The sequence below is a fragment of the Rhodococcus sp. IEGM 1379 genome, from assembly GCF_030056815.1.
Lineage (GTDB): Bacteria > Actinomycetota > Actinomycetes > Mycobacteriales > Mycobacteriaceae > Rhodococcus_F.
Genome location: NZ_JASHKR010000005.1, coordinates 1 through 57,671 on the forward strand (window position 1 = coordinate 1; position 57,671 = coordinate 57,671).

Annotated in this window: 54 protein-coding genes and 1 tRNA gene (1 of these 55 running past the window's edge); 42 read left to right on the forward strand and 13 right to left on the reverse strand. The window is 61.8% G+C overall.

The features are described 5' to 3' along the window. A tRNA-Glu gene (locus QM600_RS04505) sits at positions 1–72 on the forward strand. Positions 73–219: 147 nt separating this feature from the next. On the opposite strand, the gene QM600_RS04510 is transcribed toward QM600_RS04505, so the two are convergent. From QM600_RS04510 to QM600_RS04520, 3 genes are all read right to left on the reverse strand, one after another. Beyond that, positions 220–417 (reverse strand): DUF5302 domain-containing protein, encoded by a 198-nt coding sequence (locus QM600_RS04510; RefSeq protein WP_094272247.1) that lies wholly within the window; start codon positions 415–417, stop codon positions 220–222. Positions 418–467: 50 nt separating this feature from the next. Then, the gene (locus QM600_RS04515; RefSeq protein ID WP_283260288.1) at positions 468–977 is read right to left on the reverse strand and encodes a pyridoxamine 5'-phosphate oxidase family protein; all 510 of its coding nucleotides are present in this window, start codon (positions 975–977) and stop codon (positions 468–470) included. Between the two features lie 86 nt (positions 978–1,063). Then, positions 1,064–1,765 carry an IclR family transcriptional regulator gene (locus QM600_RS04520; RefSeq protein ID WP_094272249.1) on the reverse strand — a complete coding sequence of 234 codons (702 nt, stop codon included), beginning with the start codon at positions 1,763–1,765 and terminating at the stop codon, positions 1,064–1,066. A 171-nt stretch (positions 1,766–1,936) separates the two neighbouring features. Between QM600_RS04520 and leuC the strand changes: the two genes are divergently transcribed. The 3 genes from leuC (at position 1,937) to QM600_RS04535 (ending at position 4,702) form a co-directional block, all read left to right on the forward strand. Next, a complete protein-coding gene (gene leuC, locus QM600_RS04525) occupies positions 1,937–3,358 on the forward strand; it encodes a 3-isopropylmalate dehydratase large subunit (protein ID WP_283260289.1) in 1,422 nt (473 codons plus the stop codon). 29 nt (positions 3,359–3,387) lie between these two features. Continuing rightward, positions 3,388–3,996, forward strand: a complete 609-nt coding sequence (leuD, locus tag QM600_RS04530) for a 3-isopropylmalate dehydratase small subunit (RefSeq protein WP_283260290.1) — start codon at positions 3,388–3,390, stop codon at positions 3,994–3,996. Between the two features lie 157 nt (positions 3,997–4,153). After that, positions 4,154–4,702: an HU family DNA-binding protein gene (locus tag QM600_RS04535; protein ID WP_283260291.1), complete on the forward strand. Its 549-nt coding sequence runs from the start codon at positions 4,154–4,156 to the stop codon at positions 4,700–4,702. Between the two features lie 131 nt (positions 4,703–4,833). Here the strand turns inward: QM600_RS04535 and QM600_RS04540 are convergent, their stop codons facing one another. The 3 genes from QM600_RS04540 to cofC form a co-directional block, all read right to left on the reverse strand. After that, complete coding sequence (locus QM600_RS04540) at positions 4,834–5,760, reverse strand: NUDIX hydrolase (RefSeq protein WP_283260292.1); 927 nt, start codon at positions 5,758–5,760, stop codon at positions 4,834–4,836. Between the two features lie 14 nt (positions 5,761–5,774). Next, the gene (locus QM600_RS04545) at positions 5,775–7,922 is read right to left on the reverse strand and encodes an RNA degradosome polyphosphate kinase (protein ID WP_283260436.1); all 2,148 of its coding nucleotides are present in this window, start codon (positions 7,920–7,922) and stop codon (positions 5,775–5,777) included. A gap of 181 nt (positions 7,923–8,103) precedes the next feature. After that, entirely contained in the window at positions 8,104–8,793 is a 690-nt protein-coding gene (cofC, locus tag QM600_RS04550) for a 2-phospho-L-lactate guanylyltransferase (protein WP_283260437.1), read from the reverse strand. A 241-nt stretch (positions 8,794–9,034) separates the two neighbouring features. Here cofC and QM600_RS04555 point away from each other — a divergent pair, with 241 nt between their 5' ends. The 3 genes from QM600_RS04555 (at position 9,035) to QM600_RS04565 (ending at position 12,392) form a co-directional block, all read left to right on the forward strand. Continuing rightward, positions 9,035–10,033 (forward strand): NAD(P)H-dependent glycerol-3-phosphate dehydrogenase, encoded by a 999-nt coding sequence (locus QM600_RS04555; RefSeq protein WP_283260293.1) that lies wholly within the window; start codon positions 9,035–9,037, stop codon positions 10,031–10,033. Positions 10,034–10,046: 13 nt separating this feature from the next. Continuing rightward, positions 10,047–11,198, forward strand: a complete 1,152-nt coding sequence (locus tag QM600_RS04560) for a cystathionine gamma-lyase (protein ID WP_283260295.1) — start codon at positions 10,047–10,049, stop codon at positions 11,196–11,198. A gap of 87 nt (positions 11,199–11,285) precedes the next feature. Then, complete coding sequence (locus QM600_RS04565) at positions 11,286–12,392, forward strand: D-alanine--D-alanine ligase family protein (RefSeq protein WP_283260296.1); 1,107 nt, start codon at positions 11,286–11,288, stop codon at positions 12,390–12,392. A gap of 6 nt (positions 12,393–12,398) precedes the next feature. Here the strand turns inward: QM600_RS04565 and QM600_RS04570 are convergent, their stop codons facing one another. Beyond that, the gene (locus QM600_RS04570; protein ID WP_283260297.1) at positions 12,399–12,977 is read right to left on the reverse strand and encodes a DUF3515 domain-containing protein; all 579 of its coding nucleotides are present in this window, start codon (positions 12,975–12,977) and stop codon (positions 12,399–12,401) included. A gap of 154 nt (positions 12,978–13,131) precedes the next feature. Here QM600_RS04570 and QM600_RS04575 point away from each other — a divergent pair, with 154 nt between their 5' ends. From QM600_RS04575 to QM600_RS04585, 3 genes are read left to right on the forward strand one after another with little or no spacing between them, the layout of a single operon-like run. Next, a complete protein-coding gene (locus QM600_RS04575) occupies positions 13,132–14,136 on the forward strand; it encodes a thiamine-phosphate kinase (protein ID WP_502942879.1) in 1,005 nt (334 codons plus the stop codon). A 9-nt stretch (positions 14,137–14,145) separates the two neighbouring features. Further along, complete coding sequence (locus QM600_RS04580) at positions 14,146–14,667, forward strand: gamma carbonic anhydrase family protein (RefSeq protein ID WP_283260298.1); 522 nt, start codon at positions 14,146–14,148, stop codon at positions 14,665–14,667. After that, a complete protein-coding gene (locus QM600_RS04585) occupies positions 14,667–15,368 on the forward strand; it encodes a uracil-DNA glycosylase (RefSeq protein WP_283260299.1) in 702 nt (233 codons plus the stop codon). Before QM600_RS04580 ends, QM600_RS04585 begins: the two co-directional genes overlap by 1 nt. A 24-nt stretch (positions 15,369–15,392) precedes the next feature. Here the strand turns inward: QM600_RS04585 and QM600_RS04590 are convergent, their stop codons facing one another. Then, positions 15,393–16,187, reverse strand: coding sequence for an enoyl-CoA hydratase-related protein (locus tag QM600_RS04590; protein ID WP_283260300.1), 795 nt, complete (start codon positions 16,185–16,187; stop codon positions 15,393–15,395). A 132-nt stretch (positions 16,188–16,319) separates the two neighbouring features. Further along, positions 16,320–16,511: a 50S ribosomal protein L28 gene (gene rpmB, locus QM600_RS04595; protein WP_003942669.1), complete on the reverse strand. Its 192-nt coding sequence runs from the start codon at positions 16,509–16,511 to the stop codon at positions 16,320–16,322. 354 nt (positions 16,512–16,865) lie between these two features. Here rpmB and QM600_RS04600 point away from each other — a divergent pair, with 354 nt between their 5' ends. The 24 genes from QM600_RS04600 (at position 16,866) to trmD (ending at position 45,164) form a co-directional block, all read left to right on the forward strand. Continuing rightward, positions 16,866–18,566: a DAK2 domain-containing protein gene (locus QM600_RS04600; protein WP_283260301.1), complete on the forward strand. Its 1,701-nt coding sequence runs from the start codon at positions 16,866–16,868 to the stop codon at positions 18,564–18,566. Between the two features lie 65 nt (positions 18,567–18,631). After that, positions 18,632–20,893: an ATP-dependent DNA helicase RecG gene (gene recG, locus QM600_RS04605; RefSeq protein WP_283260302.1), complete on the forward strand. Its 2,262-nt coding sequence runs from the start codon at positions 18,632–18,634 to the stop codon at positions 20,891–20,893. Positions 20,894–21,013: 120 nt separating this feature from the next. After that, positions 21,014–24,418: a pyruvate carboxylase gene (locus tag QM600_RS04610; protein ID WP_283260303.1), complete on the forward strand. Its 3,405-nt coding sequence runs from the start codon at positions 21,014–21,016 to the stop codon at positions 24,416–24,418. Next, positions 24,415–24,981, forward strand: a complete 567-nt coding sequence (rsmD, locus tag QM600_RS04615; protein ID WP_283260304.1) for a 16S rRNA (guanine(966)-N(2))-methyltransferase RsmD — start codon at positions 24,415–24,417, stop codon at positions 24,979–24,981. Before QM600_RS04610 ends, rsmD begins: the two co-directional genes overlap by 4 nt. Next, positions 24,978–25,472 carry a pantetheine-phosphate adenylyltransferase gene (gene coaD, locus QM600_RS04620; RefSeq protein ID WP_283260305.1) on the forward strand — a complete coding sequence of 165 codons (495 nt, stop codon included), beginning with the start codon at positions 24,978–24,980 and terminating at the stop codon, positions 25,470–25,472. The genes rsmD and coaD overlap by 4 nt, the downstream gene beginning before the upstream one ends. 131 nt (positions 25,473–25,603) lie before the next feature. Continuing rightward, on the forward strand, positions 25,604–26,365 hold the full coding sequence (locus tag QM600_RS04625; RefSeq protein WP_283260439.1) for a DivIVA domain-containing protein: 762 nt from the start codon (positions 25,604–25,606) through the stop codon (positions 26,363–26,365). Between the two features lie 184 nt (positions 26,366–26,549). After that, the gene (locus QM600_RS04630; protein WP_283260440.1) at positions 26,550–27,110 is read left to right on the forward strand and encodes a YceD family protein; all 561 of its coding nucleotides are present in this window, start codon (positions 26,550–26,552) and stop codon (positions 27,108–27,110) included. 2 nt (positions 27,111–27,112) lie between these two features. Continuing rightward, entirely contained in the window at positions 27,113–27,295 is a 183-nt protein-coding gene (gene rpmF, locus QM600_RS04635; protein WP_243620669.1) for a 50S ribosomal protein L32, read from the forward strand. A gap of 19 nt (positions 27,296–27,314) precedes the next feature. Next, positions 27,315–28,088 carry a ribonuclease III gene (rnc, locus tag QM600_RS04640; protein WP_283260306.1) on the forward strand — a complete coding sequence of 258 codons (774 nt, stop codon included), beginning with the start codon at positions 27,315–27,317 and terminating at the stop codon, positions 28,086–28,088. Between the two features lie 8 nt (positions 28,089–28,096). Next, positions 28,097–28,972 carry a bifunctional DNA-formamidopyrimidine glycosylase/DNA-(apurinic or apyrimidinic site) lyase gene (mutM, locus tag QM600_RS04645; RefSeq protein ID WP_283260307.1) on the forward strand — a complete coding sequence of 292 codons (876 nt, stop codon included), beginning with the start codon at positions 28,097–28,099 and terminating at the stop codon, positions 28,970–28,972. Between the two features lie 58 nt (positions 28,973–29,030). Next, positions 29,031–29,471 (forward strand): OsmC family protein, encoded by a 441-nt coding sequence (locus QM600_RS04650; protein WP_283260308.1) that lies wholly within the window; start codon positions 29,031–29,033, stop codon positions 29,469–29,471. After that, positions 29,471–30,388, forward strand: coding sequence for an SMP-30/gluconolactonase/LRE family protein (locus QM600_RS04655; protein ID WP_283260309.1), 918 nt, complete (start codon positions 29,471–29,473; stop codon positions 30,386–30,388). Before QM600_RS04650 ends, QM600_RS04655 begins: the two co-directional genes overlap by 1 nt. Further along, positions 30,385–30,663, forward strand: a complete 279-nt coding sequence (locus QM600_RS04660; RefSeq protein ID WP_283260310.1) for an acylphosphatase — start codon at positions 30,385–30,387, stop codon at positions 30,661–30,663. The genes QM600_RS04655 and QM600_RS04660 overlap by 4 nt, the downstream gene beginning before the upstream one ends. 25 nt (positions 30,664–30,688) lie before the next feature. Continuing rightward, a complete protein-coding gene (gene smc, locus QM600_RS04665) occupies positions 30,689–34,273 on the forward strand; it encodes a chromosome segregation protein SMC (RefSeq protein WP_283260311.1) in 3,585 nt (1,194 codons plus the stop codon). A 42-nt stretch (positions 34,274–34,315) separates the two neighbouring features. Then, positions 34,316–35,824 carry a signal recognition particle-docking protein FtsY gene (gene ftsY, locus QM600_RS04670; protein WP_283260312.1) on the forward strand — a complete coding sequence of 503 codons (1,509 nt, stop codon included), beginning with the start codon at positions 34,316–34,318 and terminating at the stop codon, positions 35,822–35,824. A 202-nt stretch (positions 35,825–36,026) separates the two neighbouring features. Continuing rightward, positions 36,027–37,331, forward strand: coding sequence for an ammonium transporter (locus QM600_RS04675; RefSeq protein WP_283260313.1), 1,305 nt, complete (start codon positions 36,027–36,029; stop codon positions 37,329–37,331). Positions 37,332–37,387: 56 nt separating this feature from the next. After that, positions 37,388–37,726 (forward strand): P-II family nitrogen regulator, encoded by a 339-nt coding sequence (locus QM600_RS04680; protein WP_094272275.1) that lies wholly within the window; start codon positions 37,388–37,390, stop codon positions 37,724–37,726. After that, positions 37,716–40,223, forward strand: a complete 2,508-nt coding sequence (locus tag QM600_RS04685; RefSeq protein WP_283260314.1) for a [protein-PII] uridylyltransferase — start codon at positions 37,716–37,718, stop codon at positions 40,221–40,223. The genes QM600_RS04680 and QM600_RS04685 overlap by 11 nt, the downstream gene beginning before the upstream one ends. Before the next feature lie 114 nt (positions 40,224–40,337). Further along, positions 40,338–41,915 (forward strand): signal recognition particle protein, encoded by a 1,578-nt coding sequence (gene ffh / locus QM600_RS04690; protein WP_283260315.1) that lies wholly within the window; start codon positions 40,338–40,340, stop codon positions 41,913–41,915. 3 nt (positions 41,916–41,918) lie between these two features. Continuing rightward, positions 41,919–42,998 (forward strand): amidohydrolase family protein, encoded by a 1,080-nt coding sequence (locus QM600_RS04695; RefSeq protein ID WP_283260316.1) that lies wholly within the window; start codon positions 41,919–41,921, stop codon positions 42,996–42,998. Between the two features lie 189 nt (positions 42,999–43,187). Beyond that, positions 43,188–43,643 carry a 30S ribosomal protein S16 gene (gene rpsP, locus QM600_RS04700; RefSeq protein WP_283260317.1) on the forward strand — a complete coding sequence of 152 codons (456 nt, stop codon included), beginning with the start codon at positions 43,188–43,190 and terminating at the stop codon, positions 43,641–43,643. Next, positions 43,640–43,882: an RNA-binding protein gene (locus QM600_RS04705; RefSeq protein WP_033236551.1), complete on the forward strand. Its 243-nt coding sequence runs from the start codon at positions 43,640–43,642 to the stop codon at positions 43,880–43,882. Before rpsP ends, QM600_RS04705 begins: the two co-directional genes overlap by 4 nt. Before the next feature lie 12 nt (positions 43,883–43,894). Next, positions 43,895–44,452, forward strand: coding sequence for a ribosome maturation factor RimM (gene rimM, locus QM600_RS04710; protein ID WP_283260318.1), 558 nt, complete (start codon positions 43,895–43,897; stop codon positions 44,450–44,452). 7 nt (positions 44,453–44,459) lie between these two features. Beyond that, complete coding sequence (gene trmD, locus QM600_RS04715; RefSeq protein WP_283260319.1) at positions 44,460–45,164, forward strand: tRNA (guanosine(37)-N1)-methyltransferase TrmD; 705 nt, start codon at positions 44,460–44,462, stop codon at positions 45,162–45,164. Between the two features lie 220 nt (positions 45,165–45,384). On the opposite strand, the gene QM600_RS04720 is transcribed toward trmD, so the two are convergent. Both QM600_RS04720 and QM600_RS04725 read right to left on the reverse strand, forming a co-directional pair. Continuing rightward, positions 45,385–45,831 carry a GtrA family protein gene (locus tag QM600_RS04720; protein WP_283260320.1) on the reverse strand — a complete coding sequence of 149 codons (447 nt, stop codon included), beginning with the start codon at positions 45,829–45,831 and terminating at the stop codon, positions 45,385–45,387. After that, positions 45,828–48,026, reverse strand: a complete 2,199-nt coding sequence (locus QM600_RS04725; protein WP_283260441.1) for a hypothetical protein — start codon at positions 48,024–48,026, stop codon at positions 45,828–45,830. Before QM600_RS04725 ends, QM600_RS04720 begins: the two co-directional genes overlap by 4 nt. Positions 48,027–48,197: 171 nt before the next feature. Here QM600_RS04725 and QM600_RS04730 point away from each other — a divergent pair, with 171 nt between their 5' ends. Further along, on the forward strand, positions 48,198–49,214 hold the full coding sequence (locus QM600_RS04730) for a glycosyltransferase (RefSeq protein ID WP_283260321.1): 1,017 nt from the start codon (positions 48,198–48,200) through the stop codon (positions 49,212–49,214). Then, on the forward strand, positions 49,204–50,343 hold the full coding sequence (rffA, locus tag QM600_RS04735; RefSeq protein ID WP_283260322.1) for a dTDP-4-amino-4,6-dideoxygalactose transaminase: 1,140 nt from the start codon (positions 49,204–49,206) through the stop codon (positions 50,341–50,343). Before QM600_RS04730 ends, rffA begins: the two co-directional genes overlap by 11 nt. Before the next feature lie 3 nt (positions 50,344–50,346). Here the strand turns inward: rffA and QM600_RS04740 are convergent, their stop codons facing one another. Next, the gene (locus QM600_RS04740) at positions 50,347–51,345 is read right to left on the reverse strand and encodes a serine hydrolase (RefSeq protein WP_283260323.1); all 999 of its coding nucleotides are present in this window, start codon (positions 51,343–51,345) and stop codon (positions 50,347–50,349) included. 75 nt (positions 51,346–51,420) lie between these two features. Between QM600_RS04740 and QM600_RS04745 the strand changes: the two genes are divergently transcribed. The 6 genes from QM600_RS04745 (at position 51,421) to QM600_RS04770 (ending at position 57,069) form a co-directional block, all read left to right on the forward strand. Beyond that, positions 51,421–53,739 (forward strand): Tex family protein, encoded by a 2,319-nt coding sequence (locus tag QM600_RS04745; protein ID WP_283260324.1) that lies wholly within the window; start codon positions 51,421–51,423, stop codon positions 53,737–53,739. 79 nt (positions 53,740–53,818) lie between these two features. Then, positions 53,819–54,706 carry a hypothetical protein gene (locus QM600_RS04750; protein ID WP_283260325.1) on the forward strand — a complete coding sequence of 296 codons (888 nt, stop codon included), beginning with the start codon at positions 53,819–53,821 and terminating at the stop codon, positions 54,704–54,706. 88 nt (positions 54,707–54,794) lie between these two features. Next, the gene (gene rplS, locus QM600_RS04755) at positions 54,795–55,136 is read left to right on the forward strand and encodes a 50S ribosomal protein L19 (protein WP_033236539.1); all 342 of its coding nucleotides are present in this window, start codon (positions 54,795–54,797) and stop codon (positions 55,134–55,136) included. A 54-nt stretch (positions 55,137–55,190) separates the two neighbouring features. After that, a complete protein-coding gene (lepB, locus tag QM600_RS04760) occupies positions 55,191–56,024 on the forward strand; it encodes a signal peptidase I (protein ID WP_283260326.1) in 834 nt (277 codons plus the stop codon). A gap of 12 nt (positions 56,025–56,036) precedes the next feature. Beyond that, complete coding sequence (locus tag QM600_RS04765; RefSeq protein ID WP_283260327.1) at positions 56,037–56,726, forward strand: ribonuclease HII; 690 nt, start codon at positions 56,037–56,039, stop codon at positions 56,724–56,726. A 37-nt stretch (positions 56,727–56,763) separates the two neighbouring features. Beyond that, entirely contained in the window at positions 56,764–57,069 is a 306-nt protein-coding gene (locus QM600_RS04770; RefSeq protein ID WP_003942715.1) for a DUF2469 domain-containing protein, read from the forward strand. Between the two features lie 75 nt (positions 57,070–57,144). Here the strand turns inward: QM600_RS04770 and QM600_RS04775 are convergent, their stop codons facing one another. Further along, positions 57,145–57,671 carry the final stretch of an RtcB family protein gene (locus tag QM600_RS04775; RefSeq protein WP_283260328.1) on the reverse strand. The gene runs 655 nt beyond the window's last position, so 527 of the gene's 1,182 nt are visible here — the last part of the coding sequence; the start codon falls outside the window, past its right edge — the gene reads right to left on this strand; it ends in the stop codon at positions 57,145–57,147.

Below are 57,671 nucleotides of genomic sequence, written 5' to 3' on the forward strand. Positions count from 1 at the left end.
GCCCCGTCGTCTAGCGGCCTAGGACGCCGCCCTCTCAAGGCGGTAGCGCGGGTTCGAATCCCGTCGGGGCTACAAAAGAAAGACCTTCCAATCATTGATTGGAAGGTCTTTTCTTATTGATACTGAGATCGAGTGAAAACAATCACCCCAGCCGAATTCGACTGGGGTGATTGTCATCTCATACGTGCTTGTTCACCTCAGACGTATGGGGTGTGCGGCTTATCCGCTCTTGCGGCGGAATTCGCGCTTGTGGTCAGCGGAGCCGTGAGTGTTGTGGACTTTGGACTGACCGTCACGATGATCGGCCGACGTCGCATTGCCGTGGTTCTTGCGATCGAGTGCTTCGCGGAACTTGCGCTTGTTGGCCTCCGCTGGTGTTTCGGACTCCGGCGGGGTGCTGCTGTCCTGCTCGCTCATCTGTGTACTCCTTCGTTGCGGCCTGTTGGTGAAGCTTGGGGCCTTGATGGTCAAGCTACGCCCTCATGGGCGGGAGCTGTAGACCCGGACAGCGGCATGGCCGGCATGGCGAGCTTGCGGTGATCCCACGACCGAGTGCGCGCGGGCACGAATCGCACTGCCACACGCTTGTGGAGCATGGCGTCGACAGCGGGGCGGAGATCCTCGGAATAGGGTCCGGTGTATCGCTCCCAGACACTGACACCCACGGCAAAAAGCGCCTCGGGGTCGTCGACGATTTCTCCGACCCCTTCCATCGAGACTCCGCGCAGGGTGTCGTAGGTGAGGCCGTCCTCGATCAGTATCGACATCCGCGAGTCGCGTCGAAGGTTTACAGCTTTCTGGGACTTCGCTTTTGTCTCGAACCAGATTTCGCCGTCCACGATCGCGAACCACATCGCGATGAGGTGAGGCATGCCGTCTGCGCTCAGCGTGGCCATCGTTGCGGTGCGGTTCTTTTCGACGAACTCCGAAATTTCGGAGCCGGTCATCGTGATCTGACTGCGCTGTTTCCCTGTCATGACGGCGGAGCTCTCCTCGATCGTGGTTGGGAGGTGCGGTTCTTGAAGTCCTTACTGTGGCACGGATTACATGATTACGTGTCCGATTACAGGCGCTTGTGCAGCGCTTCTGCCGCTGCGAGAAGATCGGCTGCCCATCGTGCTCCCGGGCGTCGACCCATCCGGTCGATCGGTCCGGAAACCGAAATCGCCGCCACCACCGTGCCGGCCGAGTCCCGTACGGGCGCTGCCACGCTGGCGACTCCGGGTTCGCGTTCGGCTGCGCTCTGCGCCCAACCGCGCCGGCGGACTTCGAGAAGAACTCGCTCGCCGAAGGTTGCGTCGGCGAGAACAGTGCGCTGTGTCTGCGGATCTGCCCACGCGAGAAGGACCTTGGCGCCCGAGCCGGCATTCATCGGCAGTCGTGCGCCGACCAGGACGGTGTCACGCAGACCGGTCGGTGGTTCCATCGACGCGACGCAGACGCGCTGCGTACCTTCGCGTCGATACAGTTGGACACTCTCGCCGGTGATCTCGCGTAACCGGGGGAGGATGAGACCTGCAGCGGCAATTAGAGGATCATTGGCAGTGGCAGCCAATTCGGCGAGTCCGGGACCGGGGCACCACAGGCCGTCGGAATCACGGGCGAGGAGTCGATGGACTTCGAGGCCGACGGCGAGGCGGTGAGCCGTTGCCCTCGGTAGCCCTGTGCGCGCACAGAGTTCGGTGAGGCTGCACGGTTCTTCGGCTACTGCATGAAGCACGCCCATTGCTTTGTCCAGCACGCCGATGCCGCTATGCTGTCTCATAGGTCGATACCAGTTTCTCGCATAGTGGGATAGTAGCGCATGATCTCCTACAGGTCACCAGCTTCCACTTCCGGGGATTAATGCGCAGCATGAAAAGTGTTGGGCTGTCGGACTTATCTTCACGCGCGGCGGGCCAGCCCGTAGTTCGTCGACGCGAGGCTACGTACAGAGGTGGAAGACATGGCACAGAAAGCACGCACTCTCGCCGAGAAGGTGTGGGACGACCACGTTGTCGTGAAGGGCGAAGGTCAGAATCCAGACCTGATCTACATCGACCTTCACCTCGTCCATGAAGTGACGAGCCCGCAGGCATTCGACGGACTGAGATTGGCGGGACGGAAGTTGCGTCGCCCCGATCTGACGATCGCGACCGAGGATCACAACGTCCCGACCATCGACATCGACAAGCCGATTGCCGATCCCGTCTCCAAGACTCAGGTCGATACGCTGCGCCGAAATTGTGAGGAATTCGGAGTTCGCTTGCACCGCATGGGCGATCTGGATCAGGGGATCGTGCATGTCGTCGGACCGCAGCTCGGTCTGACTCAGCCGGGAACGACTGTCGTCTGTGGTGACTCGCATACCTCGACCCACGGCGCTTTCGGTGCTCTGGCAATGGGAATCGGCACCAGCGAGGTCGAGCATGTGATGGCGACACAGACACTGTCGCTGCGCCCCTTCAAGACAATGGCGATCACCGTCGACGGTGAACTGCAGCCCGGTGTCACGAGCAAGGACCTGATCCTCGCCGTCATCGCCAAGATCGGCACCGGTGGCGGGCAGGGATATGTTCTGGAATACCGCGGCGAAGCGATCCGCACATTGTCGATGGAATCGCGTATGACCATCTGCAACATGTCGATCGAGGCTGGTGCCCGCGCCGGCATGATCGCACCGGATGAGATTACCTACGAGTTCATCAAGGGTCGCCCGCACGCGCCGACAGGCGCGGACTGGGATGCCGCAGTGGCGGCTTGGGAACAGTTGAAGACCGACGACGGAGCGGTATTCGACAACGAGGTTCGCATCGACGCGAGTTCACTGACACCGTTCGTCACGTGGGGAACCAACCCGGGACAGGGCGCACCGCTGGGTGATCGTGTGCCGAATCCGGAAGAGATCGTCGACGAGAACGAACGTCAGGCAGCCGAGAAGGCGCTTACCTACATGGGTCTCGACGCAGGAATGCCGTTGCGCGATATTTCCGTCGACACCGTTTTTGTCGGCTCGTGCACCAACGGGCGAATCGAAGACCTGCGTGAGGTTGCGGGCGTTCTCGAGGGTCGCAGTGTGGCAGAAGGTGTTCGGATGCTGATCGTTCCCGGCTCCATGCGGGTCCGGGCGCAGGCCGAAAGTGAAGGCCTCGGAGACATCTTCGTAGCGGCGGGCGCGGAATGGCGTCAGGCGGGTTGCTCGATGTGCTTGGGCATGAACCCGGATCAGTTGGCGCCGGGGGAGCGTTCGGCATCGACCTCGAACCGGAATTTCGAAGGCCGACAAGGCAAAGGTGGCCGGACTCATCTGGTTTCACCACTCGTCGCAGCCGCCACCGCAGTCCGTGGAACTTTGTCGGCACCGTCCGATCTGGCCTGACGTACCTACACACTCGAGGAGAATTTTCGATGGAATCCTTTACCACGCACAAGGGTATCGGCGTACCGATGCGACGCTCGAATGTCGATACCGACCAGATCATCCCCGCCGTTTACCTGAAACGGGTGACGCGCACCGGATTCGAGGACGGACTGTTCGCCGGATGGCGTAGCGATCCGAACTTCATCCTCAATGTCGCGCCTTACGACAAGGGCAGTGTCCTTGTGGCCGGACCCGATTTCGGAACGGGATCCTCGCGGGAGCATGCCGTTTGGGCGCTATCCGACTTCGGTTTTCGGGTCGTGATCGCTTCGCGCTTCGCAGATATTTTCCGCGGCAACGCCGGAAAAGCGGGTCTGCTGGCAGCACAGGTCGAGCAGAGTGACGTCGAATTGCTGTGGAAGTTGCTCGACGAGCAGCCCGGACTCGAATTGACTGTCGATCTCGAAAATCGGACAGTGACAGCCGGAACGACGGTGGTGCCCTTTACGATTGACGACTACACACGGTGGCGTCTGCTCGAAGGACTCGACGACATCGGACTGACATTGCGGCAGGTAGAAGCGATTTCCGAGTTCGAAAAGTCAAGGCCTTCATGGAAACCGACTACCCTCCCGGCCCAAATTTCGCAGGGCTGAACGGAAATCGCCGATAGCGGCGAGAGAGAGAAATAGGTCACCATTTCGGGGTTACGTTGATTGAGAATTGGCGTGGCACATAGACTCTTGCCGTTATCAGGTTTACCGTAGTTCTCAGTCGGTCCTACGGTGGACCATTATTTGCGGAGGAATTTCAATGAACAAGGCAGAGCTCATCGATGTTCTGACTGAGAAGCTGGGTTCGGACAGGCGCACAGCAACCGATGCAGTGGAGCATGTCGTGGACACCATCGTCCGCGCCGTCCACCGTGGCGAGAGCGTGACGATCACCGGTTTCGGCGTCTTCGAACAGCGTCGTCGTGCGGCACGTGTCGCACGCAACCCGCGTACCGGCGAGACCGTCAAGGTCAAGCCGACGTCGGTTCCGGCTTTCCGTCCGGGTGCGCAGTTCAAGGCCGTTATCGCTGGCGGCCAGAAGCTTCCGGCCAGTGGCCCGGCAGTCAAGCGTGGCGTAGCCGCACCGGCTACCAAGGCAGCAGCCAAGAAGGCAGCAGCCAAGAAGGCAGCAGCCAAGAAGACGGTAGCCAAGAAGGCTCCGGCCAAGGTTGCAGCCAAGAAGACGGTTGCCGCTAAGGCTCCCGCCAAGAAGGCTCCGGCCAAGGTTGCAGCCAAGAAGGCTCCGGCCAAGGTTGCAGCCAAGAAGGCTCCCGCCAAGAAGGCTCCGGCCAAGCGCGCTTCCAAGTAGTCGCTTTCGGGTGAAATACCCGATGCAGTAAAAGAAGAGGCGCAGTCGCGATCGAAATCGCGACTGCGCCTCTTCTTTTGTATTCGACGTTTATGAATTCGTCTGCCGGTCAATACTTTGCGTAACTACCTTTATGCGTTGGAGACCTTGGGGAGGGGGCTGTCCAGATGATCGGCTGCAACCAATTGGTCGCCGACGAAGGACAGCACCCAGGTGCTCGCTTTGCGGTTGCGTGCGGACGGCAGTGTTACACCGGCTGATTGGCTCCACCAAGCCATCAGATCCGGAATGACGCCTCCTTGGCTGCAGATGACCGGTGTGCCGCCTGCAGACGCAATCTCGAGGATTCGCGCCCGAGCGGCCGCTGTATCCGCCTCGTAACCCTCTTCGCTCAGAAGGGGTTCCGCCGTAACCTCGACTCCCAGCGCTTCGGCGAGTGGCAACACGGTATCGATGCATCGAGTTCGGTCGGCGGCATAGACGGAGTCGGCGCCGAAGATCCGTAGCTGACTTGCCAACGCCGCGGCCTGTTCCTTGCCTGTGGCATCGAGAGGCCGGAGAGTGTCATCGCCGTTGTACCGCTTGCGACTTCCCGCCTTCGCATGACGTACCAGCAGGACCGTCCGGGTATCGGTCGGTACCGCGACGAAGCGGCGCAGGATCATCCGATCCATCGGATACGAGAGATGGTCCGGGACTTCGTCGATGGGAAGCCAATGCAGTACGTCGACCTCGCTGTTCGCGCCGAACTCTCCGCCGACTGATTCAGCCGCCCAGTATTCGACTCGTTTCAGCTTGCGGTGCCCCGGAATCGGATAAGTGACACCGCCGAGATGACGACCGAGCCGAACACTCATCGACGTTTCTTCCTGAACTTCGCGGACTGCGGCTGTCAGGAAGGTCTCACCCGGATCGAGTTTTCCCTTGGGGAAAGACCAATCATCGTATTTGGGGCGATGAATGACTGCGATCTCGATCGACTGCGGATTATCGGGTGCCTTTCGCCATAACACTGCGCCGGCGGCAAAGATATTCGCTTTCACAGGTTTGTCAGTCATGGTGATCGCGACCGTCAGGATCCGCTGGAGGTACGACTTCGCATCAACGAATGTTGATGCTCGCGTACATCCTCGCCGTGTTCGGGAGACGCAACCCAACTTCCGTCGGGATGCAGTACCCAGCAGCGGGTGCGGGGGTCGAGCGAGGAATCGAAGACTTCGCTCAACTGCCTGGCCAACTTCGGATCCTTGACCTGAACCATGACCTCGACGCGCCGATCGAGGTTGCGATGCATCATGTCTGCGCTGCCGATCCAGAACTCGTCGGCGGCGCGGAAATGGAACATACGTGAATGCTCGAGGAATCGTCCGAGGATGGAACGGACTTCGATGTTGTCGCTGAGTCCAGGCACTCCCGGCTTGAGAGCGCAGATGCCGCGGACCACGATCTGAACCGGCACGCCGGCTTTGGAGGCGCGGTACAGTGCGTCGATAACCTGTTCGTCGACAAGCGCATTCGCCTTCATACGAATGGCTGCGTCACGCCCCGCGAGTTTGTGCGCGATTTCCGCTTCGATGCGTTCGATGATTCCGCGTCGCACTCCATAGGGAGCAACCAGAAGGTTCCGGTAATCGGTCTTACGCGAGTAGCCGGTCAGGGAGTTGAAGAGGTCGGTGAGGTCGGCACCGACCTCCGGTGCGGCTGTGAACAATCCGACGTCCTCGTACAACCGCGCGGTCTTCGGATTGTAGTTTCCGGTACCGATGTGGCAGTAACGACGGATGGTGGAGCCTTCACGCCGGACCACGAGGCAAGTCTTGCAATGCGTCTTGAGTCCGACAAGTCCGTAGACGACATGCACTCCGGCTTGTTCGAGTTTGCGAGCCCACTTGATGTTGGCCTGCTCGTCGAAACGAGCCTTGATCTCGACGAGAGCGACAACTTGCTTGCCGGCTTCGGCGGCGTCGATGAGTGCGTTGACGATCGGTGAATCACCGGATGTCCGGTAGAGGGTCTGTTTGATCGCGAGAACCTGCGGGTCGGCGGCAGCCTGCTCGATGAATCGCTGAACGCTGGTGGAAAACGAATCGTAAGGGTGGTGGACGAGAACGTCGCCGTCACGCAGTGTGGAGAACACGCTCTTCGGTGTTTCGCGTTCACCGAACGCGGGGTGCGTCGCCGGAACGAACGGTGCGTCTTTGAGCGCGGGTCGGTCGACGGCGTAAACCTGCCAGAGGCAAGACAAATCGAGCAGACCCGAAACTTCGATGACATCGGCCGGGTCGACATCGAGTTCGCGAAGCAACAATTCGAGCATGTGCTCGGTCATGTCGTCAGCCACTTCGAGTCGGACGGGAGATCCGAAACGACGGCGCGCGAGTTCACGCTCCAATGCTTGGAGGAGGTCCTCGTCGCGGTCCTCCTCGACTTCGAAGTCGGCGTTGCGCGTGATCCGGAAGGCGTGGTGCTCCACGATTTCCATTCCGGGGAACAAGACGTCGAGGTGCGCCGAGATCAGTTCTTCCATCGGAATGAACGAGTCGATCGTCGACGACGATGTCGTGCTCTTCACGCGAACGAAGCGGCCGACGTTGTCCGGCACCTTCACGCGGGCGAAATGCTCGCCGCCAGTGACGGAATCCTTCACGGTCACTGCGAGGTTGAGACTTAGGCCGCTGATGTAGGGGAACGGGTGCGCGTGATCAACGGCCAACGGCGTGAGCACGGGGAACACCTGTTCGGTGAAATGAACCGACAGTCGCTCGTGATCGTCCTCGCTGAGATCGGACCACCGGACGATCGAGATTCCTTCTGCCGCTAGAGCCGGGCGGACGGATTCGAGAAAAACGTGCGCATGCTTGTCTGCGAGTTCCTGCGTCCGACGCGCGATCAATGCCAGTTGTTCGCGCGGTGAAAGTCCGTCAGCGGAACGGACGGACAGTCCGGTCTCGTCGCGGCGCTTGAGGCCGGCGACCCGAACCATGAAGAACTCGTCGAGGTTCGACGCGAAGATCGCCAGGAATTTTGCACGTTCCAGGAGGGGGAGCGACTCGTCGGCAGCCAAAGCAAGAACGCGGGCGTTGAAGTCGAGCCAACTCAGTTCACGATTGAGATAACGATCTTCGGGTAACCCGCCGAGGAGCTCGGCCGGAATTGCCTTGGTGGCGGCCGGCGGCGCGCTCGGAATGTGGGTGACTGAACCCGGAATCGGGGGTCGCACATGAACTGACGCAGCAGAAGGTTGATGCCGGTCCCCGGTTTCCGATGCGCCGGTGACAGTTCCGTCCGGGCTGCTGGTGCCTGTGTTGTTTGCGGACTTGCGGTGCTCGAGTGCTTCGCCGTTGCTCACACGTCGATCATCCCCTACAAGCGCGCGCTTCGACAATTGTCGACAAAGAAAGTTACCGCGTGTTCGACGCAGTTCGGTTGAGCCGTTTCAGGGAAGCTCGTGTGGCCGGCCCGACGCCCAATGCGCGCACCGTTTCCAAGTCGGTCCCCGTATCGACATCCGTGCGAAGCCCCGGCCAGTCTCCGACGAGCCGGCGCGCACCGGAATCTGTATGCCCACGAGCGGATTCGGGTCCGAATCGTGGATCGAGAGGCAGATCGGGATCGCAAGAGAACAATGCCGCCGTACCGGTCCCGTGGTGATCGACGACTATCGACCGGCCACCGGTTCGGGCGTCGGTGAGGGCTTCGAAAAGTTCGCCGGGCTGCAGCGACGGGAGATCAGCTTGCAATACAACGAGATCCACCCGGCCGGACTCGGCGCGGATGTGGGTTGCCGCCGCGCTGAGTGCGGAATTGAGAGAGCTTTCCTTGCCCGACGCCTGACTTGTTCCGGGCGCTTCACTGCGCTGCGACGACGTCGGGTCGGCGTACACGTGAACGCCCGCTGCGTAGGCAAGTGCGGCAACCGTCGGATCCGGCGTCACAACAGTTACCCCGTCGATGGCGGCGACGTCGGAGACCGCGGCAAGAGTGTCGTGGAGCATCGCCAGCACCAGATCGGCACGTGCGTCGGCATCGAGTTCGGTGGCCAACCGGGACTTCGCAGATCGGAGGTCCTTGACCGCGACGATGGCATGCATGGGGCGACGCCCTGACGGGACGGGTAGAGGCCGACTCTCCGATCTCGGCGTGCTCGGCTCTACTGTGCTCATACTGCGATCTTGCCAGTCGTCTCCCGGCGTGTCTGTCTCTACCTGCCGAGTCTGGGCGTCGACCGCCCTGACCGGGGGACTGGCGATAGTCTGTGCACACGATTTCTTTGCTGGTCGCAACACAACCGGCGTCTTGGCGAACGTCACGAGGGGTAGACGAGGTGACTGTGTGAGTAAAGCAGCAGTATTGGGCGCAGGTTCATGGGGAACGGCCCTGGCCAAGGTCATGGCGGAGGCAGGCACCGACGTGACGATGTGGGCTCGGCGGGCGGAGGTCGCCGAGCGGATCAACGACGCGCACGAGAACAGTGACTATCTTCCCGGCATCCTCCTACCCGAGTCCATCCGTGCGACGGACCGGCACGAGGACGCGATGGAGGGAGCCGACTTCATAGTTCTGGCAGTTCCGTCGCAGTCTCTCCGGGGAAATTTGGAGGGGTGGAAGGATTCGATCGGCCCGGACGCAACTCTGCTCAGTCTGGCAAAGGGAATCGAAACCGGCACCCTGATGCGGATGAGCCAGGTGATCGTGTCGGTCACCGGCGTCGAACCCGGTCGTGTCGCCGTGTTGTCGGGACCGAATCTGGCGTTCGAGATCGCCAGTCGGCAGCCCGCTGCAACGGTCATTGCGTGCTCGGATTCTTCGCGGGCATTGGCTCTTCAAAATGCCTGCGCGACAGGATATTTCAGGCCATATACCAATTCCGACGTGATCGGCTGTGAGATCGGCGGGGCCTGCAAGAACGTGATCGCGTTGGCTTGCGGCATGGCTGCCGGTAGCGGATTCGGCGACAACACGATTGCCAGCATCATCACCCGGGGTCTGGCCGAGACAATCCGCTTGGGAGTTGCACTCGGCGCCAAGGCGTCGACTCTCGCCGGTCTCGCGGGAATCGGCGATCTGGTTGCAACCTGTACATCGGACCTCTCACGAAACCGCACTTTCGGTGAACGGCTGGGGCGCGGCGGTTCGATGGAATCGGCGCAGAAAGCAACCAACGGACAGGTAGCCGAAGGCGTGAAATCTTGTACGTCGGTGCGCGCGCTCGCTGCAGGCTACGACGTTGAGATGCCGCTGACCGACGCAGTCCACCGGGTCTGCCACGAAGGCATGGCCGTCAGTGATGCCATCGGTCAGTTGCTCGGGCGTCGGACCAAACCTGAATGACGGCACCGTTCATATGACGGCAGCAGACGGTTACGGTGATTCCACCCGGTGCGTGAGCGGGGTCGCCGGACCACTCGTGCCCGGTCAACCGATGCAGGTCGGTCCGGTATTTGCTGCGCCGTATCAGCTTTCGGCAGACGAGGGCTCCGAAGAAGATACGTATGCGCGGGCCTCCCATCCGGGGTGGCGGGCTCTCGAAGCTGTGCTCGCCAACCTCGAAGGTGCCGACCGCGCCGTCGTGACGGGATCGGGGATGTCCGCCGTCACGATCACATTGCGAAGCCTGCTGGCGTCCGGGGATACCGTGGTCGTGCCGTCGGACGGCTACTACCAGGTGCGCCTGTACGCCGAAGAGGCTTTGGCCCCCCGGGGAATCGGTGTCCGCGAGGTGGCGACGCCTGCGATGGGTGATCCGGGTTTCGCGAATCTTCTGGCGTCGCTGCTGGGGAGAGTGGTGGTTCTCGCGGAGACGCCGTCCAACCCCGTGCTCGATGTAGTGGATCTGCGTGCGCTGGCGCAGATGTGTCATGCATCGGGCGCAGTTCTGGTGGTGGACAACACCACTGCCACACCACTTGGTCAGCGTCCACTGGAGTTGGGCGCGGATGTTGTCGTGGCCAGCGGAACGAAGTCACTGAGCGGGCACAGTGACCTGTTGATGGGATACGTCGCAACGTCCGATGCCGATATAGCCGCGAAGATCGAACGTGAACGAACACTGTCCGGAACGGTGCTCGGTCCGTTCGAGACGTGGCTCGCTCATCGCAGCCTCGGGACGGCCGGTCTTCGGTTCGGCCGACAATGTGAGAACGCGCAAGCGCTGGCCGAGATGTTGACGCAGCATCCGGCCGTGCGGTCGGTGCGCTATCCCGGGTTGTCGAACGACCCGTCGTTCGACATCGCGTCCACCCAGATGCGTAGGTTCGGCGGCCTCGTCAGTATCGAGCTGGAATCTGCGTCGGCATTCCATTCGTTTGTCGCGGCGAGCAAACTTGTGTCCTCGGCTACCAGCTTCGGTGGCATTCATACGACAGCTGATCGGCGGGCGAGGTGGGGTGATCGTGTCAGTGAGGGGTTTGTCCGGATCTCGTGCGGCATCGAGGACACCGCCGATTTGCTCGCCGATGTCGAGCGCGCGCTTACCGGACGTCCGTTCGGTCCATAGATTCAGGGTCGGGGCGAGCGAAGCGACGGGGGAATCGACACGGCCCTGCGCGCATGCCGAACGCTATTCGACGGTACGGTTTGACGCGTGAATAACAGCCGTACCCGCGTAGCCGTGATCTTCGGTGGCCGGAGCAATGAACATTCAGTGTCCTGCGTCTCGGCAGGGAGCGTCCTGCGCCATCTTGATCCGGAGCGGTACGAGGTCGTGCCCATCGGAATCACTACCGACGGCGCCTGGGTCCTGGCCTCGACCGACCCCGATTCGCTGGCCATCAATGGACGTGAGTTGCCGACCGTCGACAAAAACGGAACCGGCGTCACACTGACCGCTGATCCCACCCGGTCCGGTGCTGTGCTGGCACTCGACGGAGCCGATGCCGGTGCCGTACTGGCAACCGTCGACGTCATCTTCCCGGTACTGCACGGCGCCTACGGCGAAGACGGCACCATTCAGGGGCTGCTGGAAATGGCCGGCATTCCCTACGTCGGCCCCGGCGTTCTGGCGAGCGCGGCCGGAATGGACAAGGAATTCACGAAGAAGCTCCTCGCAGCCGAAGGCCTTCCCGTCGGCGTGCAGGTTGTTCTGCGCCCGGGAACGGCAACACTGACCGCAGCGCAGAAAGAGCAGGTGGGCCTACCGGTCTTCGTCAAGCCGGCACGTGGCGGATCATCGATCGGCATTACCCGAGTGACCGGTTGGGATGGACTCGACAACGCGATCGCTCACGCACGCCTGCACGATCCCAAGGTGATCATCGAAGGCGCGATCGTAGGGCGCGAAGTCGAGTGTGGTGTTCTCGAATTCCCGAATGGCGACGTCAAGGCGAGCGTAGTTGCCGAGATCCGAATGCCGGCCGACGACGCAGACTCCGACGCGTTCTACGACTTCGACACCAAATACCTCGACGACGTCTGCGAGTTCGACGTACCCGCCGTCCTCGACCCGGCGGTCAGCGATCAGATTCGTGACATGGCTGTTCGGGCGTTCGCCGCCCTCGACTGCCAGGGACTCTCGCGGGTGGATTTCTTTGTCACCGAAGACGGCCCGGTGATCAACGAGATCAACACCATGCCCGGATTCACCTCCATCTCGATGTACCCGAAGATGTGGAAGGCGACCGGAATCGATTACGGCACTTTGCTTTCGACGCTGGTCGATACCGCGCTTGCACGCGGCACCGGCCTGCGTTAGTGCCTTTTAAGGCACCGCGATCGGCGCCGGGTCCAGAGGTTGTTGCGGAAGCGTCGCGGAGATGGTGTCCGAGAACTCCTGGATCGGCGTCGGGCCGTTCCCGTCGGGAACGGTGATTCCGATGTACTCACCGCGGTCCACCGCAAACCAGGTGCTGGCCGCCAAACCGATGTCGGTTCCCGAGACCTGGAACCACTGGACACCGTTCACAACCTGCAGTGCTGCGGCCTGATCGAACTCGGCCGGTCGGTCGAGTCCGCAGCGCAGGACGATCGGTTCGCTCTCACTGCGCTGCCAGGCCGCGGCACCGGCAGGGGCTGGTTCTAGGAGTTCGGCGCGTTCGAAGTCGCCGATGGTCTCGGGGAGCGCTCCGAGAAGTGATACGCATGCAGCGGAATCCGCAGTCGGGGCCGGAACCGGGCCCAGAGCCACGGGTTCGAGTTCCGGATTCTTGCCGGCAACAACGGCAGCGATCACCAAACCGATGATCAATGCCACGGGAAGCGCGGTGGCGGTGGCGATCAACGCCGGGCTACGACGCTCGACGGCTTCGGCGTTCTCTTCTGGGGACGTGTTTTCAGACATGCTCAGTTCTTCGCTCGGTTCCAAGTTCGGTCACTTGAGGGGTACGCACGTGCTCATCGGTAGGATTGCCGATGCACCCGTGAGCTACCCGATAAGTTCAGGGCCACAGCTTTTAAGGTACCGCAGGCCGTTTTCATCGGCCCTGCGCCGGCAATTGGGAGAGCCCATCTCGTCATCAGGATCGACCCCGAGCGAAGACACACGAACAGTGGCCGACGTGGGGGAGTTCGGTGTCATCTCGCGCTCACTCGAGGGCCGAATTCAGCCGCTCACGACGGAGTTGGGTCCGGGTGACGATGCTGCAATCGTCACTGCTGCCGACGGTCGCGTCGTCATCTCTTCGGACATGCTGGTCGAGGGCAGGCATTTTCGGCTCGATTGGTCCTCGCCACGAGACGTCGGGCGTAAAGCGGTGGCGCAGAATGCTGCCGACGTTGTCTCGATGGGGGCTCGGGCAACGGCGTTCACGGTATCCATCGGCTGTCCGCCGTCGACGCCGATCGAAATCGTGGACGGGATCTCTGCCGGAATCTGGGACGCTGCAACAGATCTGGGCGCGGGGGTCGTCGGTGGTGATCTGGTCCAGTCGCAGGAAATTGTGGTGTCGGTGACAGTTCTCGGTGATCTCGGAGGAGGGCAGGTCGTAACTCGCGCGGGAGCGCAGGTAGGCGATCGTGTCGCCGTTTCCGGGCTGTTCGGTTGTTCTGCAGCGGGATTGGCACTTCTCCTGGCCAAGCGTCGAACCTTCCCGGATCTGTTGGCGAGGCACCGGGTTCCGCAACCGCCTTACCAATCTGCTTGGACTGCAGCCGGCACAGCCCATGCCATGACCGACATCTCGGACGGACTGATTGCTGATCTTCGTCACCTGGCGACTGCGTCCGGCGTACAGATCCGGATCGGTTCGAGTTCCGTCCCAACGTCTCCGGATGTGGCAGACGCGGCAGCTTCATTGAATGTCGATCCGCTGGAATGGATTCTGTCCGGTGGTGAAGATCACGGATTTGCAGCCACGTTTGCTCCTGACAACGAACTGCCGACTGGTTGGACCGTGATCGGGGATGTGGTGGCCGGTTCCGGTGTTGTGGTGGACGGCGCCATTCGGCCCTCGGGCGGCGGATGGAACAGCTTTTCTGCCACCGGCACCCCCGCGGTATAGGTTCTCTTCATGGCTGTTTATGCACTAGGAGACAAAGTTCCGGACATTCACCCGGAGGCATACGTGCACCCGGATGCAGTGGTCATCGGGAACGTGAAACTTGCGGCGGGTACATCGATCTGGCCGCAGGCTGTTTTGCGCGGCGACTACGGAACAATTTCCGTCGGTGCCGGATCGAATATTCAGGACGGCACTGTGATTCACTGCACTGCCACCGACCCTACGATCATCGGGGCGGGATGTGTTGTGGGCCATAATGCGCACATCGAAGGCTCCACCATCGGCGATGGTTGTCTGATCGCGTCGGGATCGATCGTCCTCAACCGATCGGTGATCGGAGCGGGCTCGATAGTCGGCGCAGGCGCCGTGATCGCGCGCGGCTTCGAGGTTCCGCCGCGCAGGATGGCTTTGGGCGTACCGGCCAAGATTCGGGAAGGCTACGAGGTTCCTCTGGGGCATCTCGAATCTAATGTGGCGATGTACTCCGCCAATGCCGCGCACTATCGAGACGCATTGCGCAGGATCGACTGATGGTGCCGCTCACGGACCTCATGGAACCGGGCTGGGTCACTGCGCTCGAACCCGTTTCGGAGCAGATCTCGGCGATGGCCGATTTCTTGGATAGCGAGATCGCCGCCGGGCGAGAGTATCTGCCACGACGTGAGAATGTCCTGCGCGCGTTCACAAATCCGTTCGACGACGTCAAAGTGCTGATTGTCGGCCAAGATCCGTATCCGACACCCGGTCATGCTGTGGGCCTGAGCTTCGCGGTGGCCCCGGACGTTCAACCCATCCCGCGGAGCCTGACCAACATCTACAAGGAATATCATCAGGATCTTTCATTGCCGATTCCTGACAACGGAGATTTGACGCCGTGGTCGAATCAGGGTGTGTTGCTTCTCAATCGAGTGCTCACAGTAGCTCCGGGGTTGGCAGCATCACATCGGAAGAAGGGGTGGGAACCGGTGACGGAGCAGGCGATTCGCGCACTTGTGGCCAGGACCACGCCGATGGTGGCAATTCTGTGGGGCCGCGACGCAGCAACTCTGGCACCGCTACTGGGCGATACGCCCATCATCGAATCTGCGCACCCGTCACCGCTTTCGGCCTCGCGAGGGTTTTTCGGATCGCGGCCGTTCAGTCGGGCAAATCAACTGCTGACCGAGCGGGGTGCCCAGCCGGTCGACTGGAATCTGGGATCGACCGCAGGCGTGACCGAACCGCTGTGGTGAGAGGGTTCGGTCACGCAGATCGGATCAGGCCTGCTTTGCGGCCACAAAATCGGGGCGACGCTTCTCGACAAACGCGTCAACGCCCTCGCGGCCGATAGGACCGTTGGCGGCACGCGCGATCGATGCGGCTTCGGCATCGAGTTGCTCGGCGAGCGTGTTGGTGCGTGACGAGCGCAACAGTTCCTTGATACCGGCGTACGACGAACTCGGTCCGTGCGCGAGGGTACGGGCGAGGCGGAGGGCTTCTTCCTGAACTTCGTCGTCGCCGACAAGGCGCGTCAGGATGCCCAGGCGTACGGCTTCGTCGCCGCCGAGGACGGAATCGTTGAGCAGGATCTCGCGGGCGCGTGCTGCCCCGACGATGCGGGGGAGCGTCCAGGACATTCCGCCGTCCGGGGTGAATCCGATCGACGGGTACGCGGGGCGAAGTTTGGTGCTGGTGCCACCGATGGCGACATCTGCGAGGCAGACCAGACTCATGCCGGCGCCCGCTGCCCAGCCGTGAACTCCGGCAACAACCGGAGCCGGTGCGGCGTCCAGTGCACGTACGAAGTTGTGGAATGTCCGGGCAACCTGGCCGACGTATTCGCCGCGATCCGGCGCAGACGCGAAGGCTCGAACGTTGCCGCCTGCGCAGAAGTTGGAGCCTTCGCCGACCAGGAGAATGCTGCCGACGTCGTTACCGAGAGTTTCCAGAGCTTGTGCGCCCTGTTCCATGCCCTCGCCGTCGAGTGAGGTGCCGTTGGCGGCGGTGGAAATGGTGATGCGGAGAACGCCCTCGTCGAGCGTCACTTTGCTGAGGTCATCGATGGAAGTCACCTCAAGCACATTACGGGTGCTGTGCGCGCCTACTCACAGGGGTATCGCCGGGTGAAGCAACCTGCAAAAACAGCTCTGCCCCCGACACCGGAAGTGTCGGGGGCAGAGCTTGCAATTATTGTGCTCGGGCAATCAGCCCCGAGCGACCTTGCCTGCCTTCAGGCAGGAGGTGCACACGTTGACCTTACGGGTGTTACCCGGGGCAACCTCGGTACGAACAGACTGAATGTTCGGGTTCCAGCGACGATTGGTTCGCCGGTGCGAGTGCGAGACCGACTTACCGAAGCCGGGCCCCTTGGCGCATACGTCGCAGACGGCAGCCATAGTCGCGAACTCCTTGTTAGAAATGAATATTGAAGTGGTTACCCTACATTGCAGGGCGGCCGGAATAACAATTCGAATATACGCTGTCGATGACTGCGATACCGAATCGGTCTTACGTCGCTCATTGTGTAGCTCATTGTGTAGTCGAACGTTGCAACAGTGAACACTGTTGTAGACAATGTGCCAAAATCGCACGGTTTGCAGCAGTGTTTGGTGTAGCCCGTTCGAGGCAACCGTGTAACAGTAACTGTTGACCGGTGGATTGACCAAACCGGCTGCCGTGACGCCGTCTGCGGTGCCCGCCGGACTACCCTCGACGGCATTCGTCTGGTCCGTACCGAGGGGAGCTGTTCAGTGGGGGAAGTGCAGCGGCTGAGCACCGGTGGGACTGCGGACGGGAGTGCTGACGGACTCTTGTTGCGCCGGTGGGCGCGGCGCTCGGTCGATTGCCTGGAGACGCGGCGTGGAGAGATCAACAGTCTCAACGTCTTTCCCATCCCGGATTCCGATACCGGTACAAACCTTCTGTTTACCATGCGCGCTGCGCTGGACTCGGCCGAAGCATTGGACGCCGACGTCACCAGTGCCGGTCGGGTAGCCAATGCGCTTGCTCGGGGAGCGGTGTCGGGGGCCCGCGGTAACTCCGGCGTCATCTTGTCGCAGGTGCTGCGTGGGATTGCCGAGTCAGTGCGGGGTGACTACATCGACGGCCACGACCTCGCGGTGTCGTTGAAGACGGCAACCACACTGGCAACACGTGCGGTCACGGACCTCGTCGAAGGCACCATCGTGACGGTTCTCCGGGCTTCGGGCGAAGCGGCCGAGGCGTGCGTCGGTGCCGACCTTGGTTCGGTGGCGCTCGTTGCGGCGGATGCGGCGGCGCAGGCGTTGATCAAGACACCTGAGCAACTGGAGGTCCTGGCGTCGGCGGGTGTCGTCGATGCCGGTGGGCTCGGCCTGGTGGTGATTCTGGACGCCTTGGTCGAATCCGTGACCGGACGAACTCTCGATCGGACGGACCTCGGCGACCTCGGGTGCAGCCCCGGGCTTATCGCCGATATCAGCAGGCTGGACCACGATTGGGCCAGGAAATCAGGCCCGGTCGAGTGTGGTGACGATTCGGCTCAGGACTTCGAAGTGATGTATCTCGTCGACGATTCGGACGACGAGAGGATGGCAGCTCTGCGCACCCGGTTGGCAGTGATGGGCGACTCCATCGTGATCGTGAGTGACGGTTTCGGAGGTTGGTCAGTTCACGTGCACTGCTGTGATGCGGGTGCCGCGGTCGAGGCAGGCCTCGAAGCCGGACGAGTTCACGGGATTCGAATCAGCAGTTTCCTCGTCGACGAACGTGATCAGTTGGTGGCGCGTCGTGAGACGAAGTTCAGTGGCTACGACGCTCGTGGGGTGCTTGCCGTGGTCGCGGGCGACGGTGCGGCAGCGTTGTTCGAGAGCGAAGGTGCCTCGGTGCTGCGGTGTGACGACGCCCCGGTGACCCGCGCTCAGTTGCTGGGCCGCATCCGGACGATGGACCGCAGTGAAGTACTCGTACTACCGAACGGTGCGTTGAGTGCGCAGGAGTTGGTCGCGGTGAGTGCTGCCGCTCGTGACCCCCTTCACCAGGTGCTTCTACTGTCGACGTCCTCGATGGTCCAGGGATTGGCTGCGCTCGCAGTCCACGACGGCACTCGCAATGTCGCTGACGACGGATTCACCATGTCGGAATCAGCGGCGGCTACCCGCTGGGGCTCGCTGCGGATCGCAGTGGAGCGGTCGTTGACCTATGTCGGCACGTGCGACCCGGGAGACGCCATCGGTTTGATGGGCCACGAGGTGGTGGTCATCGGACCCGACGTGGTGGCGTCGGCGTCACGATTGATCGATTTGGCCTTGGGGTCCGGCGGAGAATTAGTGACGCTTCTCATGGGTGCCGACGCGACGGACGGTTTGGCCGGGCGGTTGCAGGAGCATGTCGAGGCCACGTATCCCGGCGTTGACGTGCTTGTTTATCAGGGTGATCAGCCCGGAGACCTGTTTCAACTCGGCGTTGAGTGAGTTTCTCTGTCGGTGGCAACTGGTAGATGAAGAGCTGTGTTTATCGACAACCTGCGGAGGAATTGATGGCGACGCTTGCCGACGGGCTCGATCAGTTGCTGGGAAAGAAGACTGCGGACGCCCTGGCCGAGGCCTTCGAGATTCGCACGGTCGAGGACCTGCTGCGTCACTACCCGCACCGCTACGCGTCGGCGGGCAAGGGCCTTGCCGACAAGGAGCCGCCGGAAGGCGAGCACCTCACGATCATCGCGCGTGTGGCGTCCGCGACGGTGGTGAACATGAAGAACCGGACCGGGCAGATGCTCAAGGTCTCGCTCACGACGGATACGCAGACGGTGGACGTCACTTTTTTCAACCCGTACAAGGTGAAGCATGCCATCAAGCCTGGCGTGCGAGCGATGTTCTCGGGCACGGTCAAGTACTTCCGGAACAGTTGGAGTTTGACGCACCCCAGTTATCTGATTCTTCCGGAACCTCTTGTCGGGGAAGAAGATTCGGTGGTTCCACTGAAGTCGGTCAAGGGTGCCGGTGACCTTGCGGGCTTGGCCCGGGCAAGCTCCGGTCCGGGTGCAGAACTCGACTATTCGATCTTCGAACGCGATTTCATCCCACTGTATCCGGCAACCCGCGAGGTCGAAAGTTGGACGATCATGCGGTGTGTCCGGCAAATCCTCGATCAACTTGATCCGGTTCCGGAACCCCTGCCCTCCGACACTCTTTCCGAACACAAGTTCGTCGGGTTGGACGAGGCGCTGCACACGGTGCATCTACCCGATACCAAGGAAGACATCGAACGTGCGCGGGAGCGACTGCGATTCGATGAAGCACTGTCTTTGCAGTTGGTTCTCGCAATGCGTCGACACGATAATTCCGAGCGAGTGGCACCGGCGTGTACACCCGTCGCGGGCGGTATCGCCGAGCAATTCGAGGAGATGCTTCCCTTCACTCTGACGGAGGGGCAGCAAGCGGTCGCGGCGGAAATCTCGGCAGACCTTGCCCGAACGCAACCGATGAGCAGACTCCTGCAAGGCGAGGTGGGCTCCGGAAAGACAATCGTCGCCCTGCGCGCAATGCTCCAGGCCGTCGACGCGGGGTATCAATGTGCGCTGCTCGCGCCGACGGAGGTGCTGGCCAATCAGCACGCGCGGTCCCTGCGCGCAATGATGGGTCCGCTCGCTACCGGCGGCGAACTGGGCAGCGTCGAGCACTCCACCCGCATCGCCCTGCTCACCGGCTCACTTCCGGTCGCAGCCAAACGCGCCGCGCTACTCGACGCCGTGACGGGTGACGCGGGAATCGTGATCGGGACGCATGCGCTCATTCAGGACACCGTCGAGTTCTTCAACCTCGGCATGGTTGTTGTCGACGAGCAGCACAGGTTCGGCGTCGAGCAGCGTGATCAACTGCGCTCCCGGGCCCGTGAGGGTCTGAGTCCGCACCTTCTTGTCATGACGGCGACGCCGATCCCACGAACTATCGCGATGACGGTGCTCGGCGACCTCGAGGTGTCGACGCTGCGCGAACTTCCGCGGGGACGGACACCGATCAAGAGCAGTGTGGTGCCGGCAAAACAGAAACCGCAGTGGGTGGATCGTGCCTGGGAGCGGATTCGTGAGGACGTCGCGGACGGACGTCAGGCGTACGTCGTGTGCTCGCGGATCGGTGACGGAGAACAAGCTGCCGGGGAGGATCAGTTCACCGAGGAGAAGCAACCCGAAACCAAGTCTGCTGTGGACGTCTTCGAAGAGTTGTCGAGTGGACCGATGGCAGACTTGCGGGTCGGACTCCTCCATGGACGCTTACCGTCGGACGAGAAGGACGTCGTGATGAGCGCGTTCAACGTCGGCGACATCGACGTGCTGGTCTGCACTACCGTCGTCGAGGTCGGTGTGGACGTCCCCAACGCGACGGTCATGGTGATCGTCGACGCGGAGCGTTTCGGTGTCAGCCAGTTGCATCAGTTGCGTGGTCGAGTCGGGCGCGGAAAGCACCAGGGTTTGTGCATTCTGGTGACGGGAAGCAGCCCCGGCGGGCCGGCATACGCACGGCTTTCGGCCGTTGCCGCCACCAACGACGGATTCGAGTTAGCGCAACTCGACCTCGCGACGCGACGCGAAGGAGACATCCTCGGTGCGGCGCAGTCCGGCACAACGTCGAACCTGCGATTGCTGTCACTGATAGCGCACGGAGGCATCCTCGAATCGGCCCGGGAGTTCGCTTCCGGAATCATCGAGCGTGATCCCACACTCGATGCGCATCCCGCACTCGCGTCGATGGTGACGGCGGCCTTGGACTCCGATCGGATCGAGTACCTCGAAAAGTCGTGAGAGGTATGACGACAAGCTGAAAACGAATAGCAGCAGGACCACGGGGTTTGTTTCTCGATTCAGTCCGAAATATGAGATGCCGCCCGCCGGCACCAAGTGAAATCGGGGTAGTTTTCTCCAATGTTCTCCAAAGTGCTCGTCGCGAACCGTGGCGAAATTGCGATCCGTGCCTTCCGTGCCGCCTACGAACTAGGCGCCGGAACTGTCGCGGTGTTTCCGTACGAGGATCGGAACTCGATCCACCGTCTCAAGGCAGATGAGAGCTATCAGATCGGGGAGAAGGGGCACCCGGTTCGGGCGTACCTGTCGGTCGAGGAAATCGTGGCCGCGGCACAAAATGCCGGTGCCGACGCTATCTACCCCGGCTACGGATTCCTGTCCGAGAACCCCGACCTGTCGGCAGCCTGTGCGGAGGCGGGCATCAAGTTCGTCGGCCCCTCCGCGGAGATTCTGGAACTGACCGGAAACAAGGCCCGCGCCATCGCTGCGGCGAAGGCGGCCGGCCTGCCGGTGCTCGCATCGTCCGAGCCCTCCTCCGATGTAGCCGAACTGCTGGCTGCAGCCGAGAACATGACGTTCCCGATCTTCGTGAAGGCTGTTGCCGGCGGCGGTGGCCGCGGTATGCGCCGCGTCGCCGAACGTTCCCAGCTCAAGGAATCCATCGAAGCCGCTGCACGCGAAGCCGAGTCGGCGTTCGGCGATTCGACGATGTTCCTCGAACAGGCGGTCATCGATCCGCGGCACATCGAAGTGCAGATTCTGGCGGACGAGCACGGCAACGTCATTCACCTCTTCGAGCGGGACTGTTCCTTGCAGCGTCGCCACCAGAAGGTGATCGAAATTGCTCCGGCGCCCAACCTTTCCGAGGAACTGCGCGCCAAGATCTGCGCTGACGCCGTGGCGTTCGCGAAACAGATCGGTTACACGTGCGCGGGCACCGTGGAGTTCCTGCTCGACAAGCGTGGCAATCACGTCTTCATCGAGATGAATCCGCGAATTCAGGTGGAGCACACGGTCACCGAAGAGGTTACCGATGTTGATCTCGTTCAGTCGCAGCTCAAGATCGCATCCGGTTCCACTCTCGAAGAGTTGGGCCTGACGCAGGACAAGATCAAGCTTCGGGGCGCTGCGCTTCAGTGCCGCATCACCACCGAGGATCCGGCCAACGGTTTCCGCCCGGACACCGGACGTATCACCGCATACCGCACTCCGGGCGGCGCGGGCATCCGCCTGGACGGCGGTGCGACCTTGGGCGCCGAGGTCGGCGCCTACTTCGACTCGATGCTGGTCAAGCTCACTTGCCGTGGCCGTGACCTCGAGGCTGCCGTGGCACGTGCGCGGCGTGCGGTTACCGAGTTCCGTATCCGCGGCGTCTCCACCAACATCCCGTTCCTGCAGGCAGTTCTCGACGACGAGGACTTCCGTGCCGGCCGCGTCACCACCTCGTTCATCGAGGAACGCCCCCAGTTGCTGACACTGCGCAGTTCGGCCGACCGCGGTACCAAGATCCTCACGTACTTGGCCGATGTCACGGTCAACAAGCCTCACGGTGAGCGCCCGTCGTCGGTGTACCCGCAGGACAAACTGCCGGTCATCGATCTCTCGACGCCGCCGCCGGCCGGTAGCCGTCAGCGTCTGCTCGAACTCGGCCCCGAGGGTTTCGCGAAGGCGTTGCGCGCGCAAAAGGCCGTCGCCGTCACGGACACAACTTTCCGTGATGCGCACCAGTCGTTGCTGGCCACGCGCGTCCGCACCAGCGGACTCCTCGGAGTTGCCGGTCACGTTGCGCGGTTGACACCGGAACTGCTGTCCATCGAAGCGTGGGGCGGCGCGACTTACGATGTGGGACTTCGCTTCCTGCACGAGGATCCGTGGTATCGCCTCGCCGCACTGCGCGAGGCAGTCCCCAACATCTGCCTCCAGATGCTCCTGCGTGGCCGAAACACGGTGGGCTACACGCCGTATCCCGAGAAGGTCACTCGAGCATTCGTGCAGGAGGCTACCGATACCGGAATCGACATCTTCCGAATCTTCGACGCGCTGAACAACGTCGACCAGATGCGACCGGCCATCGACGCGGTCCGCGAGACCGGAACTGCGGTTGCCGAGGTGGCGCTGAGCTACACCGGTGACCTGTCTGATCCGAACGAGACGCTGTACACGCTCGACTACTACCTCCGTCTCGCGGAGGAAATCGTCGACGCCGGTGCTCATGTTCTGGCCATCAAGGACATGGCAGGACTCCTGCGTGCGCCGGCGGCCACCAAGCTCGTGACTGCCCTGCGCAGCAACTTCGATCTTCCGGTGCACGTGCATACCCACGACACCCCCGGCGGGCAGTTGGCGACCTACTTCGCGGCCTGGCAAGCGGGTGCCGACGCCGTCGACGGTGCTTCGGCCGCGATGGCTGGTACCACCAGCCAGCCGGCGCTCTCGGCCATCGTCGCTGCTGCGGCGCATTCGGAGTTCGATACCGGCCTGAACCTCGAGAACGTCTGTGACCTCGAGCCGTACTGGGAGGCGCTGCGAAAGGTGTACGCGCCGTTCGAGTCCGGGCTTCCGGCCCCGACCGGACGCGTCTACACGCACGAGATCCCCGGCGGTCAGCTGTCCAACCTTCGCACTCAGGCTGTCGCTCTCGGACTGGGTGACCGCTTCGAGGAAGTCGAAGCCAAGTACGCCGACGCGGACCGCATGCTCGGCCACCTGGTGAAGGTCACGCCGTCGTCGAAGGTTGTCGGTGACCTTGCGCTGCACCTGGTCGGTGCCGGTGTTCCGTCCGAGGAATTCGCTGCTGATCCGGCCAAGTTCGACATCCCCGATTCGGTGGTCGGCTTTCTGCGCGGAGAACTGGGCACACCTCCCGGCGGCTGGCCGGAACCGTTCCGCAGCAAGGCGCTCGAAGGCCGTGGACCGGCCAAGGCCGAAGCGGCGCTCTCGCCGCAGGACGAGGCTCTGCTCGAAGGTTCGTCGAAGGATCGTCAGGCAACGTTGAATCGTCTGCTGTTCCCCGGTCCCACCAAGGAATTCCTGGAACATCGCGACAAGTACGGTGACACCTCGCGGCTTTCGGCCAACCAGTTCTTCTACGGACTGCGACGCAGCGAAGAACACCGGGTTGAACTCGCACCGGGTGTGCAGTTGATCATCGGACTCGAAGCCATCTCCGAGCCTGACGAGCGCGGTTACCGCACCGTCATGTGCATCCTGAACGGGCAGTTGCGTCCGGTCTCGATTCGCGACCGCTCGATCGCCAGCGATGTTCCGGTGGCCGAGAAGGCCGACAAGAACAACCCCGGACACGTTGCCGCGCCGTTCGCGGGTGTTGTCACACTCGCCGTCGCCGTAGGCCAGAAGATCGAGGCCGGCGATACCGTCGCCACGATCGAGGCCATGAAGATGGAAGCGGCAATCACCTCGCCGCGCGCCGGCATCGTTTCCCGTATCGCGATCAGCGCTGTCCAGCAGGTTGAAGGCGGCGACCTCCTGGTCGTCGTGTCGACAGGGGAGAGCGCAGCAGAGTGACACGCATTATCGCCGGACTCGCAGGCGGCCGACGTCTGCGAGTCCCGCCGGTCGGCACCCGGCCCACTTCGGACCGGGTTCGTGAGGCTTTGTTCAGTGCACTCGAGGCGCGGATCGACCTCGACGGTTGCGCCGTTCTCGATCTGTTTGCCGGTTCGGGAGCCCTTGGCCTCGAAGCGCTTTCGCGGGGCGCCGAGCATGTGATGCTCGTCGAATCCGACGCGAAAGCTGCCGCTGTGATCAAGGACAACATGGCAACGGTCTCATTGACCGGAGCGGTTCTGCGGGCCGCTCCGGTCTCGGCCGTCGTGTCGGGGCCGAGCGCGCGGGAATACGACATCGTGATCGCCGACCCGCCGTACGCGATTACCGACGAGGACGTGATCTCGATGCTCGAAAATCTTCGCAGTAACAAGTGGGTAGGGGAGGGGACGATCGTGGTGCTCGAACGCTCGTCCCGCTCACCCGAGACTGCGTGGCCGGAGGGCTTCGAGGCGGTCAAGGCCAAGAAGTACGGCGAAGCCCGGATCGAACTTGCAACCTGCTACGGTCTGGACTCATGACTGGCGCCGTTTGCCCCGGATCCTTCGACCCCGTGACCAATGGTCACCTGGATGTAATCGGAAGAGTTGCTGCGCAATTCGACGAGGTTGTCGTCACGGTGATGATCAACAAGAGCAAGCGTGGGATGTTCACCGTCGACGAGCGAATCGAGATGCTCGAAGACGCGACGAGCCATCTGCCCAATGTGCGCGTGAGTTCGTGGCACGGGCTCCTGGTCGACTACGCGAAGCAGGAAGGCCTCACCGCGATCGTCAAGGGCCTTCGCGGTGCCAATGACTTCGATTACGAACTGCAGATGGCTCAGATGAACCAGAAGCTCAGTGGCGTCGATACGCTCTTCGTTGCGACCAACCCCACGTACAGCTACCTCTCCAGCTCGCTGGTCAAGGAAGTCGCGACTTTCGGTGGCGATGTAGCCGACATGCTGCCCGAGAACGTACACACCCGGTTGCTCGCCCGCATCGCGGAACGTGCCGCCGAAAACAGCTGATCCCCGACACACCGCACCCGCACACACCTGGTGAGCCCATCTTCCGGCAAACTTGACGAGGAACGGGCACAGGTTCATGTGAACCCGTGACGATGTGGGCCGACATTGGCCGGTAAAGATTGGGGTTGCTTGTGTACCGGGTATTCGAGGCGCTGGACGAACTGGTCGCGATTGTCGAAGAGGCACGCGGCGTCCCCATGACTGCCGGGTGCGTCGTCCCCCGTGGCGACGTGCTCGAGCTGCTCGACGATGTTCGTGACGCTATTCCGAGTGAACTCGACGACGCTCAAGACGTCCTCGATCACCGTGACAAGCTGGTTTCGGACGCACGCTCCACTGCCGACAAGACGGTCAGTAGCGCCAACGCCGAAGCAACCTCGACGGTCGAAAATGCACGCGATGACGCCGATCGGATCCTTTCCGACGCGAAGGCCCAAGCCGATCGGATGGTTTCCGAGGCGCGCGCGCACGCCGATCAGCTGGTCGCCGATGCCGAGGAAGAAGCAGAACGTACCGTCACCGACGGTCGACGTGAGTACGACGCCGTCACCGGGCGGGCACGCACTGAGTCCGAGCGCATGATCGACGCCGGCAAGGCGTCGTACGACCGTTCTGTCGCCGAGGGAAGCGCCGAGCAGGCGCGACTGGTGTCGCAGACCGAGGTCGTCCAGAACGCGCACACCGAATCGGCTCGGGTGATCGATGCCGCGCATGCGGAATCCGATCGAATGCGCTCCGAGTGCGATCGGTACGTCGATACCAAGCTTGCGGAATTCGAGGAGTTCCTGAGCGGGACGGTGAGGTCCGTCGGCCGGGGTCGTCAGCAATTGCGGACCGGTTCAGGTGTGCCGGACTACCTCGACGAGGAGCGGCGTCCCGAGCGTCGACGCTGAATATTTTGTGAAGTAGAGGGGCTCATCCGCAAGGGTGAGCCCCTCTACTTCTATCCGGATTCGGTCTGGCCTGCATTCTCGGGTATTGTTGAATGGTTGCCCATCCCAGTTTCAACAGTTAGGTGAGTTCTCTTTGTCGAAGTATCGCCGCAATTCATCGCATCAGTCTTCTGATGTGGGATTTTTGCTGGACACGGTCAAGCTTGGTCGGCGTCCAGGGTCGATGCGCACCGTCGAGAGAACTTTTCCTTCCCCGAGCCGCGTCGGTCTTGATCTGATCGCGATCGAAGTAGGTTCGGACATAGATCTCGACCTCCGCATGGAAGCGGTATCCGAGGGCGTTCTCGTCACCGGTACCGTGCACGCACCCACTGCGGGTGAGTGCTCGCGTTGTCTGGAGCCGTTCACGAGTGTTGTGGACGTCTACCTCACGGAGTTGTTCGCTTACCCGGACAGCACCACCGAGGAGACAACGGAGGAGGGTGAGGTTTACCGGGTCGAAGACGAAGAAATCGACCTGGAACCGGTCATCGTCGATGCAGTAGGACTGGCGCTTCCGCTCCAGCCTTTGTGCAGTGACGATTGCTTGGGATTGTGCTCAGAATGTGGCATTCGCCTGGCGATTGCGGAATCTGGGCATGGGCATGACATACTTGACCCTCGCTGGGCTGGTCTCGCGGCCAAATTTGGCGTGGAATCAAACACCAGTGAAAATCTTGTGATCACCGAAGCCGAGGAGAAGTAGAAGTGGCTGTCCCCAAGCGCAAAATGTCGCGATCCAACACGCGGTCGCGTCGTAGCCAGTGGAAGACCACTGTGCCCACCCTCGTTACCTGCCCCAACCGTGGCTGTGGCGAGAAGACCATGCCCCACATCGTGTGCCCGTCCTGCGGTACATACAAGGGCCGCCAGGTAACCGCTGCTGCGTAATTCTCCCCGGAGAATAACTATGACAAGCGACAATACAGTTTCAGCCGTTGGCGGCGAGGGCAATCATGACAAGCTCCTCGCCGCTATCGGCGTCGAAATAGAGCCCGGTCTTCTGACCCTGGCTCTTACTCACCGCTCGTACGCGTACGAGAACGGTGGATTACCTACGAACGAACGTCTCGAGTTTCTCGGGGATTCAGTTCTGGGTCTCACCGTCACGGAAAATCTTTACCTGACCCATCCGGATAAATCCGAGGGCGATCTCGCGAAGATTCGTGCGAGCGTGGTCAACATGCACGCACTCGCCGAGGTTGCCCGGACTCTGGGTGAGGGTGGGCTCGGAGCGCATCTGCTGCTGGGCAAGGGCGAAGAAATGACGGGTGGCCGTGACAAGCCATCCATCCTCGCCGACGGCATGGAATCCATTCTGGGGGCCATTCACCTGCAGCACGGAATCGAAACCGCGCGACGCGTGGTTCTCGATTTGTTCGACGATCTTCTGACTCGTGCTCCGCTTCTGGGTGCCGGTCTGGATTGGAAGACGAGCCTTCAGGAACTGACCGCTGAGCACGGCGCCGGTGTTCCCGTTTACGAGATCACCGCTACCGGACCCGATCACGACAAAGAGTTCACGGCCACGGTCCTCATCAGTGGCAAGCCTTTGGGTATGGGTGTCGGTCGTTCCAAGAAGGAAGCTGAGCAGAAGGCAGCCAGCACTGCGTGGAAGGCTATGTCGGAGAAAGCATCCGAAGAGGCTCCCAACGCGATTGTTGTCACCGATCTTGCCGGCTGAGTTCTGCTGTGCCTGAACTTCCCGAAGTCGAAGTCGTTCGCCGCGGCCTACAGTCTCATGCTGTGGGTGCGGCGATCGAGGCCGTCGAAGTTCTCCATCCCCGCGCTGTCCGGCGGCACGTTCTCGGATCCGAGGATCTGATCGGTCAGTTGACCGGGCAGACCATCGCTTCTGCCGAGCGCCGCGGAAAGTACCTGTGGCTGGTTCTGGAACCCGCCGGTGTCGGCGTGGTGGTTCATCTCGGAATGAGCGGCCAGATGTTGGTCCAGCCTCCGAGTGTGGACTGGGAAAAGCACCTCCGTATCCGTCTGGCACTGGATTCCGGGGCCGATCTCAGATTTGTCGATCAGCGCACTTTCGGTGGCTGGTCGATTTCGCCGTTGGTGGAGGTCGACGGGACACTGCTGCCGGAATCGGTGGCGCACATCGCCCGAGATCCGATGGACGAGGCTTTCGACCTCGAATCCGTTGTCAGCGTTTTGCGCGGTAAACACACCGAAATCAAAAGGGCATTACTGGATCAGACCGTGATTTCCGGTATCGGCAATATTTATGCCGACGAATCCTTGTGGCGGGCACAGGTTCACGGCAACAGAATTGCCGAGACCCTGGCCAAGCCGAAATTACGTGAATTATTGACCGCGGCCCACAGCGTGATGGGTGAAGCGCTCGAGCAGGGCGGCACGTCCTTCGACGCCTTGTATGTCAACGTCAATGGCGAATCCGGCTACTTCGACAGGTCACTGTCGGCCTACGGCCAGGAGAATCTTCCTTGCCCGCGTTGTGGCGCCCCGATCAAGCGTGAGAAGTTCATGAACCGATCGTCGTTCAGTTGCCCGCGTTGTCAGCCGGCGCCTCGTATGAAGCGAAGCGCCAAGATATAAGCAGTGTGAAGCGTTAGGTCCGCGCACTTCCTTTTTGTCGGAGTGGCAAGATTGCGGCATGGCTGAACAGACCCCTGACAAGACTGCATCCACCGAACTCTGGGTAGAGCGCACCGGAACCCGCCGGTATACCGGCAAGAGTTCTCGCGGCGCCGAGGTGTTGATCGGCTCGGAATCCGTACCGGGAGTGTTCACGCCGGGCGAACTCCTCAAGATTGCATTGGCAGCCTGCTCGGGTATGAGTTCCGATTTCCCCATCTCGCGGCGTCTCGGTGACAACTACGACGCCACCATCCGGGTATCGGGGACGGCGGATCGGGAGAACGAGGTGTACCCGCAACTGGACGAGGTCCTTGAACTGGATCTCAGCGAACTCGACGCGGACGCCCAGGAGCGATTGATCACGTTGATCGAACGTTCCGTCGAGAAGGTCTGCACCGTCGGTCGCACCCTCAAAGCCGGTACCAAGGTCACGCTGACAATCGACACGGACGCTTGATGCTCCGCGCCGGCGGTGTCGTCGCTGCGCTGGCAGTGAGTTACGCTGTGGCAGTTGCAGGTCCGGCGGCTGCGTCAGTCGGGGACGGTTGCGGTCAGTGGACGTCGACGCTCGTCACTTCCGGCGCGGGGATGCTCGAAAATCTGGAGTTCGACAGGGCCGGGTCGATGGTGCTGTCGCAATCGGCCCTCGTCGGTCAGGGTTCACTGCTGACGGTGTCCCCGGACGGAAGTCGAAAGACTCTGGTGAACAACGTGAACGGGGCTGGCGGGCTGGTTGCACAAGATGGTGCTGTGTATTTCACCACCGGAAACTCCACTGTCTCAGGCCTGTTCGGGATCTCGGATGGAACACTGGGACGGGTTGATACCTCAGATGGTTCGGTGACCACCGTCGCCAATTCTCTGGTGATGCCCAATGGCCTTGTCGCACTCGGTGGTGATCGTTTTCTGACGACGCGAACTCTTACCGATCCAGGACTCACGGTGATCGGGCGTGACGGCCAGGTGACGGTGGTGCGCAAAGATCTGGGGACCGTCAATGGTTTGGCACGTTCGGGCCGGAATGTCTTTGTCACAACAACGTTCGACCTCACAACGGCGATCCACATTCTCGACGCCGACGATCTGACTGGGCCGGTGAGGACCATCACGCTTCCGGGCTTCGGGCCGGTCAACATGGCTGACGATCTCACAGTTGGTCCGGATGGGGCGTTGTACGTGGCGTTCAATGCCGGTGGGAAGGTTGTGCGAGTGGATCCGGAGTGGGGCACGTCGTGTGAAATTGCAGTCGGTCTGCCGTTGACGTCGGCGGTGAAGTTCGGCGGCGGACCGGGCTGGGATCCGAATGCGTTGTACACCACCAGTTTTCTGGGTGACGTGCACCGCCTTGACCGAGTGAGCGGTGCTCCGGCGTGACTGATCAGGTGCGGTTGACCGCGTGGGTACACGGATTTGTCCAGGGCGTCGGGTTCCGTTGGTGGACCCGCGCGCGTGCCTTGGAGTTGGGTTTGGTCGGGTACGCGTCGAATCAACGAGACGGTCGCGTTCTCGTTGTCGCCGAAGGTGATCGAGAGTCCGCTGACAGGCTGCTCGCGCTGTTGCGTTCGGGTAGCACTCCGGGAACCGTCGACCTGGTGGTGGAGAGTTGGGACACAACGCGGGGAGACCTGTCCGGGTTCGTCGAACGCTGACTCCGAGGACGGTAAAGTTTCATCCATGCACCTCAAGAGTCTGACGCTCAAAGGCTTCAAGTCCTTTGCGTCGGCAACGACTCTTCGGTTCGAGCCTGGCATCACGTGCGTCGTCGGGCCCAATGGTTCCGGAAAATCCAATGTCGTCGACGCGCTCTCCTGGGTGATGGGTGAGCAGGGCGCCAAGGCGCTTCGCGGCGGAAAAATGGAAGACGTCATCTTTGCGGGAACGTCCGGCCGAGCACCACTGGGCCGCGCCGAAGTGACGTTGACCATCGACAACTCCGACGGCGCGCTCCCGATCGACTACTCCGAGGTGTCGATTACCCGTCGGATGTTCTTGGGCGGCGCCGGCGAATACGAGATCAACGGCTCGTCGTGCCGGTTGATGGACGTACAGGAACTGCTCAGCGACTCGGGAATCGGTCGCGAGATGCATGTGATCGTCGGGCAAGGCAGGCTCGCTGCGATCTTGGAGTCGCGCCCCGAGGATCGTCGAGCGTTCATCGAGGAAGCCGCCGGCGTCCTCAAACATCGGCGCCGCAAGGAAAAAGCAGTACGCAAGCTCGATTCGATGCAGGCCAACCTCGCTCGGCTGAGCGACCTCACGGCAGAATTGCGACGCCAACTCAAACCACTCGGACGTCAGGCTGAGGTTGCTCGCCGCGCCCAGACGGTGCAGGCAGACCTGCGTGATGCCAAGATGCGATTGGCTGCCGACGATCTGGTGACCAAGCGCACCGATTTGAACGACCAAGCGCAAGACGAGAAGGCGGCGCGCGAGCAGCACAATCAGGTGGCGGCCGCGCTTGACGAAGCCAATCTGGAACTGGGTCGGCAAGAGCAAGCGTTGGCGCGGCTCACGCCCGGTGCAGAAGCTGCGGCGCAGAGTTGGTTTCAGCTGTCGGCTCTCGCCGAACGCGTCAATGCAACGGTGCGCATTGCCCGGGAACGTGCGCGTCATCTCGATACCGAACCCGTCGGTGGCCGCACCCAGGATCCTGACGAGATGGAGGCGCGCGCCGACCGTTTGGCATCGGAGGAAGCCGAACTGGTCGAGGCTGTCGAGATTGCGCGCGCAGCCTCCGAAGCAGCCCGTGAACAACTGTCGGCTACCGAAGACGCTGCCGCAGAAGCGGAACGCGCTCACATAGCGGAAGTTCGGGCCGTCGCAGACCGCCGTGAAGGCTTGGCCAGGTTGTCGGGTCAGGTAGATACTCTCCGGACGCGAGTCGAATCGGTGGATGCCGATATGGCTCGACTCACCGAAGCCGTCGAGGAGTCGACGCGCCGCGCCGCCACTGCCGAGGAAGAGTTCGAGGCGGCGTCGGCGAGCATCGGCGATCTCGACGCCGGTGAGGTCGGACTCGACATCAATCACGAACGGGCGCTCGAGGCTCTTGGTCTGATCAATCGGCGAGTCGACGAGTTGCGTGCCGAAGAGAAGTCGAGCGGACAACGCATTGCTTCGCTCCGCGCACGCGTCGAAGCACTGTCAATGGGGTTGCAGCGCAAGGACGGCGCCGGTTGGCTCCTCGAGCACCTCGAAGGCGTTACCAGCTCGCTGGCTGGCGAGATGCGTGTGGAACAGGGAGACGAAACCGCGATTGCCGCGGCCTTGGGCCCGGCAGCGGATGCCGTTGTCGCGCAATCGCTGAACGTTGCTCAGTCGGCGGTGGCAGCTCTCGTGGAACGCGATGGTGGTCAAGCGTCGTTGATCGTTCGCGGTGAGGGCGAGACTTCTGTATCGGTCGATCTCCCTCCGGGTGTTCGACGCGCCGTCGACGTCATCGAGTGCCCCGACGATCTGAGGGCCGGAATCAATGCCTTACTGGGCGACGTCGTTCTGGTTGAGAACCTCGACGATGCGGTTCGAATAGTAGCTGAGCACCATGCAATTCGCGCCGTCGACAAATCCGGAAACCTCCACGGAACGGGTTGGCTCATCGGCGGCTCCGATCGACGTCCGAGCACACTCGAAGTCCAAGCCGCTATCGACATCTCTGCCGCAGAGTTGGACCAGACGCAGGCGCGGTCCGAGGAATTGGAAGCAGCATTGGCAGGGGGACTGGCCGAGCAGGCTGCACGGCAGGAAACCGCGGAACAGACTCTGGCTGCGCTCAACGAGTCGGACGCAGCGATGTCCTCCATCTACGAACATTTGGGACGCTTGGGTCAGGCAGTCCGTACCGCGAACACAGAATCGGAGCGGTTGAGCGCCCAGCGCGATCGCGTGGAATCAGGTCGGGATGAATCTCTCACTGCGCTAGCAGAATTGGAAGAACGTCTCAGGCTTGCCGAGAGTGACGGGTCCGCCGAGGCGGGAGCGCCGGAATCAACCGCCACCGACCGCGAGATGGCAGCAGCGGCACTAGCCGAAGTGCGCATCGTCGAAATGGATGCGCGGCTCACCGTGCGAACTGCCGAGGAACGAGCCGAATCCGTTCGAGGCAAAGCAGATTCGCTGCGCCGCGCCGCGGCGGCTGAACGGGAGGCACGGGTTCGCGCCGAGCGGGCACTGAAAGCGCGCGCTCACGCCGCCGAAGTTGCTGCGGCTGTTGCAGAATCCGGCCGACGAGTGGCGACGGAACTCGAGGGCGTCGTCGCGTCGGCGCTGGCGCATCGTGACGAACTGTCACAGGCGCGAACCGAATGCATGGCAAAACTCGATCAGGTTCGAGAGATCGTCAAAGCGCTCACCGGGCAGTTGGCGTCGTTGACCGATGCGGTTCACCGCGACGAGGTGGCCAAGGCCCAGGCCGCGCTGCGCATCGAGCAGCTCGAAGAGTCCATTCTCGAGCAGTACGGGATCGGCCTCGACGATCTGATTTCCGAGTACGGACCAGATGTGGAACTGCCCCCGACAGCGCTGGAGTTGGAAGAGTACGAGCAAGCCAAGGAGTGCGGCGAGCAGGTCACCGCGCCGGTGCCCGCGCCGTACGAGCGAACCACCCAGGAGCGTCGAGCCAAGCGAGCCGAGAAAGACCTCGCGACTCTCGGCCGGGTCAATCCGTTGGCGCTGGAAGAATTTGCCGCGCTCGAAGAGCGATACACCTTCTTGTCCACACAACTCGAGGACGTCAAAACGGCGCGCAAGGATCTCCTGGACGTGGTGGCGGACGTCGACGCCCGGATCCTCCAGGTGTTCACCGAGGCCTTCGCGGACGTCCAGCGCGAGTTTGTCGGAGTCTTCGCGACACTATTTCCCGGGGGAGAAGGCCGACTGGTCCTCACCGACCCGTCGGACATGCTGACCACCGGCATCGAGGTCGAAGCTCGCCCGCCGGGAAAGAAGGTAAAGCGGCTGTCTTTGCTCTCCGGTGGCGAGAAGTCGCTGACCGCCATCGCGATGCTCGTGGCGATCTTCCGCGCCAGGCCGTCACCGTTCTACGTCATGGACGAAGTGGAAGCGGCACTCGACGACACCAATTTGCGTCGACTCATCGGTTTGTTCGAACAGTTGCGTGAAAAATCGCAGTTGATCGTCATCACGCACCAGAAACCGACCATGGAAATTGCCGACGCGCTGTACGGCGTCAGCATGCGCGGCGACGGAATTACCGCCGTCATTTCACAACGATTACGCGGCCAAGACCTCGCCGTGCGGTAAGCCCTGGTCACTTTCTCTTGCCGAGCCTGAAAGAATAGCTCGGTGACTACCCAGGCTTGGATCATCATCGCGGCTGTAGCGGCCGTAATACTCATTGCCCTCGTGGCTGGTTTCCTGCGCTACCGCAGCAGTCAGGTGTCGCTCAAGGCACCGGAGACGAAGCCGGAACTCGGTGCCCCCGAGAAGGACAAGTCAGGCGGCTACAAGGCCGGTGGCGGGTTCAGTTTCAGTGAGGGGTCCACCGCGACGGCACCGCCGGTGACGGTGGAACCGGAAAAGCCCGTCGAGCCGAAACCGATTCCGGTTGTCGAGGAACCGGTCGTCGGGAAGGCTCCGGTTGTTGAAGGGCCGGTTGTTGAAGGGCCGGTTGTTGAAGAGCCGGTTGTTGAAGAGCCGGTTGCCGAGAAGACGCCGGTCGAAGAGGCGCCGGTCGAAGAGGCGCCGGTCGAAGAGGCGCCGGTCGTTGAGGAACCCGTCGTCGAAGAGGCGCCGGTCGTCGAGGAACCGGTCGTTGTCGAGGAACCCGTCGTCGAAGAGGCGCCGGTCGTTGAGGAACCCGTCGTCGAAGAGGTTCCGATCGTCGAAGAGCCCGTTGTCGTGGAACCCGCGCCTCGGGTTCTCGACGAGATCGACCCGACCGAGGGCCGGCTTGATCGCCTGCGCGGTCGACTTTCACGTTCGCAGTCCGCGGTCGGTAAGAGCTTGCTCGGCCTTCTTGGTGGCGGCGACCTGGACGAGGATTCGTGGGAAGAGGTCGAGGACACCCTGCTGATTGCTGATATCGGCTCGGCGACGACGGAGAAGATCGTCACCACCCTGCGGGCGCAGATGGCGGCTCGCAGTGTTCGAACCGAGGCGGCCGCACGCGCTCTGCTGCGTGAGGTCCTGATCGCGGAGCTGCGTCCCGAGCTGGATCGCTCGATCCGGGCAATTCCGCACGACAACCACCCCGCCGTCCTCTTGGTCGTCGGTGTCAACGGAACCGGCAAGACCACCACGACGGGCAAGTTGGCTCGGGTGTTGGTCGCGGACGGACGACGGGTAATTCTCGGTGCTGCAGATACGTTCCGCGCCGCTGCGGCCGATCAGCTTCAGACGTGGGCTGAGCGTGTCGGCGCCGAGGTGGTTCGGGGTAAGGAAGGTGGAGACCCCGCAGCGATTGCCTTCGATGCGGTAGCACGCGGTATCGACGAGGGTGTCGACGTAGTACTGATCGACACTGCCGGCCGCTTGCACACCAAGACCGGTTTGATGGACGAGCTTGGCAAGGTCAAGCGCGTTATCGAGAAGAAGGCATCGGTAGACGATGTTCTGCTGGTTCTCGACGCCACAGTCGGCCAGAACGGGCTCGCTCAGGCTCGTGTATTCGCTGAGGTTGTCGACATCACCGGCGTTGTGTTGACCAAGTTGGACGGCACGGCCAAGGGCGGAATCGTCTTCCAGGTTCAGCATGAACTCGGCGTTCCGGTCAAGCTTGTCGGCCTCGGAGAAGGCGCCGACGATCTGGCTCCGTTCGAGCCGGGAGCGTTTGTCGACGCCCTTCTGGGCTGACGCCCCTGTGCGCCTTTTTGGTAGCGACCACTACCAAAAAGGCGCACAGGGTTCGCAAAACCCCACTACGAAACTTACTTGCAACAAAATTGGGTAATTGGTTCACGTCCGCGAAACGCGAGCGCGCCACGGACGAAACACCAGCCCAGCAGTCTTCTACTCAACGACGTGCTACCCGGCACGTGCGACTAGGAGGTAGTAAGTGAGTACCGACGAATTGTTGGCGAACTCCGGTAACGCCGCATGGATGCTGATGGCCGCGTCCCTGGTCCTGCTGATGACACCTGGCGTCGCATTCTTCTACGGTGGAATGTCTCGCTCCAAGTCCGTGCTCAACATGATGATGATGTCGTTCGGTTCGATGGCCGTTATCGGTGTCATTTACGTGCTGTGGGGATGGTCGATGTCCTACGGCACCGAAAACATCGGTGGCATATTCGCGAACCCCTTCGAGTTCTTCGGACTCAAGGACAGCATCACCGACGCGGACGGTAATTTCATCGCCGGCGCCTGGGGTTATCCCAACGTCATCGATATTGCTTTTCAGGTGACTTTCGCAATTATCACGACCGCACTTATCAGCGGTGCTTTGGCTGAGCGCGTGAAGTTCAGTACGTGGATGCTCTTCTCGGGCATCTGGGTCACGATTGTCTACTTCCCGCTCGCTCACATGGTGTGGGGCGGCGGATTGCTTTCGGGTTCCGAGGACGGCATTGCCGCGAAGATGTTCGGAACCATGGTCAATGACGACGGAGTTACCGTCGCCAATGTCGCACCGATCGACTTTGCCGGTGGCACGGTCGTTCACATCAACGCCGGTATTGCCGCGCTGGTTCTCGCTCTGATCGTCGGCAAGCGTGCCGGATTCGGCAAGACCGCGTTCCGTCCGCACAACCTGCCGTTCGTCATGCTCGGTGCAGCGCTTCTGTGGTTCGGTTGGTTCGGCTTCAACGCAGGTTCGGCCTTTGCTGCTGACGGCAATGCCGGTCTCGCTTGGGTCAACACCACCACTGCAACGTGCGCTGCGATCCTCGCTTGGTTGCTCACGGAACGTATCCGCGACGGCCACGCCACCAGCCTCGGTGCCGCTTCCGGCGCTGTTGCCGGTCTGGTTGCCATCACTCCGGCTGCCGGTGCGTTGAGCCCGGTCGGCTCGATCTTCCTCGGCGCTGTTGCCGGCATTCTGTCCGCTCTGGCTGTCGGCCTGAAGTTCCGCTTCGGCTTCGACGATTCGCTCGACGTTGTGGGTGTCCACTTGGTTTCCGGTCTGTGGGGCACTATCGGTATCGGATTCTTCGCTACGTCGACAGGGTTGTTCTACGGCGGCGACTACAAGCAGTTGGTGGTTCAAATCGTGATTGCACTTTCAGCTCTCATCTTCACCGGTGTTCTCACCGCGATTATCGGCTTTGCTCTCAAGCCTCTCGGCTGGCGAATCTCGCCCGAGGAAGAAGCTCGCGGCATTGACGAGACCCAACACGCAGAGACCGCATACGACCTCGCGTGATCAGCACTTGATTAGAGTGAAATCGCAGCACTTCAGAGTTGGAAAGGGATGAGCACATGAAGCTGATCACAGCAATCGTCAAGCCGTTCACGCTCGAGGACGTCAAAACTGGGCTCGAGCAGGCCGGGGTGCTGGGTATGACAGTCAGCGAAGTTCAGGGTTACGGCCGACAGAAGGGCCACACCGAGGTGTATCGCGGCGCGGAGTATTCCGTGGACTTCGTGCCGAAGGTTCGGGTTGAGGTCGTTGTCGACGACGCGGCGGTGGACAAGGTGGTCGAGGTGATCGTGGAGGCTGCCCGCACCGGCAAGATCGGTGACGGCAAGGTTTGGGTTTCACCGGTCGAGTCGGTCATCCGGGTTCGTACCGGCGAACGCGGTAGCGATGCACTCTGACCCGAAAGGGTCCGAGAACTTCGGCCCTGGTTCCGTCGCCAAAGCGACGGGGCCAGGGCCGGTCTCGTCAGGGGGATCCGACGAAGCCGCGGACCTGGCCCGCGCACGCAAAGCTCTGCTGACCGGCGGTGCAGCGAAACGCAAGCTCGACGCTCCTGCTTTGCGACATGCTCTGGTGGACCTGCACGAGTTCTGGCTGACGACCAAGGGCGCAGAGCTGGGAATCAAACCGGATTGCGGATTTGCGATAGTGGCGGTCGGGGGGCTGGGGCGGCACGAGTTGCTGCCGTATTCCGATCTCGATCTGATCTTGTTGCACGACGACATGGATCCGGCTGTGGTGGCGCAGGTAGCGGACAGCCTCTGGTATCCGCTCTGGGATGCGCACATCAAACTCGACCACAGTGTGCGGACCATTCCGCAGGCACTTCAGGTTGCGGCGACGGATATCACCGCGTCACTGGGCATGCTCGAGGCTCGGCACATCGCCGGCGACGTCGAGCTGAGCAATCTGCTGATCAGCGGTGTACGACGCCAATGGCGGATGGATATTCGAAGCCGATTCGATGAGCTGATTGCTCAGACCCGTACGCGGTGGGAGCGCAGCGGTGAGATTGCGCATCGCGCCGAGCCGGATCTCAAGAGCGGCCGCGGGGGATTGCGTGACGTGCAATTGCTCAATGCCCTGTCGATCGCGCAGTTGACGGACGGCATGCCTGGTCTTGGTCCCAATTCGCCGGGCGGCGGCCTGGCTTTGGCGCATCGGCGCTTGCTGGACGTGCGTACCGAATTGCATCGTGTTGCCGGTCGTGCCCGAGATCAGCTGCGCGCGCAGGACGCGGACGAGATCGGTGCGGCACTGCGGATCGGTGACCGCTTCGACCTCGCTCGTCTGCTCAGTGAATCGGCGCGCACTATCAGCTACTCGGTGGACGTCGGAATCCGTACTGCCGGAAACTCTTTGCCTCGCCGTGGCTTGTCGAGGTTGCGCCGGCCGCCCGTTCGCCGTCCGCTCGACGAAGGTGTTGTCGAGCATGCCGGGGAAGTGGTGCTGGCGCGCGATGCCCGGCCCAAGAAGGATCCGGGACTCATCATGCGGGTGGCGGCCGCTGCGGCGTCCGGCGGTCTACCGATCTCAGCGTCGACGCTGAATCGGTTGGCGGACAACGCTCCTGAATTGCGTGAGCCGTGGCCGAAGAACGCTGTCAACGATCTTCTGGTGTTGCTCGGGTCGGGTTCGCGAGCAGTGCCGGTCATCGAGGCTCTTGATCGCACCGGATTGTGGGGGCGACTGTTGCCGGAGTGGGGCACCATTCGTGATCTGCCGCCGCGCGACGCGGTGCATACCTGGACCGTTGATCGGCATCTTGTCGAAACTGCCGCGTATGCAAGCGGATTCACGACGCGGGTCGCTCGGCCGGATCTACTGATGCTCGGCGCTCTGATTCACGACATCGGAAAGGGTCGCGGAGGCGATCACAGTGTTGTCGGCGCAGAGTTGGCAACCGCGATCGGAAATCGTTTGGGGCTCTGGCCTTCCGACGTGGCAACTCTGGCCGCGATCGTGCGACATCACTTGTTGTTGCCGGAAACTGCGACGCGTCGAGATCTGGATGATCCGGCGACGGTCCAGCGGGTTGTCGACGCTCTCGGTGGCGACGGAACGCTGTTGGATCTTCTGCATGCGCTCGCCGAGGCTGACTCTCTGGCGACGGGCCCGGGGGTGTGGGGTGACTGGAAATCGTCGTTGATCGGTGAACTGGTGCGCCGCTGCCGTCTGCTGATGGCCGGGGAGGAGTTGCCGGTACCCGATCCGCTCGACCCGCAGCAGTTGGAGGTCGCCGAAGACGGCGGTGTGCATGTGTCCTTGGTTCCGGCGGAGAATCTGCACAGCTTCCTCGTCACGATCATCGCCCCGGATACACCGGGCTTGCTCTCGCGCGCCGCGGGCGTTCTTGCCCTGGCGTCGTTGCGGGTGCATTCCGCTTCTCTGGGAGCCCACGGCGGATCGGCGGTCAATACGTTCGTGGTGACGCCGCGGTTCGGGACTCCACCGCAGGCGGTGCTGCTCCGTCAGGAATTGATCCGCGCTTCGGCGGGTGAGTTGAACTTACTCGAGCTGCTCGATGCCAAAGAAGCAGAAGCTCGGGCCGACCAGTGGGAAGATCCGATCCAGACGAACAAGAATTCGGCGGTGCCGGTTCTGTATGCCCAGGCCCCGCCGCGGGTGATCTGGTTCGACTCACCCGGTGAAGGTCAAGCGATTCTCGAGCTTCGTACCGAGGATCGGGTCGGGTTGCTCTGCCGTTTGGCTGCGGCGCTCGAGCACAGCGGCGCGGACATTCGGTGGGCGAAGGTCGCAACACTGGGTTCGTCCGTCATCGACTCGTTCTGTCTCGACTTCGGACAGGCCGATTCGCGGGCGATCCGGGAACGCGTGGAGGACGCAGTTCTCGGTGTTGTCCCGCTGCCACCGCCCGAGAAGATGCCCGAGTAGAGACACTCCGGGACGGTTACGTCCGCATCGGCTGGGATCGGTGCGGACGTAGCGGCTAGGCTGGTGCCCGAGAATATCCACGGCCAACTCGCACGACATTCAGGAGCGCACTCGGTGTTCGAATCCCTTTCCGACAGATTGACCGGATCTCTCAAGGATCTGCGTGGTAAGGGTCGTCTGTCCGGCGCCGATATCGACGCTACGGCCCGTGAGATCCGCCTCGCACTTCTCGAGGCCGACGTGGCGCTGCCCGTGGTGCGCAGCTTCATCGCCAAGGTCAAGGAACGCGCGAAGGGCGCCGAGGTTTCCGGCGCACTCAACCCGGCCCAGCAGGTCGTCAAGATCGTCAACGAAGAACTCGTTCAGGTTCTCGGCGGCGAAACGCGTCGACTGCAGTTCGCCAAGAACCCGCCGACGGTCATCATGTTGGCCGGTCTGCAGGGTTCCGGTAAGACCACGCTGGCCGGAAAGCTGGCCAAGTGGCTCAAGGACCAGGGCCACACGCCCCTTCTGGTCGCCTGCGACCTTCAGCGCCCCGGCGCCGTCACCCAGCTGCAGATCGTCGGTGAGCGCGCCGGAGCAGCAGTCTTCGCGCCGCATCCCGGCACCTCCATCGGTGGTGGCGACAACGCGCTCGGTGTCTCCGCTGCCGACCCCGTCGAGGTAGCTCGCGCGGGTGTCGAAGAAGCACGTAACAAGCATTACGACGTGGTCATCGTCGATACCGCCGGTCGCCTCGGTATCGATTCGGAGTTGATGGCTCAGGCCGCCGGCATCCGTGACGCCGTCAACCCCGACGAAACCATTTTTGTTCTCGACTCGATGATCGGTCAGGACGCGGTCAGCACCGCCGACGCTTTCCGTGAGGGAGTCGGCATCACCGGCGTCGTCCTCACCAAGCTCGACGGCGACGCCCGAGGCGGCGCCGCGCTGAGCGTCCGTGAAGTCACCGGCCAGCCGATTCTGTTCGCGTCCACGGGCGAGAAGCTCGAAGACTTCGACGTCTTCCATCCGGACCGCATGGCCAGTCGCATCCTCGGTATGGGCGACGTTCTCAGCCTCATCGAGCAGGCCGAGCAGGTCTTCGACGCCGATCAGGCCGAGGCAACGGCCGCCAAGATCGGCTCCGGTCAGCTCACTCTCGAAGACTTCCTCGACCAGATGATGGCCGTGCGCAAGATGGGCCCGATCGGCAATCTCCTGGGGATGCTCCCCGGTGCCGGCGGCATGAAGGACGCGCTCGCCAACGTCGACGAGAAGCAACTCGACCGCATTCAGGCCATCATTCGCGGTATGACGCCGGCCGAGCGTGAAGATCCCAAGATCATCAACGCGTCGCGTCGCCTGCGTATCGCCAACGGCTCGGGCGTCAAGGTTTCCGACGTCAACCAGCTGGTGGACCGGTTCTTCGACGCTCGAAAGATGATGGCCGCCATGGCCGGACGTATGGGCCTGCCCGGCGCACGTAAGCAGGTGCGTAGCAAGAAGGGCAAGAAGGGCAAGAAGGGCGGCAAGGGCCCGACGCAGCCCAAGATGCGCGGAGGCTTCCCCGGTATGGGCGGATTCCCGGGTATGCCTGGCGGAATGCCCGCGGGAATGCCGGATCTCTCCGGGATGCCTCCAGGACTCGACCAGTTGCCTCCCGGGCTCGAAGGCATCGACCTTTCCCAGCTCAAGCTCCCCAAGAAGTAAAAAATGAGTGTTCTGCATCTGCGGGGGATCGGTCTGCCCGATGCTGCGCCCATCGAACTGTGGGTTGTCGACGGCCGGATCACCTTCGAACCGGTCGCCGGCGCCGAGACCGTCGTGGAATCGGGCTGGATCGCTCCGGGACTAGTCGACGCGCATTGCCATGTCGGAATCCGCTTCGGCGGTGGTGGCGGGGAGAGCATCGAGGGTCTGATTGCGCAGGCCGAAACCGAGCGTGACGCCGGAGTGCTGTTGTTGCGCGACGCCGGTTCACCCGTCGATACCCGGTTCATCGATGAGCGTCTCGATCTTCCGCGGATCATTCGCGCCGGTCAGCACATTGCTGCGCCCAAGCGATACATCCCGGGACTGCCGGTCGATCTCGACGACGAATCGCAGCTCCCCGCCGAGGCAGCGCGTCAAGCGCGGGCCGGCGACGGCTGGGTAAAACTCGTCGGCGACTGGATCGATCGTTCCGTGGGGGACCTCGCGCCGCTGTGGAGTGACGAGATTCTGGTCGAGGCGATTGCGGCGGCCCATGCCGAAGGTGCCAAGGTGACGGCGCATGTGTTTGCCGAAGACGCTTTGCCCGGTCTGATCAACGCCGGTATCGACTGCATCGAACACGGCACGGGGTTGACGGACGAGACCATCGATTTGATGGTCTCCCGCGGCACCGCGCTGGTTCCGACGCTCATCAACATCGCGACATTCCCCGGAATTGCAGACTCGGCAACGCGGTACCCGATCTACGCCGCGCACATGCGCGATCTGCATGCGCGGCGTCATCAGACGATCGGCGCAGCCCATGAAGCGGGCATTCCGATCTATGCCGGCACCGATGCCGGGGGATCGATCCTGCACGGACGGATCGCGGACGAGGTGGCCGAACTCCACTTGGCCGGGCTGTCGGCGCACGACGCTCTCGGGGCGGCTTGCTGGGACGCACGTGGCTGGCTGGGGGCGCCGGGGATCGTCGAAGGGGCGCCCGCTGACCTCGTTGTATTCGAGGAAGATCCGCGCGGAAACACAGCTGTGCTGTCGAAGCCCACTCGAGTGATGCTTCGCGGAAACTTTTTCGACTGAATTCGGCTCCCCGGATTTCACCAGGGGAACCGGATCTGGCACAATAGACGACTGTTCGTCGCAATCGGTTACGTACCGCTGCGACGGTCACAGGTTAGAGGCAAAACCGGACTCACAAATTCGTGTGAGTTGCTGAATTGCACGTGACACGCGCGCCGCATTCGTGCGCGCTGAAGGAGTACCACAGCCATGGCTGTCAAGATCAAGCTCACCCGCCTCGGCAAGATCCGCAACGCCCAGTACCGCGTTGTCATTGCCGACGCTCGCACCCGTCGCGACGGCCGTTCGATCGAGACGATCGGCAAGTACCACCCGAAGGAAGAGCCTTCCTTCATCGAGATCGACTCCGAGCGCGCACAGTACTGGTTGGGCGTTGGCGCACAGGCCACCGAGCCTGTCGAAGCTCTCCTCAAGATCACCGGTGACTGGCAGAAGTTCAAGGGCCTCCCGGGCACCGAAGGCACCCTGCGTGTCAAGGAAGCTAAGCCCACCAAGCTCGAACTCTTCCAGGCTGCCCTCGCGCAGGCTGAGAGCGAGCCGGTTGCAGAAGCAATCACCCCCAAGAAGAAGAAGGCCGCCAAGGTCGAAGAGGTCGAGGCTGCTGCCGAGGCTCCCGCTGCAGACGCCGAGGCTGCTGACAAGTGAGTGCCGTCGTCGCTGATGCGGTAGAGCATTTGGTTCGCGGCATTGTCGCCAATCCTGACGACGTTCGCGTCGAACTGATGACCGGACGCCGTGGACGTACCGTCGAGGTGCATGTGCATCCTGACGATCTCGGCAAGGTCATCGGCAGGGGCGGACGTACCGCGACCGCTCTGCGGACCCTGGTCTCCGGTATCGGTGGCCGTGGCATTCGCGTCGACGTCGTCGACACCGATCAGTAGACGGCAGAAACAGTGGAACTCGTAGTCGGCCGTGTCGCAAAGTCACACGGCATCAAAGGTGAGCTTGTCGTCGACGTTCGTACTGACGAACCCGAAGAACGCTTTGCCGTAGGCGCCGTGCTGAACGGACACAAGCCGCGCGAGTCGACACTGAAGTCGTACACGGTGGAAGCTGCCCGGAATCATTCCGGGCGGCTTCTGCTGCGCCTTGTCGGCATCGCCGATCGAGGCGAAGCAGATGCCTTGCGGGGCACGATGTTTGTCATCGACACCGCAGATCTCGAACCGTCCGACGATCCGGACGAGTTCTACGATCACGAACTCGAAGGTCTGAAGGTCGTACTGGCCGACGGCACCGAAGTTGGTTCCGTGATCGAGGTATTGCATTCCGCCGCAGGCGAATTGCTCTCAATCAGGCGCACCGGTGAGACATCCGGCGAGTTGTTGGTTCCGTTTGTCGCTGCAATCGTGACAAAGGTGTCCACCACTGACGGTCTCATCGAGATCGCACCCCCGGAAGGGCTTCTCGACCCGGACTTCGGCGACAAAGCTAATTCCGATAGCGACTGATCTCTTCATGCGTCTCGACGTAGTCACAATCTTTCCCGAGTATCTCGAACCGCTTCGTGCTGCCCTGTTGGGCAAGGCAATCGAACGTGGCTTGATCTCGGTGGACGTTCACGATCTTCGATCCTGGACGCAAGACGTTCATAAGGCCGTCGACGATTCCCCGTACGGCGGGGGACCGGGCATGGTCATGAAGCCCACGGTCTGGGGTCCCGCCCTCGACGACGTCATCGGACGTTCCGAATCCGAAGGGCCGGACGACGCGGAAACAATTCTGGTGGTGCCCACTCCCGCCGGTGTTCCGTTTACTCAGGCCACGGCGGAGCGTTGGTCGAAGGCAAGACATCTGGTCTTCGCGTGCGGTCGGTACGAGGGTATCGATCAGCGAGTCTTCGACGACGCGGCCAAGCGTGTGCGTGTCGAGGAAGTCAGCATCGGTGACTACGTGCTGATCGGCGGTGAAGCGGCTGTCCTCGTGATGGTTGAAGCTGTTGTCCGTCTGATGCCCGGTGTTCTCGGCAATCAGCTTTCACACCAAGAGGATTCGTTCTCCGACGGACTTCTCGAAGGCCCCAGCTACACACGCCCGGCGGTGTGGCGAGATCTCGAGGTTCCGCCGGTTCTGCTGTCCGGCGATCATGCCAAGGTCAAGGCGTGGCGTCGTGAGCAGTCCTTGCAGCGCACCGCCGAGCGTCGACCGGATCTGCTTCCCTAGTTATTTCTCGTCAGCCAGGTGACGCTCGCGCCGTTGTCGAAAGACTCGGTGGCGGTGGGGGCGAACAGTGTCGGCTCGAAAGTTCCGGCAAACATCGGCACTCCCGCACCGGCCACCACTGGATATCTCTTGATAATCAACCCATCGATTTCGGGAAGCAGCGCTCCCGCGAGTATTCCGTCGCCGTACAGCCAGATATCTTGTCCTTCTTGCCTCGCGACTAGGGCTGGCCAGCCGGGCTGCGCCGGAACGAGAAGTAGCGGTGCCCGAAGAAGCTCACTCCGGCCACGATCAGCATCACCACTGCCTGCGCCGGTAGTGGTGGCGCATGGAAAACGGACACGGCAATTGTCGCCAGAATCAGGTTGAGAGCAAGTCCGCCTGAGTTGACGACGACAAACGCCGCGAGATCGCGGGCCACCTGGCCGCGTACCCGGAAAACCAGTGTCCGGTGCAGCACAAACGCTATGAGAACGCTGACGCTGTAGGCGCCGATCAGTGCAACCTGGTACAGCTTCTCATTGTCGAGGATCAGCATCCACACAACGAACAGCAGGTACCCGATCACCGTATTTGCCACTCCGACAATGGCAAACGCGATCGGCTGATGTTTCACGATCCGCAGAAGCGGCCCGGGGTCGGCCGTGTGGGCATCTTCGGTGCTCACGGTAAAGCGCTCGGAGCATTGGCAATTCGGTCACGTCGACGGCCGCGCAGGTACATCCATTCGAGGACGCCGAGTCCGGCCAATCCTGCGATCGCCGAGGCGGCACCGATCTTCCAGCCCGGGGGTCGCCAGGTCAGAACCAGTTCGGCATCTTTCGTGCCGGCCGGAACGTCCACGGTGACAAAGGACTTCGCGACTACGTCGATGGGTACCGACTCGCCGTTCAACGTCGCCCGGTAGCCCGGCCAGCCCAAGCGTGCGAAGACGACCTTTCCGCCGCTCTCCGAACTCACTCGAAGAGTGCTCGACATGTTCGATTCGGCGATCGACGTTGCTTCTACGCCTTGGGTATCGGAGATTCGACCGTTCCGCGTCGAGACCGGTCCGTCGACCCGTTCGAGTCCCGAAATGAAATTCTCGTGGCCGGGGTAGTCGACCCATTTCCAGCCGTCGGGCGCGGGCCCGCTGCGAGCATTCGGATACAGGGCGTTCTGCAGGACAACTCGGTCTACGTTCATCAGATCGACGAAGGTGCGGCCGGTGGCCGGTTCGACGCTGAAGGCGCGTCGGAAAGCGTCGGAGCACACGCTCATGTCCCAACGCATGCACAGGATATCGCCGAAGTAGTAGTGCCCGTTGGGGGTGTAGCCGCTGGTGTAGGTGAGCCCCAGATCCTTGGGGTAGTTGCCGAATGCGAGTGATCCGTAGGCGCCGCTCAATGTGCGGTCGCCCGGTGCGATCAGAGCGCGATCCGCGAGCTGCAGTGTTGTGCCGTCGAAATCGGGGAAAGCTGCAGTCATGTCCGAGCGAGATTCGGGAAGATTCCAGCTCATCGGCGTCGGCTGTGCGGCCCGAACCTGGGCGTAGGCAATGGGGGAGACGGCGACGATCGCGACGATGCAGGCCGCGGCGGTGCCCTTGTTGCAGCCGAGCCAGACCACGGCTGCCCCGAGGCCCGCTACCAGAACGGCTGAGACGAGGTGCCACTCGAGCAGGCTGGGAGCGGCTGACGCGGAACGCACCAGCAGCAGCCCGATCAGGAGTACCGCAGCGGTGGCGCGGCGTCGCAGGTTGTCGGTGGTGGCGTATCGGCCCAGGAGCGTGCAGACCAGCACCAGCAGTCCGATTGCAACCATCGGCAGCACGCGGGCAGGCCACCGCAAGGGGCCGATATTGCTCGGTCCGGCAGTCCACATCAACACGGCCACCGTGAAGATTCCGACGCTGGTCAGTTCGCGCGCCGCACTGCGGGCCTTGCCCCAGTCGATGAATGCCAGCGCGGGGATCAGGAACCAGGCGATGTAGACCATCGGCATCGTCTGGATATAGCCCCACCAGGAGGTGAAGGCAGGCATGGTGCTGGGCAGGCTGGCGTTCAGAGATTCCGACCAGGGAACAGCGAGGAATTGGTCGTTCTTGATCTCGGATGCGCCCCGCCAGGTGACATCGGCGGTGAGCACACTCGGGATATACGTGGCCATGCCGGCCAGCGCGGCGCTTGCAGCCACCGCAAGTAGTCGCAGCGACGGTGCCCAGCGTCGTTGGTAGACAACCTCGCCGATGGCCACCGCAGCGATCATCAGGGCGGATTCGACGGCCGGAAAGACATATTGGACGGATATCGCCAGATACAGGAACACGAAGGTCGGTATAGGCCCGCTCTTGCCGCGGGAGTACCGGATCGCCGACGCCCACGCCTGCACCATCCAGGCGGTGCCGGTGAACGCTGTCATCCAGCTGGCCTCGTCGAAGAACAGTAAGAATCCGGTGAAGGGAATTGATACCCCGGCGACCGCAGCCCAAGCCGGCTTCGAACCGTATTCGAGACAGATCCGATACACGCCGAGCCCGAGAATGATCGCAAAGACCAACTTTACGAGCGTGGCGTACAACGCCAAGTTGTCGAACGACGGCGCGATCAGGTTGATCAGGAGTTGCGGTGGGTTGAGAAGGCCGGCTTCCTCGATGGCGTAGTTGCCCGCCATCCAATGCTCGGGGATCAACACCGGTAGGTTGCCTGCGCGCAGGTGCTGTCCGAGCATTACCCACAGAGGGGCGTACTGGGACTCGGTGTCGTCGGTGTAGAAATGGCGAGCATTGGCGAGGATGACCGCCACATATCCCGCGATCACACCGACTGCTGTAACAGCGCCCCATTTGTACACATCGAGTCGGGCGTGACCACGAGTTTCCACCACGAGTTCCAGACCTTAACATCGGTGACCGGGCGCACGGCGACGCGTGTGTCCGAACTGCCGGGATCATTCGGGTCCGTCACGTATGCGCGTGTTAAAGTTCGCGACGGTGTGAGGCCGGTGGCGCACATTCTCGGCACAAGCCGAGACCCTCGAAGGGAGCAGAAGCGAGTGCACTCGATTTCCGTCGTAGTGCCCGTTTACCAGGGCGAAAAGACCATTACGGCGTTGGTCGAGGAATTGGATGGACTCTCCGGTCCGTGTGTCAGTTCCGCCGGTGCCAATTTCAGGGTCGACGAGATAGTTCTGGTTCACGACAACGGACCGGACCGGTCCGATGTTGTTCTTCTCGAGTTGGAACGTCGCTTCGAGCAGGTTCGTGTTGTCTGGCTCAGCCGCAACTACGGCCAGGACGCTGCGACGATCGCCGGGATGGCTGCTGCTCGCGGTGATTGGGTAGTCACGATGGATGAGGACGGGCAGCATGATCCGGCCTGTATAGGTTCCTTCCTGGACACGGCACTAGCCGAGCGTGCCGACCTCGTTTATTCCAAGCCAACCAACACCCGTCCGCACGGATTCTTGCGAAACGTGACGTCGAGGGGCGCAAAAACTGTTCTGGGGACGATATTTTCGTTCCCGGCATCAGCGCGATTCGAAAGCTTCCGGCTCATCCGCGGTGATATCGGTCGGCAACTTGCCGAGGTCGCCGCCAATGGTGCTTACCTTGACGTCGCCTTGACCTGGGTGGTGGGAAACACCGCGTCGGTCCCGGTTGCTCTGCGCGCCGAAGGGCGCGAGGAGTCCGGATACAACTATCGCCGGCTGTTCTCGTTGTTCTGGAAGATGGTCTTGTGCAGTGGAACCCGCGGCCTGCGGGTGGTCAGTCTGCTCGGTGTGACTCTTGCGCTCGCCGGTGTGATCGTGGCTGCGGTGATCTTCGTTCAAGCAGTGACCGGCGACAACAACGACCCCGAGGGGTGGGCGTCGATGATCGTGGCGCTCCTCGTGTGCTCGGGCGCAATCCTGTTCTCACTCGGCCTCATTGCCGAGTATCTCGGTGTGGCACTGCACATCCTGGTGGGCAAACCGCTGTATCTGAAGGTGGATTCGCCGCGGTGGGCGGATTCAGGTTCGAGTCGGCCGAGCGCTGCATGTGAAACGAATGGCGTAGCTCGTGAACACTGACCGCATCATTTTCAGTCGCCCCTACCGCGCCGCAAACGAATTGAACAATCTGGCAACAGTTTTGGAGTCGGATCACATCCACGGAGACGGCCGATTCACCGCGTCGTCGACGGCCAGAATCAAGGAGATCACCGGCTCGAAGCATGCACTGCTGACCACGTCCTGCACCCATGCGCTCGAACTGGGCGGGCTTCTGCTGGAACTCGGACCGGGCGACGAGGTGATCGTGCCGAGTTTCGCATTCAGTTCCGCGGCCACCGCAGTGGCGCTACGAGGCGCGACCATCGTGTTTGTCGACATCGACTTGGCGACCGGAAACATCGACCCCGCAGCAGTTGCCGACGCAATCACAGCGCGCACCAAAGCTGTACTCGTCATGCACTACGGCGGTGTGGCCGCTGACATGGAACCGTTGTCGGCGCTCGCCCAGCAGAATGGAATCGCTCTCATCGAGGACAATGCACACGGATTGGGCGGTTCCTGGCGGGGACGCAAACTCGGCACCATCGGGGCGGTCGGCACCCAAAGTTTCCACGATACGAAGAACATTCACTGCGGCGAGGGTGGCGCATTGTTGCTCTCCGACGACACGCTCATGGAGCGCGCCGAGATCATCCGGGAAAAGGGCACGAACCGGGCTCGGTTCCTCCGAGGTCAGGTGGACAAGTACTCGTGGCAGGACATCGGGTCGAGCTATCTCCCCAGCGAACTGAATGCGGCGGTGCTGGACGCTCAACTGTCCGAGTTCGAAACAGTCCAGGCGCAGCGGCATCGAGTGTGGGACGGCTACCGCACGGGCTTGGCGGACTGGGCGCAGGAGCGCGACGTCCATCTCATGACGGTCCCGCCGGATTGCGAGCACACCGCTCACCTGTTCTACGTCAGAATGCCGAACGAGCAGATTCGTGACGCAATGATTCGCCATGTGGCTGAGCAGGGAATCGTGGCACCGTTTCACTATGTGCCGCTCGATTCCAGTGCCGCCGGCAAACGCTACGGCAGAACGCCGCAACCGTGCGTCCGCAGTGAATTGTTTTCTACGACTATTCTGCGACTTCCCTTGTGGCCCATGTTGAGCGCAGATCAGCAAGCTCGTGTTGTGGATGCGGTGACGTCGTACCGCTGGTGAGAACTACCGGCCCGAAGCTTCCTGTGCCGGTTGATCATTCGGCGTCTGGGGTTTCGACCAATCGTCGATTGCTCCGTCGGGGAAGAGGATTTGTGTCACGCCCGTCACGGTGTCGCGTGCATGAAGCGCGCTGTCGTCGTCGATCACATCGGTGAACGACGTATCCGGGTAGGCGTCATCGTTGTCGTCGCCCGGATATTGAATGTTCTCGCGAGATGCAATCGCGACGATGTACCTGTTGTCCTCGCCGACGACGGCTGTGGACAGGTGGAGCCACCGATCGTTGATGCAGCACATCCACCCTTGTTTGACGCCGAGCACCGGCTCGTCGAACAGGGCTTCCGGGAGGCCGAAACGTTGGTCGTATCCATCAGCCGCTGTGGGTGCGGATTGGCGTAGGTAATTGACGAGCCGACTCGAGCGTTCTTCGCCTAGCTGCGTGACGTCGTCCAGAATGCCATCGTAGAACGTAATGAGGTCGTGGGACGTGGTCTCGGTGTTCCACCACATGCCGTCCACGGGAGCGGTTGTGGACATCAAGGAGTATCGCTGCGCGACTCGGGTCACGACATCGGGGCCGCCGGCGGCGTCCCACAGGGTGTTGGCCGCGTTGTCGTCGGAGGCCTCGAGCATGGCTTCTATGAGCCCCCAGTCGTCGTCGCTCAGGGCTCGTTCGCCGTGTGCATCCTGCTGCAGCAGGTCTTCGGCGATGAAAAGCTTTGCAACAGATGCGGTTTCGATCTTTTGGTCGCCACCGACTTCGAGATACCGGTTCGAGGTTCGGTCGAACACCGAAATCGACACGTCGGCGCCACGTTCGAGCGCCGCGGACTGGGCTTGAACGAGCCTGGCGTCGAGAGTCGGCGCTATGGGCACGTCGGTATCGGGGAAGGCCGGAGTTTGTGTCGCAGCGCCCACGTCGGGACTTTCCACGCCGCTGCATGATGCTGCAAAAGTAACTGCAGCCGCTATGGCGAGTATCCGGACGAACCGCGCAGTCATCGTTTCCCCCGGCGCTCTGGAGCCGGCGCTGTCTGCCGGTCTACTTGTCACAGGATAGCGGTAGGGTCGGATCTCGTGATTCTCAAGACCGTGAACCAGCGCATTGCCGAGGAACTCGACGTCCGTGAAGGGCAGGTGGCTGCGGCCGTCGACCTCCTGGACAGCGGTGCCACCGTGCCCTTTATCGCCCGGTATCGAAAAGAAGTCACCGGCACTCTCGACGACGCGCAGCTGCGACTGCTGGAGGAGCGTCTGCGCTATCTCCGCGAGCTCGACGAGCGCCGAGATGCCGTCCTCGCCGAGATCGAGTCACAGGGCAAACTAGATGATCAACTGCGTGGTCAGATCATGATTGCCGACACAAAGGCTCGGCTCGAAGACATCTATCTGCCGTTCAAGCCGAAGCGTCGCACCAAGGCGCAGATTGCCCGTGAGGCCGGTCACGAGCCCGTCGCCGACGCACTGATCGGTGATCCCACCACAGACCCAGCGCAGTACTCGGACGAGCAACGTGACGGTGCTCGCGCGATCCTGGTCGAACGTTTTGCCGAGGATGCCGATCTCGTCGGTGATTTACGAGAGTTGATGTGGACGCGCGGACAGGTCGTTTCCGCAGTTCGTAAGGGCAAGGAAACCGATGGCTCGAAGTTTGCTGACTACTTCGAATTCTCGGAGCCCTTCGCGAAGTTGCCCTCACACCGGATTCTTGCCGTTCTTCGCGGCGAGAAAGAAGAAGTCCTGTCGGTGACCATGGCGGCCGACACCGAGGAATTGGCGCCGGGGGAGCGGACCGTCTACGAAGGACGAATCGCCACCCGGTTCGACATCGCGGACCGTGGGCGCGCAGCCGATCGCTGGCTCCTCGACACCGTTCGATGGGCCTGGAAGACCAAATTTGCGGTCACACTCGGAGTCGATGTGCGCATGCGTCTGCGTCAGTCCGCGGAGAAGGACGCCGTCGACGTATTTGCGACCAACCTCAAGGACCTTCTCCTCGCGGCGCCGGCGGGCGCCCGTCCGACCATGGGCCTCGATCCCGGACTTCGGACCGGCACCAAGGTTGCCGTCGTCGACGGAACGGGCAAGGTTCTGGCTTACGAAACGATCTATCCCCATCAGCCGCACAACAAGTGGGATGCCTCGCTCGCGGTTTTGACCGGGCTGGTTACCAAGTACGGCGTCGAGTTGATCGCCATCGGCAACGGCACCGCCTCGCGTGAGACCGACACCCTCGCCACCGAACTGATCGCCAAGACCGGCGCCCCGAATCTGACGAAGATCGTCGTGTCCGAAGCGGGAGCCTCCGTCTACTCCGCCTCGGCGTATGCGTCCCAAGAACTTCCGGACCTCGACGTGTCGATCCGTGGAGCGGTGTCCATCGCCCGTCGTCTCCAAGACCCGTTGGCCGAGTTGGTCAAGATCGACCCCAAGTCCATCGGTGTCGGCCAGTACCAGCACGACATCACCGAGTCGCTTCTCTCCCGCTCGCTCAATGCGGTGGTCGAAGATGCGGTGAACGCTGTCGGCGTCGACGTCAACACCGCCTCTGTGCCACTACTGGCCCGCGTCTCCGGCATCGCCGGTTCGCTGGCGGAAAGCATTGTTGCGCACCGAGATCAAAATGGACCGTTCCGAACGCGCAAGGCGCTCAAGGATGTTTCGCGGTTGGGGCCCAAGGCATTCGAGCAGTGTGCGGGCTTCCTTCGAATCGTCGAGGGTGACGATCCGCTCGACGCGTCGAGCGTGCATCCGGAGGCGTACCCCGTTGTCCGCAAGATCGTTGCCGGTGCCGGCGGAGATGTGCGGAGCATCATCGGGAACACCACGGCTCTGCGATCGGTGCGCGCCGCCGATTATGTCGACGAACGATTCGGTCTCCCGACCGTCACGGACATCATCTCCGAACTGGAAAAGCCAGGTCGTGACCCGCGCCCGGAATTCAAGACGGCCACCTTCGCAGCCGGTATCGAAAAAGTGTCACACCTCAAGCCGGGCATGGTTCTCGAAGGTGTTGTCACCAACGTCGCTGCCTTCGGAGCGTTTGTCGACGTGGGCGTGCACCAGGACGGATTGGTTCACGTTTCGGCGATGTCCCACAGCTTTGTCAAAGATCCGCATGAAGTCGTGAAGTCGGGTGACGTCGTGAAGGTCAAGGTTCTCGAGGTCGACGAGGCGCGTCAGCGGATTGCACTGACACTGCGCCTGGACGACGAGGTGGGCGCACCGCGTAAGCCGGAAGGCTCGCGCGGCGGCCAGAGTGCGAGTCAGGGCCAAGGTGGTCAGCAACGCCGCGGCGGCGCCCAGCAGGGCGGTCGAGACAAGCGTCCCGACAACCGCGCGCCGGCGGCGGGTTCGATGGCTGATGCCTTGCGAAACGCGGGTTTCGGAAAATAGCGTCTTCGATGATGCACAAAGCCCGCTCTGCCACTCCTGATCGGGACCTGGTGGATTACCGGCAGGAACGAGGGCAGTGATGGGAGAGTGGCTCGAACGCGAGATCATCGGCCACGGAAGACTCCCGTTGCTGTTTTTTCTCCTCGGGTTTCTGTCCGCGTTCCTGTTGATTCGGCTGAGTGTGCGGATGATCCGCGCCCAGGTGAAATGGTGGCCGGGCAACATCACGCCGGGTGGCCAGCATGTTCACCATGTGGTGTTCGGGGTTGTCGCGATGATGATCTCCGGTGGCGCTCTGATAGCCGTCTACGTGGACGGCTCTCAGACAACAGGCGCTGTACTCGCCGCGATCTTCGGTATGGGCGCGGCGCTGGTACTGGACGAATTTGCGCTGATCTTCTATCTCAAGGACGTGTACTGGTCGGAGCAAGGCAGGACGTCGGTTGACGCGGTATTTGTCGCCGTCGCAGTCACCGGACTCGTGCTGCTCGGTTTCCGGCCGCTCGAATTGTTGGATCTGGCAGGGTTCCGGGAGGAACGAAATCCCTGGGTCAAGCTGATTTTTGTATTCATCGCACTGATCAATTTCGGGTTGGCTGCGATGGTGATTCTCAAAGGCAAGATCTGGACCGGTCTTGTCGGCTTGTTTGTTCTGCCGTTGCTGATAATCGGCGCGATCCGACTCAGTAGACCTGGCGCTCCGTGGGCGCGCTGGCGGTACACACGCAAACCGAAAAAGATGAGACGTGCGCTCGAGCGGGAACGGAAATGGCGTCGGCCGGTCATCCGGGCCAAGATCTACATCCAAGATGTCATCGCCGGTTCACCGAGCGTCGAACATGCGATGACAGCAGCGGAAGAAGTACTCGACCACACGATTCACCCAGCTCCGCCACCTCCGGTTTCGCCGATGGCATCGCCATCTGGCACAATGGACGGGTTGCCTGGACCAGGCAGCAGTACTTGATCTGGGCACGAACCAGACGAGCGTCGATTCGGGCAACCGGAGCGAGCGCCGCTCGGTTCCTCTGCTCCTGCAAACGCAAGGATTACACATGAACACTTTGGACTTCCTGGATAAGAAGTCGCTTCGCGACGACATTCCTGACTTCCGCCCCGGCGACACGCTCAACGTGAACGTCAAGGTTATCGAAGGCTCGAAGGAGCGCGTGCAGGTCTTCAAGGGCGTCGTTATTCGTCGTCAGGGTGGCGGCGTTCGCGAAACCTTCACCGTCCGCAAGGTTTCCTTCGGCGTCGGTGTCGAGCGAACGTTCCCGGTTCACAGCCCCACGCTGGCCTCCATCGAGGTTCTGACCCGCGGTGACGTCCGTCGCGCCAAGCTGTACTACCTGCGCGAGCTGCGCGGCAAGAAGGCAAAGATCAAGGAAAAGCGCTGATCTTTCTTTCTGGCCCGGCACCGCGTACGCGCGGTGCCGGGCTAGTCTGTTTTTGTGGAAGATTCTTCGAAGGAGCAGGCATTGTCGTCCGGTACCGAGAATCACGATGAATCCGTCAGTTCCGAGGAACCGACTGCGACGAATCCCCCGAAGTCAGACAAGAATTCACATCGTCCGCCTAAGAAGCAGCGATCGTTCTTTCGCGAACTGCCGATACTCATCGGTGTAGCGCTTGTCCTGAGCATTGTGCTCCAAGCCTTCGTCTTTCGCGTTTTTCTTATCCCGTCCGAATCGATGGAGCCGACCCTGCACGGTTGTACCGGATGTACGGGAGACCGCATCGTTGTCGAAAAAATCGGATACCGCTTCGGCGACCCGGAACCCGGCAACGTCATAGTCTTCAAAGGCCCCGATTCGTGGAACACGCGATACACGTCCAATCGGTCCGACAACACTGTGAAACGTGGCCTTCAAGAGGTCGGCTCGTGGGTTGGCCTGGTGCCACCGGACGAGAACGATCTGGTCAAGCGAGTGATCGCCACCGGCGGGCAGACCGTTGAGTGCTGCGATGAACAAGGCCGCGTCATGGTCGACGGCAAGCCGCTCGACGAGCCCTACGTCAAAATGGACTTTCCCTTCACTCCGGGCGTTTTGGATTGCACTACCGCCGTGAAATCAGGCCGGTGCTTCGCGCCCGTCACCGTTCCCGAGGGGCATGTGTGGGTGATGGGCGACAACCGCAGCAACTCCGCCGACTCGCGCTCCCACGTCCAAGACGAGCTTCAAGGAACCATCCCGCTCGACAACGTCATCGGGCGGGCACGCTTCATCGTGCTCCCACCCTCCCGTATGGGCAGCATCAGTTCGCCTAACCCCCAAGGTAATTGAGTTTGTAAGGCCGTGAGTAGTTCGAATAGTTGGCCACCTCGCGTTGTCATTCGCAGATCGACAGGTTTGCGAACAATGGAGTCTGCGCTGTATCGAACCGGGATGGGTCCGGTTGCCGGTGTCGACGAAGCTGGACGCGGTGCGTGCGCCGGCCCGCTCGTAATCGCGGCTTGTGTATTGGCACCCAAACCTCACGTAGCCCTTGCGCGACTGGATGATTCGAAGAAGCTCACCGAACGGGCCCGCGAAGAACTCTTTCCGGTGATCAAGCGGCTCGCTCTGGCGTGGAGCGTCATTTCGGTCGCGCCTGAAGAAATTGATCGGATCGGAATTCACGTCGCCAATATCGAAGGAATGCGACGCGCTGTCGCCGGCCTCGAGACGCCGCCGGGATACGTTCTCACCGATGGCTTTCGAGTCCCCGGCCTCACCGCGCCGTCCTTACCGGTGATCGGCGGTGACGCCGCTGCTGCGTGCATCGCGGCGGCCAGTGTTCTTGCCAAGGTGACGCGTGATCACGTCATGGAAGGGATGGACGGTATCCATCCCGGATACGGATTTGCGATACACAAGGGATACAGCACACCACTGCACATGGACGCGCTCGACGAGTTGGGTCCGTGCGCCGAGCATCGCATGACCTACGCCAATGTTGTTGCTGCGGGACTCCGGGTGCAGCAGCGTGCAGGCCATACGGGATGATAGATGTTCAGACGAACTGGGAGGACTGGCTAAACCGATGAGTGCCGAGGATCTCGAGAAATACGAAACCGAGATGGAGCTTTCGCTCTATCGCGAATACCGGGACATCGTCGGACAGTTCTCCTACGTCGTGGAGACGGAACGACGTTTTTATCTCGCCAACACGGTCGAGTTGCTACCGCATAATTCGGATGGCGAAATCTACTTCGAACTGCGGATGTCCGACGCGTGGGTGTGGGACATGTACCGCCCGGCTCGATTCGTGAAGTACGTGCGCGTCGTGACGTTCAAGGACGTCAATATCGAAGAGCTGGACAAGCCGGACCTGCGTTTGCCGGACTGAACCTACTCCACAGATGGCCCCGCCAATTGTCTTGGCGGGGCCATCCGTGTTTTGCGGACCTTGTCGGTTCTGCGCTCAGTCGCCCTTCACATTGACTATCTGACGTAAGGTGTGGCGGATCTCGACCAAGTCATTCGCGTCGTCCATCACCACGTCGATGTCCTTGTACGCTCCGGGAATCTCGTCCAGGAACGCCGTCGACCGCTTGTATTCGATCCCGACCATAGCCTTGTCGAGATCGTCGATCGTGAAAGTCTTCCTGGCCCGGTTACGGGCGTACACACGTCCGGCTCCGTGCGGGCTGGATTTGAACGACGGCACGTTGCCCTTGCCGACTACGACGTAGCTGGCAGTTCCCATGGAGCCTGGAATCAGTCCGGGCGTGCCGACGTCGGCTTTGATCGCACCCTTTCTGCTCAGCCACACGCCGCGACCCATATGGAACTCTTTCTGGGTGAAGTTGTGGTGGCAGTTGATCCGCTCGAGTTCCTCGATGACGGCTGGCGTGCCATTACCGACGAAGTGCGCGAAGTCCGACACCACCCGATCCATCATCTCCTCACGATTCAAGAGTGCAAAATGCTGCGCCCAGTTGAGATCGT

What these genes read in the sequence shown, in the direction of transcription:
- smc (WP_283260311.1), top strand. Translation starts at nt 30,689, where the DNA reads ATGCACCTCAAGAGTCTGACGCTCAAAGGCTTCAAGTCCTTTGCGTCG.
- QM600_RS04740 (WP_283260323.1), bottom strand. Translation starts at nt 51,345, where the DNA reads ATGACTGCGCGGTTCGTCCGGATACTCGCCATAGCGGCTGCAGTTACT.
- QM600_RS04680 (WP_094272275.1), top strand. Translation starts at nt 37,388, where the DNA reads ATGAAGCTGATCACAGCAATCGTCAAGCCGTTCACGCTCGAGGACGTC.
- rnc (WP_283260306.1), top strand. Translation starts at nt 27,315, where the DNA reads ATGACAAGCGACAATACAGTTTCAGCCGTTGGCGGCGAGGGCAATCAT.
- QM600_RS04655 (WP_283260309.1), top strand. Translation starts at nt 29,471, where the DNA reads ATGCTCCGCGCCGGCGGTGTCGTCGCTGCGCTGGCAGTGAGTTACGCT.
- QM600_RS04560 (WP_283260295.1), top strand. Translation starts at nt 10,047, where the DNA reads ATGACGGCAGCAGACGGTTACGGTGATTCCACCCGGTGCGTGAGCGGG.
- QM600_RS04650 (WP_283260308.1), top strand. Translation starts at nt 29,031, where the DNA reads ATGGCTGAACAGACCCCTGACAAGACTGCATCCACCGAACTCTGGGTA.
- cofC (WP_283260437.1), bottom strand. Translation starts at nt 8,793, where the DNA reads ATGCATGCCATCGTCGCGGTCAAGGACCTCCGATCTGCGAAGTCCCGG.
- QM600_RS04535 (WP_283260291.1), top strand. Translation starts at nt 4,154, where the DNA reads ATGAACAAGGCAGAGCTCATCGATGTTCTGACTGAGAAGCTGGGTTCG.
- QM600_RS04570 (WP_283260297.1), bottom strand. Translation starts at nt 12,977, where the DNA reads ATGTCTGAAAACACGTCCCCAGAAGAGAACGCCGAAGCCGTCGAGCGT.
- QM600_RS04520 (WP_094272249.1), bottom strand. Translation starts at nt 1,765, where the DNA reads ATGAGACAGCATAGCGGCATCGGCGTGCTGGACAAAGCAATGGGCGTG.
- rplS (WP_033236539.1), top strand. Translation starts at nt 54,795, where the DNA reads ATGAACACTTTGGACTTCCTGGATAAGAAGTCGCTTCGCGACGACATT.
- QM600_RS04685 (WP_283260314.1), top strand. Translation starts at nt 37,716, where the DNA reads ATGCACTCTGACCCGAAAGGGTCCGAGAACTTCGGCCCTGGTTCCGTC.
- QM600_RS04510 (WP_094272247.1), bottom strand. Translation starts at nt 417, where the DNA reads ATGAGCGAGCAGGACAGCAGCACCCCGCCGGAGTCCGAAACACCAGCG.
- QM600_RS04515 (WP_283260288.1), bottom strand. Translation starts at nt 977, where the DNA reads ATGACAGGGAAACAGCGCAGTCAGATCACGATGACCGGCTCCGAAATT.
- leuD (WP_283260290.1), top strand. Translation starts at nt 3,388, where the DNA reads ATGGAATCCTTTACCACGCACAAGGGTATCGGCGTACCGATGCGACGC.
- QM600_RS04695 (WP_283260316.1), top strand. Translation starts at nt 41,919, where the DNA reads ATGAGTGTTCTGCATCTGCGGGGGATCGGTCTGCCCGATGCTGCGCCC.
- recG (WP_283260302.1), top strand. Translation starts at nt 18,632, where the DNA reads ATGGCGACGCTTGCCGACGGGCTCGATCAGTTGCTGGGAAAGAAGACT.
- QM600_RS04750 (WP_283260325.1), top strand. Translation starts at nt 53,819, where the DNA reads ATGGGAGAGTGGCTCGAACGCGAGATCATCGGCCACGGAAGACTCCCG.
- QM600_RS04540 (WP_283260292.1), bottom strand. Translation starts at nt 5,760, where the DNA reads ATGACTGACAAACCTGTGAAAGCGAATATCTTTGCCGCCGGCGCAGTG.
- trmD (WP_283260319.1), top strand. Translation starts at nt 44,460, where the DNA reads ATGCGTCTCGACGTAGTCACAATCTTTCCCGAGTATCTCGAACCGCTT.
- QM600_RS04585 (WP_283260299.1), top strand. Translation starts at nt 14,667, where the DNA reads ATGGTGCCGCTCACGGACCTCATGGAACCGGGCTGGGTCACTGCGCTC.
- QM600_RS04610 (WP_283260303.1), top strand. Translation starts at nt 21,014, where the DNA reads ATGTTCTCCAAAGTGCTCGTCGCGAACCGTGGCGAAATTGCGATCCGT.
- rpmB (WP_003942669.1), bottom strand. Translation starts at nt 16,511, where the DNA reads ATGGCTGCCGTCTGCGACGTATGCGCCAAGGGGCCCGGCTTCGGTAAG.
- QM600_RS04580 (WP_283260298.1), top strand. Translation starts at nt 14,146, where the DNA reads ATGGCTGTTTATGCACTAGGAGACAAAGTTCCGGACATTCACCCGGAG.
- rpsP (WP_283260317.1), top strand. Translation starts at nt 43,188, where the DNA reads ATGGCTGTCAAGATCAAGCTCACCCGCCTCGGCAAGATCCGCAACGCC.
- coaD (WP_283260305.1), top strand. Translation starts at nt 24,978, where the DNA reads ATGACTGGCGCCGTTTGCCCCGGATCCTTCGACCCCGTGACCAATGGT.
- QM600_RS04770 (WP_003942715.1), top strand. Translation starts at nt 56,764, where the DNA reads ATGAGTGCCGAGGATCTCGAGAAATACGAAACCGAGATGGAGCTTTCG.